The organism is Acidovorax sp. GW835-FHT14G06 (assembly GCF_058793595.1).
The window spans coordinates 283,436-340,782 of the sequence record NZ_JBXAGA010000005.1; the positions used below are offsets into that span (position 1 = coordinate 283,436).

General features: G+C 66.4%; 49 protein-coding genes and 1 pseudogene (2 of these 50 running past the window's edge). 30 read left to right on the plus strand and 20 right to left on the minus strand.

Annotated features, from left to right (window positions below):
- The 4 genes from AC1Q64_RS10740 to AC1Q64_RS10755 all read left to right on the plus strand — a co-directional run.
- Window positions 1-257, plus strand: partial view of a putative bifunctional diguanylate cyclase/phosphodiesterase gene (locus AC1Q64_RS10740; protein WP_492251317.1) — the 3' portion only. It extends 1,807 nt beyond the left edge of the window; the window shows 257 of its 2,064 coding nt (coding positions 1,808-2,064); its start codon lies off the left edge, out of view; the stop codon is at window positions 255-257.
- Between the two features lie 155 nt (window positions 258-412).
- Window positions 413-1,894, plus strand: coding sequence for an AMP nucleosidase (locus AC1Q64_RS10745; RefSeq protein ID WP_291438232.1), 1,482 nt, complete (start codon window positions 413-415; stop codon window positions 1,892-1,894).
- 24 nt (window positions 1,895-1,918) lie between these two features.
- Window positions 1,919-3,055, plus strand: a complete 1,137-nt coding sequence (locus AC1Q64_RS10750) for a GGDEF domain-containing protein (RefSeq protein WP_291438233.1) — start codon at window positions 1,919-1,921, stop codon at window positions 3,053-3,055.
- 116 nt (window positions 3,056-3,171) lie between these two features.
- Window positions 3,172-4,107, plus strand: coding sequence for an ATP-binding cassette domain-containing protein (locus AC1Q64_RS10755; protein ID WP_291438234.1), 936 nt, complete (start codon window positions 3,172-3,174; stop codon window positions 4,105-4,107).
- Here AC1Q64_RS10755 and AC1Q64_RS10760 read toward each other — a convergent pair.
- A complete protein-coding gene (locus AC1Q64_RS10760) occupies window positions 4,082-6,493 on the minus strand; it encodes a putative bifunctional diguanylate cyclase/phosphodiesterase (RefSeq protein ID WP_492251318.1) in 2,412 nt (803 codons plus the stop codon). The two genes, AC1Q64_RS10755 and AC1Q64_RS10760, sit on opposite strands and share 26 nt — an antisense overlap.
- Before the next feature lie 59 nt (window positions 6,494-6,552).
- Window positions 6,553-7,767 carry a formate-dependent phosphoribosylglycinamide formyltransferase gene (gene purT, locus AC1Q64_RS10765; protein ID WP_492251319.1) on the minus strand — a complete coding sequence of 405 codons (1,215 nt, stop codon included), beginning with the start codon at window positions 7,765-7,767 and terminating at the stop codon, window positions 6,553-6,555.
- A gap of 86 nt (window positions 7,768-7,853) precedes the next feature.
- On the opposite strand from purT, the gene AC1Q64_RS10770 reads away from it, so the two are divergent.
- The 8 genes from AC1Q64_RS10770 (at window position 7,854) to AC1Q64_RS10805 (ending at window position 15,972) form a co-directional block, all read left to right on the plus strand.
- Window positions 7,854-9,476 carry a sigma-54 interaction domain-containing protein gene (locus AC1Q64_RS10770; protein WP_492251320.1) on the plus strand — a complete coding sequence of 541 codons (1,623 nt, stop codon included), beginning with the start codon at window positions 7,854-7,856 and terminating at the stop codon, window positions 9,474-9,476.
- Between the two features lie 233 nt (window positions 9,477-9,709).
- Window positions 9,710-10,621 carry a sulfurtransferase gene (locus tag AC1Q64_RS10775; RefSeq protein ID WP_492251321.1) on the plus strand — a complete coding sequence of 304 codons (912 nt, stop codon included), beginning with the start codon at window positions 9,710-9,712 and terminating at the stop codon, window positions 10,619-10,621.
- Window positions 10,622-10,710: 89 nt separating this feature from the next.
- Complete coding sequence (locus tag AC1Q64_RS10780; RefSeq protein WP_008905298.1) at window positions 10,711-11,280, plus strand: OsmC family protein; 570 nt, start codon at window positions 10,711-10,713, stop codon at window positions 11,278-11,280.
- A 43-nt stretch (window positions 11,281-11,323) separates the two neighbouring features.
- Entirely contained in the window at window positions 11,324-12,481 is a 1,158-nt protein-coding gene (locus AC1Q64_RS10785) for an acyl-CoA dehydrogenase family protein (RefSeq protein WP_492251322.1), read from the plus strand.
- Complete coding sequence (locus tag AC1Q64_RS10790) at window positions 12,478-13,800, plus strand: FAD-dependent oxidoreductase (protein WP_492251323.1); 1,323 nt, start codon at window positions 12,478-12,480, stop codon at window positions 13,798-13,800. Before AC1Q64_RS10785 ends, AC1Q64_RS10790 begins: the two co-directional genes overlap by 4 nt.
- A gap of 152 nt (window positions 13,801-13,952) precedes the next feature.
- Window positions 13,953-14,531 (plus strand): DUF3455 domain-containing protein, encoded by a 579-nt coding sequence (locus AC1Q64_RS10795; RefSeq protein ID WP_492251324.1) that lies wholly within the window; start codon window positions 13,953-13,955, stop codon window positions 14,529-14,531.
- A 107-nt stretch (window positions 14,532-14,638) separates the two neighbouring features.
- Complete coding sequence (locus tag AC1Q64_RS10800) at window positions 14,639-15,205, plus strand: sigma-70 family RNA polymerase sigma factor (RefSeq protein ID WP_492251325.1); 567 nt, start codon at window positions 14,639-14,641, stop codon at window positions 15,203-15,205.
- Window positions 15,202-15,972, plus strand: coding sequence for an anti-sigma factor (locus tag AC1Q64_RS10805; RefSeq protein WP_492251326.1), 771 nt, complete (start codon window positions 15,202-15,204; stop codon window positions 15,970-15,972). The genes AC1Q64_RS10800 and AC1Q64_RS10805 overlap by 4 nt, the downstream gene beginning before the upstream one ends.
- A gap of 172 nt (window positions 15,973-16,144) precedes the next feature.
- Here AC1Q64_RS10805 and cynS read toward each other — a convergent pair whose 3' ends face one another.
- The 6 genes from cynS to AC1Q64_RS10835 form a co-directional block, all read right to left on the minus strand.
- A complete protein-coding gene (cynS, locus tag AC1Q64_RS10810; RefSeq protein WP_492251327.1) occupies window positions 16,145-16,588 on the minus strand; it encodes a cyanase in 444 nt (147 codons plus the stop codon).
- A gap of 112 nt (window positions 16,589-16,700) precedes the next feature.
- Window positions 16,701-17,576, minus strand: coding sequence for an ABC transporter ATP-binding protein (locus tag AC1Q64_RS10815; RefSeq protein WP_056745592.1), 876 nt, complete (start codon window positions 17,574-17,576; stop codon window positions 16,701-16,703).
- Window positions 17,566-18,435: a nitrate ABC transporter permease gene (ntrB, locus tag AC1Q64_RS10820; RefSeq protein ID WP_218298949.1), complete on the minus strand. Its 870-nt coding sequence runs from the start codon at window positions 18,433-18,435 to the stop codon at window positions 17,566-17,568. Before ntrB ends, AC1Q64_RS10815 begins: the two co-directional genes overlap by 11 nt.
- A 170-nt stretch (window positions 18,436-18,605) precedes the next feature.
- Window positions 18,606-20,012 carry a CmpA/NrtA family ABC transporter substrate-binding protein gene (locus tag AC1Q64_RS10825; protein ID WP_492251328.1) on the minus strand — a complete coding sequence of 469 codons (1,407 nt, stop codon included), beginning with the start codon at window positions 20,010-20,012 and terminating at the stop codon, window positions 18,606-18,608.
- 146 nt (window positions 20,013-20,158) lie between these two features.
- Window positions 20,159-20,854 (minus strand): response regulator, encoded by a 696-nt coding sequence (locus tag AC1Q64_RS10830; RefSeq protein WP_291435486.1) that lies wholly within the window; start codon window positions 20,852-20,854, stop codon window positions 20,159-20,161.
- A complete protein-coding gene (locus AC1Q64_RS10835; RefSeq protein WP_492251329.1) occupies window positions 20,851-22,059 on the minus strand; it encodes a sensor histidine kinase in 1,209 nt (402 codons plus the stop codon). The genes AC1Q64_RS10830 and AC1Q64_RS10835 overlap by 4 nt, the downstream gene beginning before the upstream one ends.
- Window positions 22,060-22,161: 102 nt before the next feature.
- Between AC1Q64_RS10835 and AC1Q64_RS10840 the strand changes: the two genes are divergently transcribed.
- The 3 genes from AC1Q64_RS10840 to AC1Q64_RS10850 are packed head-to-tail and all read left to right on the plus strand — an operon-like array spanning window position 22,162 to window position 24,873.
- Entirely contained in the window at window positions 22,162-23,013 is an 852-nt protein-coding gene (locus AC1Q64_RS10840) for an ABC transporter permease (RefSeq protein WP_291435484.1), read from the plus strand.
- Window positions 23,010-23,531 carry a hypothetical protein gene (locus tag AC1Q64_RS10845; RefSeq protein ID WP_291435482.1) on the plus strand — a complete coding sequence of 174 codons (522 nt, stop codon included), beginning with the start codon at window positions 23,010-23,012 and terminating at the stop codon, window positions 23,529-23,531. Before AC1Q64_RS10840 ends, AC1Q64_RS10845 begins: the two co-directional genes overlap by 4 nt.
- Window positions 23,524-24,873, plus strand: a complete 1,350-nt coding sequence (locus AC1Q64_RS10850) for a GAF domain-containing protein (RefSeq protein WP_492251330.1) — start codon at window positions 23,524-23,526, stop codon at window positions 24,871-24,873. The genes AC1Q64_RS10845 and AC1Q64_RS10850 overlap by 8 nt, the downstream gene beginning before the upstream one ends.
- Window positions 24,874-25,039: 166 nt before the next feature.
- Here the strand turns inward: AC1Q64_RS10850 and AC1Q64_RS10855 are convergent, their stop codons facing one another.
- Both AC1Q64_RS10855 and AC1Q64_RS10860 read right to left on the minus strand, forming a co-directional pair.
- Window positions 25,040-25,777 (minus strand): hemerythrin domain-containing protein, encoded by a 738-nt coding sequence (locus AC1Q64_RS10855; RefSeq protein ID WP_492251331.1) that lies wholly within the window; start codon window positions 25,775-25,777, stop codon window positions 25,040-25,042.
- 188 nt (window positions 25,778-25,965) lie between these two features.
- On the minus strand, window positions 25,966-27,555 hold the full coding sequence (locus tag AC1Q64_RS10860; protein WP_492251332.1) for a GMC family oxidoreductase: 1,590 nt from the start codon (window positions 27,553-27,555) through the stop codon (window positions 25,966-25,968).
- 252 nt (window positions 27,556-27,807) lie between these two features.
- On the opposite strand from AC1Q64_RS10860, the gene AC1Q64_RS10865 reads away from it, so the two are divergent.
- From AC1Q64_RS10865 to AC1Q64_RS10915, 11 genes and pseudogenes are all read left to right on the plus strand, one after another.
- On the plus strand, window positions 27,808-28,656 hold the full coding sequence (locus AC1Q64_RS10865) for a 3-hydroxybutyryl-CoA dehydrogenase (RefSeq protein ID WP_492251333.1): 849 nt from the start codon (window positions 27,808-27,810) through the stop codon (window positions 28,654-28,656).
- A 204-nt stretch (window positions 28,657-28,860) separates the two neighbouring features.
- Window positions 28,861-29,679, plus strand: a pseudogene (locus tag AC1Q64_RS10870) (crotonase/enoyl-CoA hydratase family protein).
- Between the two features lie 271 nt (window positions 29,680-29,950).
- Entirely contained in the window at window positions 29,951-30,415 is a 465-nt protein-coding gene (locus AC1Q64_RS10875; protein WP_099731384.1) for a MarR family winged helix-turn-helix transcriptional regulator, read from the plus strand.
- 72 nt (window positions 30,416-30,487) lie between these two features.
- The gene (locus AC1Q64_RS10880; protein WP_056060042.1) at window positions 30,488-30,904 is read left to right on the plus strand and encodes an organic hydroperoxide resistance protein; all 417 of its coding nucleotides are present in this window, start codon (window positions 30,488-30,490) and stop codon (window positions 30,902-30,904) included.
- A 3-nt stretch (window positions 30,905-30,907) separates the two neighbouring features.
- The gene (locus AC1Q64_RS10885) at window positions 30,908-31,294 is read left to right on the plus strand and encodes a DUF1304 domain-containing protein (RefSeq protein WP_492251334.1); all 387 of its coding nucleotides are present in this window, start codon (window positions 30,908-30,910) and stop codon (window positions 31,292-31,294) included.
- A 131-nt stretch (window positions 31,295-31,425) separates the two neighbouring features.
- On the plus strand, window positions 31,426-32,184 hold the full coding sequence (locus tag AC1Q64_RS10890; RefSeq protein WP_291435466.1) for a metallophosphoesterase family protein: 759 nt from the start codon (window positions 31,426-31,428) through the stop codon (window positions 32,182-32,184).
- Window positions 32,181-33,617 (plus strand): bifunctional serine/threonine-protein kinase/universal stress protein, encoded by a 1,437-nt coding sequence (locus AC1Q64_RS10895; protein ID WP_291435464.1) that lies wholly within the window; start codon window positions 32,181-32,183, stop codon window positions 33,615-33,617. Before AC1Q64_RS10890 ends, AC1Q64_RS10895 begins: the two co-directional genes overlap by 4 nt.
- A gap of 105 nt (window positions 33,618-33,722) precedes the next feature.
- Window positions 33,723-34,817 (plus strand): DUF2855 family protein, encoded by a 1,095-nt coding sequence (locus tag AC1Q64_RS10900; RefSeq protein ID WP_492251335.1) that lies wholly within the window; start codon window positions 33,723-33,725, stop codon window positions 34,815-34,817.
- 46 nt (window positions 34,818-34,863) lie between these two features.
- Window positions 34,864-35,922 (plus strand): serine/threonine protein kinase, encoded by a 1,059-nt coding sequence (locus tag AC1Q64_RS10905; protein WP_291435460.1) that lies wholly within the window; start codon window positions 34,864-34,866, stop codon window positions 35,920-35,922.
- A gap of 147 nt (window positions 35,923-36,069) precedes the next feature.
- A complete protein-coding gene (locus AC1Q64_RS10910; RefSeq protein WP_291435458.1) occupies window positions 36,070-36,837 on the plus strand; it encodes a response regulator transcription factor in 768 nt (255 codons plus the stop codon).
- Window positions 36,838-36,897: 60 nt separating this feature from the next.
- Complete coding sequence (locus AC1Q64_RS10915; protein ID WP_492251336.1) at window positions 36,898-37,206, plus strand: hypothetical protein; 309 nt, start codon at window positions 36,898-36,900, stop codon at window positions 37,204-37,206.
- A 191-nt stretch (window positions 37,207-37,397) separates the two neighbouring features.
- Here AC1Q64_RS10915 and htpG read toward each other — a convergent pair whose 3' ends face one another.
- Window positions 37,398-39,374: a molecular chaperone HtpG gene (gene htpG / locus AC1Q64_RS10920; protein WP_492251337.1), complete on the minus strand. Its 1,977-nt coding sequence runs from the start codon at window positions 39,372-39,374 to the stop codon at window positions 37,398-37,400.
- A 322-nt stretch (window positions 39,375-39,696) separates the two neighbouring features.
- On the opposite strand from htpG, the gene aqpZ reads away from it, so the two are divergent.
- Window positions 39,697-40,392, plus strand: coding sequence for an aquaporin Z (gene aqpZ, locus AC1Q64_RS10925; protein ID WP_492251338.1), 696 nt, complete (start codon window positions 39,697-39,699; stop codon window positions 40,390-40,392).
- Window positions 40,393-40,446: 54 nt separating this feature from the next.
- Here aqpZ and AC1Q64_RS10930 read toward each other — a convergent pair whose 3' ends face one another.
- The 6 genes from AC1Q64_RS10930 to AC1Q64_RS10955 form a co-directional block, all read right to left on the minus strand.
- Window positions 40,447-41,382: an exopolyphosphatase gene (locus AC1Q64_RS10930; protein WP_291435450.1), complete on the minus strand. Its 936-nt coding sequence runs from the start codon at window positions 41,380-41,382 to the stop codon at window positions 40,447-40,449.
- 372 nt (window positions 41,383-41,754) lie between these two features.
- Window positions 41,755-43,056, minus strand: coding sequence for an esterase/lipase family protein (locus AC1Q64_RS10935; RefSeq protein ID WP_492251339.1), 1,302 nt, complete (start codon window positions 43,054-43,056; stop codon window positions 41,755-41,757).
- Window positions 43,057-43,118: 62 nt separating this feature from the next.
- Window positions 43,119-44,246: a pseudouridine synthase gene (locus AC1Q64_RS10940; RefSeq protein WP_492251340.1), complete on the minus strand. Its 1,128-nt coding sequence runs from the start codon at window positions 44,244-44,246 to the stop codon at window positions 43,119-43,121.
- Between the two features lie 140 nt (window positions 44,247-44,386).
- The gene (locus AC1Q64_RS10945) at window positions 44,387-46,720 is read right to left on the minus strand and encodes a putative bifunctional diguanylate cyclase/phosphodiesterase (protein WP_291435445.1); all 2,334 of its coding nucleotides are present in this window, start codon (window positions 46,718-46,720) and stop codon (window positions 44,387-44,389) included.
- A complete protein-coding gene (locus AC1Q64_RS10950) occupies window positions 46,720-47,391 on the minus strand; it encodes a methylamine utilization protein (protein ID WP_492251341.1) in 672 nt (223 codons plus the stop codon). The genes AC1Q64_RS10945 and AC1Q64_RS10950 overlap by 1 nt, the downstream gene beginning before the upstream one ends.
- Window positions 47,388-48,281: a DUF4394 domain-containing protein gene (locus AC1Q64_RS10955; protein WP_492251342.1), complete on the minus strand. Its 894-nt coding sequence runs from the start codon at window positions 48,279-48,281 to the stop codon at window positions 47,388-47,390. Before AC1Q64_RS10955 ends, AC1Q64_RS10950 begins: the two co-directional genes overlap by 4 nt.
- Window positions 48,282-48,686: 405 nt before the next feature.
- Between AC1Q64_RS10955 and AC1Q64_RS10960 the strand changes: the two genes are divergently transcribed.
- A complete protein-coding gene (locus tag AC1Q64_RS10960; protein WP_291435439.1) occupies window positions 48,687-50,399 on the plus strand; it encodes a methyl-accepting chemotaxis protein in 1,713 nt (570 codons plus the stop codon).
- Between the two features lie 98 nt (window positions 50,400-50,497).
- Here the strand turns inward: AC1Q64_RS10960 and AC1Q64_RS10965 are convergent, their stop codons facing one another.
- Window positions 50,498-51,223: a Crp/Fnr family transcriptional regulator gene (locus AC1Q64_RS10965; RefSeq protein WP_492251343.1), complete on the minus strand. Its 726-nt coding sequence runs from the start codon at window positions 51,221-51,223 to the stop codon at window positions 50,498-50,500.
- A gap of 166 nt (window positions 51,224-51,389) precedes the next feature.
- Here AC1Q64_RS10965 and AC1Q64_RS10970 point away from each other — a divergent pair, with 166 nt between their 5' ends.
- A complete protein-coding gene (locus AC1Q64_RS10970) occupies window positions 51,390-52,601 on the plus strand; it encodes an ABC transporter substrate-binding protein (protein ID WP_492251344.1) in 1,212 nt (403 codons plus the stop codon).
- 134 nt (window positions 52,602-52,735) lie between these two features.
- On the opposite strand, the gene AC1Q64_RS10975 is transcribed toward AC1Q64_RS10970, so the two are convergent.
- Together AC1Q64_RS10975 and AC1Q64_RS10980 are read right to left on the minus strand one after the other, a co-directional pair.
- Complete coding sequence (locus tag AC1Q64_RS10975) at window positions 52,736-53,551, minus strand: general secretion pathway protein GspB (protein ID WP_492251345.1); 816 nt, start codon at window positions 53,549-53,551, stop codon at window positions 52,736-52,738.
- Window positions 53,552-53,556: 5 nt separating this feature from the next.
- Window positions 53,557-55,302 (minus strand): ExeA family protein, encoded by a 1,746-nt coding sequence (locus AC1Q64_RS10980; protein WP_492251423.1) that lies wholly within the window; start codon window positions 55,300-55,302, stop codon window positions 53,557-53,559.
- 181 nt (window positions 55,303-55,483) lie between these two features.
- On the opposite strand from AC1Q64_RS10980, the gene AC1Q64_RS10985 reads away from it, so the two are divergent.
- Window positions 55,484-57,347 carry the 5' portion of an AMP-dependent synthetase/ligase gene (locus AC1Q64_RS10985; protein ID WP_492251346.1) on the plus strand. 83 nt of this gene lie beyond the right edge of the window, so the window shows 1,864 of its 1,947 coding nt (coding positions 1-1,864); the start codon lies at window positions 55,484-55,486; the stop codon falls past the right edge of the window.

The following is a 57,347-nucleotide window of genomic DNA, read 5'->3' on the forward strand; positions in this document are numbered from 1 at the left end:
TGAAGCGCTACCCCATCGACAAGCTCAAGATCGACCGGTCATTTGTCACCGACACCCCCGGCAACGCCGATGACGTCGCCATCGTCACCGCCATCATCCAGATGGCCCGCAGCCTGCAGCTCAAGACCGTGGCAGAGGGAGTGGAAACGCAGGGGCAGATCGCATTGCTCAAGGAGCTGGGGTGCGATGTGATCCAGGGGTTTGTGGTGTCGGTACCCATGGATGCCCAGGCCACCGGCAACTGGCTGCAACGCTAGGGAACCTCTGCACACATCACCGCTCGGTGTGCACCAGCGGACTCGGGCGGTCTGCGGTGCACACTTGGCCCGCTCGGTTCGTACGGAGCATCTCTCGCCGCAGTGGCAGTGGCATGTTGTCATGCCAACCACTCCGGCTTGTGGACAATAGGGGCATGCCCCTTATCCCCGACTTCATCGCCCCCACCCGCCACACCGACCCAGCCGATGCACTGGCCCAGGTGCAGCGCATCTATCAGCAACAAATCGGACACCTGCGCGACGCCATGCAGCGTTTTGTGGCGGGTGAGACGCCAGAGGGCCCGGTGCGCGCTTTCTACCCGTTTGTGCGGGTGCACACCACCACCGTGGCGCGGGCCGACACCAAGCTGGCCTATGGGTTTGTGGAAGGCCCCGGGCGCTATGAGACCACCCTGACGCGGCCCGACCTGTTTGCCAACTACTACGCCGAGCAGTTCCGCCTGCTGCGCGCCAGCCACAACGTGGAGCTGGAAGTGGGCACCAGCACCCACCCGATTCCCATCCATTTCTCGTTTGCAGAGCACGACCACATTGAAGGCACTTTGACCCAGGACCGGCGCATGCTGATGCGCGACGTGTTCGACCTGCCCGACCTGGCCGCCATGGACGACGGTATTGCCAACGGCACCTGGCAGGCAGCACCGGGCGAGGCCCAGCCGCTGTCGCTGTTCACCGCGCCGCGCGTGGACTATTCGCTGCACCGCCTGCGCCACTACACGGGCACAGCGCCCGAATGGTTCCAGAACTTTGTGCTGTTCACCAATTACCAGTTCTACATCGACGAGTTCGTGCGCCTGGGCCATGCCGAGATGGCCAAGCCCGACAGCGAATACATCGCCTTCATCGAACCCGGCAACGTGGTCACACGCCGAGCGGGCCTGAGCGCCGAGGCAGGCGACGACCTGGGCGCCGCTCCACCCCGCCTGCCGCAGATGCCCGCCTACCACCTGGTGCGCAAGGACGCGAGCGGCATCACCATGGTCAACATCGGCGTGGGCCCGGCCAACGCCAAGACCATCACCGACCACATCGCCGTGCTGCGCCCGCACGCCTGGATGATGCTGGGCCACTGCGCCGGCCTGCGCAACAGCCAGCAGCTGGGCGACTACGTGCTGGCCCATGCCTATGTGCGCGAAGACCATGTGCTGGACGAAGACCTGCCGCTGTGGGTGCCGATTCCCGCGCTGTCAGAAATTCAGGTCGCGCTGGAGCAGGCCGTGGCCGATGTCACGCAGATGGGCCGTGACGAACTCAAGCGCATCATGCGCACCGGCACCGTGGCCAGCACCGACAACCGCAACTGGGAGCTGCTGCCCGACAACACGCCACAGCGCCGCTTCAGCCAGAGCCGCGCCGTGGCGCTGGACATGGAAAGCGCCACCATCGCCGCCAACGGCTTCCGCTTTCGCGTGCCCTATGGCACTCTGCTGTGCGTGAGCGACAAGCCCCTGCACGGCGAAATCAAGCTGCCCGGCATGGCCAACCACTTCTACCGCGAGCGGGTGGACCAGCATCTGCGCATCGGCATGCGCGCCATCGAGATCCTGCGCAACGGTGGTGTTGACCGCCTGCACAGCCGCAAGCTGCGCAGCTTTGCCGAGGTCGCTTTTCAGTAAACGACAGGCCCGGGGCCGCTGCGCATGCCGCTGGACTTCCTCACGCTGATGACGGTCATGGCGGCCAACCTGTTCATGATCTCGGCTGCGCTGCCGCTGATCATGGGCCGGGACGTGAGTCGCGCCGCCCGCCACGTCCAAGCCAGCATGCTGCTGCAGGCGGTGGCCTGGGCGGCCATCATTACCTCATCCACCCTGTGGGACCAGGCCCTCTCCACCCTGTCGATTGCCTGCAACGCGGCTGCACAGTGGATGCTGTACAGGGCGCTGGAAGAATGGCTGGGCCCCCGCCCCTTGCGCCGCCTGCTGCTGGTGCTGGTGATAGCCGCCCCGCTGGGCTACACCCTGGGCTTTGGCCACTACGCCTGGCGCGTGGGCTGGGCCAACTTTTTGTTGGCCGCCATCCTGTGCATCGTTGCGCGCGCCACCCTGGCGCCCGTGGTCGAGGCCAACCTGCGCTGGCGCAGCCTGCTGCTCGGCTGCCTGCTGACGTCGGCCGCTTTCACACTGGCGCGGGGCATGCTCGGCGCCTTCACCGACCAGTACCCCAGCTTTCGCACACCCCACCCTGTCAACCTAGCAGCGGCTGTGGCCACCAACGTGAGCCTGGTGCTCGGCACCGTGGCCTTGCTGGTGGCTTGGCGGTCGGAGACCGAGCACAAGCTGCGCACGCTCGCCATGACGGACGGCCTGACCAGTGTGCTCAACCGGCGCGGCTTCACCACCCAAGGCAGCAGCTTGCTGGCACACGCAGCACGCCACCAGTTGCCCATGACGGCACTGATGCTGGACCTGGACCACTTCAAGCAGATCAACGACACCCACGGCCACGAGGCGGGGGACCGAGCGCTGCGACTGTTTGCCCGGCTGCTGGGTGACACCTGCCGCAGCGGCGATCTGGTCGGGCGCCTGGGTGGTGAGGAGTTTGGTGTACTGCTGCTGCACAACAGCGCGCCCGCCGGGCTCGCACTGGACCGGCGGCTGCGCAAACGCCTGCACGCTGCCAGCGTGGCAGAGCTGGGCTTTGCGCTGGACTACAGCGCCGGGATGGCAGTCCTGCAGCCGGGCGAAGCTGGTCTGGCGGAACTGATGGCACGTGCCGACGGCGCCCTCTATGCAGCCAAAACGGGAGGCCGTGGGCGGCTGGTCGCAGAGGAGTGATCTGCGGGGTCCTGTTTTGATAGCAGCCAGTGCAATATCTACTTGCGCCTGCGGCAGATCCTGGCAAAAACGACCGCACAAACATCTACAAGGCTCTCGTCGCACACAATCCCCCCATGACTGCACTCTTTGAAGTTCTGCACTTGCGCAAGCGCTACGGCGAGACCACAGTGGTGGACGATGTGTCCTTTGCCATTGCCCCCGGCGAATGCCTGGGCGTCATTGGCCCCAACGGTGCGGGCAAGACCACCACCATCCGCATGTGCCTGGGCCTGGCGTCGCCAGACGGAGGGGAAGTACTTTTCACTCCCGAGCCTAGCACCGCCCCTCTGCACATGCCAAGCGATGCACTGGCCATCAAGGCGCAGCTGGGTGTGGTCACGCAGTTCGACACGCTGGACCCGGACTTCACCTGCGCCGAAAACCTGCGCGTTTTCGGCCGCTACTTCGGCCTCAAGGGCCCAGTCATGGACGAGCGTGTACCCCAGTTGCTGGAGTTTGCAGCCCTCACCCACAAGGCCCATGCCAAGCCGGGCGAACTGTCGGGCGGCATGAAGCGGCGCCTGTCACTGGCGCGGGCCCTGGTCAACAACCCGCGCCTGCTGCTGCTGGACGAGCCCACCACGGGCCTGGACCCGCAGGCGCGCCACCTGATGTGGGAGCGGCTGCAACTGCTGCTGCAGCAAGGCAAGTCGATCTTGCTGACCACGCACTTCATGGACGAGGCCGAGCGCCTGTGCTCGCGCCTGCTGGTGCTGGACCACGGCCGCAAGATTGCGGAAGGACGCCCGCGCGAACTGATCGCCCAGCACCTGGAGCCCGATGTGGTGGAGGTGTTCGGCGTGGGGGCCGTACAAATGGCCGAAGACGCCGCGCTGCGTGCCCTGGCCGCGCGCGTGGAGATCAGCGGCGAGACCGTGTTTTTCTATACGCAGAACGCGCAGCCGCTGCTGCAGGCCCTGGCCGCACACGGCCACCTGCGCACGCTGCACCGGCCAGCCAATCTGGAGGATTTGTTCCTCAAACTCACGGGGCGGCAGATTCGGGAGTGAGGCCCGCAGGGTGGCCTGCCAGCCGCCCCGCCCACCAGCCTTCGAGGGCTTGCGGTGCACAAGGCTCCGAGAACAGATAGCCCTGCAGTTCGTCGCACCCCAACCGGGTCAGCCACTGGGCCTGGTGCTCGGTTTCTACGCCCTCGGCCACCGTGCGCAAGCCCAACTTTTGCGCCAGGGCCACGATGGCGTCCACCAGCACTTCGCCCCGGTCATTGCTCCCCAGATCGTTGACGAACGACCGATCGATCTTGAGCTTGCGCACCGGAAACCGCTTGAGTTGGCTCAGCGACGAATAACCGGTGCCGAAGTCGTCAATGACCAATTGAACGCCCAGAGCGGTGAGGCGCTGCATGGTCTGCAGGGCCTCCTCCACGGGCTCCATGATCGAGCTTTCAGTGATCTCCAGTTGCAGCAGCTGGGGCGGGCACCCGGTGCTTTGCAAGGCGCGGGCCACCACCTGGTCCAGCTCGGGCTCCTGAAACTGGCGGGCCGAAAGGTTCACCGCCACCGGGATCTCCCCCCACCCGGCATCCAGCCACCGGCGTACCTGGGCACAGGCCTCGTTCAGCACCCATTCGCCCAGGGGCACGATCAGCCCCGTTTCTTCCGCAATGGCGATGAACTGCAGCGGAGACACCAGCCCACGCTCCGGGTCCGCCCACCGCACCAGCGCCTCCACCGAAGACACCCGGCCCGTCCGCGCATCCATGATGGGCTGATAGTGCAGGCGCAGCCCGTCGTGCTCAATGGCATGGCGCAGGCCCGCCTCCACCCGCAGGCGCTCCGTCAACACATGCGTCATGTGCGGGCTGAAGAAAGCCAGCCGGTTCCCACCCAGGTCCTTGGCGTCATACATGGCCACATCCGCATTGCGCAGCAGGAGATCCCCGGAGTCCCCATCCTGCGGGAAGATGGCAATGCCCAGGCTGGTGCCCAGCAACCAGCTGGATGTGCCGGTCTCCACAGGCAGGGTCAGCGCCCGCAGAATGCGCCGCGCCATGGGCTCCACCAAGGCCGGATCCGGCAGGTCGGGCAGCACCACCACAAACTCATCCCCTCCCGGCCGGGCCACCACATCGCCAGGGCGTACACAGCCCTGCAACCGGGCCGCCACATCCTTGAGCAATGCATCGCCCCGGGCGTGGCCCAGGCTGTCGTTCACCCCCTTGAACCGGTCCAGGTCCATGGCCAGCACGGCCACGCAGTGGCCCTGCCCCCGCGCCCGATCCAACGCCGCGTCCAGCCGCTCCGTGAGGCTGTAGCGGTTGGCCAGGTCGGTCAGGGGGTCCCGCCGCGCCTGGCGCTCCAGCGTCTCCGTGTGTTGCGCGATGGAATGCTGCTGGCGCTGCAGCGACTCCGCCATGCGGTCCAGTGCCTGGGCCACCTGCCCCAGCTCTCCCGGGGGATAGGGCGCGCCAATGGGTTCGGCGTAGTTGCCAGCATCCATGCGGCCAATGGCGCGGATGACGCGCACGGCATGGCGGCGCACCGCAAACTCCACCAGCAGAAAAGCAGCTACGAACACAATGGCCGCCAGCGCCAGCAACCCCAGCAGCGCGCGCCGGAACTGCCGCTCCACCGGGCCACGCAAGTCGTCCTCGGGCACGGCCAGGGCCAGGCGCAGGTCGGAGCCCTGTGAGCGCGGCAACTGGGCGCGCACCCAGACGCGACGCACGCCATCGCCCCCCTCCATCACGACATGCCCGTCGGCCGCCTGCAGCATGAAAGTGCGTTCGACGCCCCCCAGGGTCAGCGACGCTACCTCTGGCCGGCGGAAGTCCATGACCACCGACCCATCGGCATTCCATACCTGCAGGTGCATGCGCTCATAGCGCTGTGCCTGCACCATGGCTTGCCCGTAGTCCTGCATGTCGAGCGAGGCCAGCAGGATGAAGCGCAACGCTCCGCCCGCATCGCGCACCGGATACGCCACCTGCAGTACCCCCTTGCCCGTCAGGCGGCCTATGGCCGCCTCCACCACCGGCCCGGAGGCCGTCAGCGCGCGCTGAAAGTAACTGCGGTCGCGAAGGTCCAATGTGCGGCCACTGCGCAGCGAATCGCAGAACAGGGAGCCATCGGGCTGAATGGTGAGGATGCCGGTGTATTGGGGATGCTCCTTGAGGACATCTGCGAGGAAATCAGAGCAGGCTGCCTTGTCGCCCGCTGCCAGCAGGGGTACGCGCCCAAGACCAAACAGGAGTTGCCCGGTGCCAGCGATCTTGTCGTCCAGGTCGCTCGCAATCAAGCCTGCCCGGGCCACCAACCGGTCACGCGCCTGGCTAGTGGTGGCCGACCGGAACTCCAGCAGCAGCCACACAAGGGCTGGCACAGGCAACAGGGAGGCTGCCAGCACCAGCCACAGGATCCGCGCACTCAGGCTCACAGGGGTTCTCCTTCAGAAGCGCCGACGCACCGGCCCGCCGCTGCTGCGGCCACAGGCCATCAGGCCACGCGGGGCCTGACCTTGCTCGCCGCCAGCTTGGCGTTCGCACGCGCCGTGTCCACATTCTCAGCCCGCGCCAGCGCCACGCCCATGCGGCGCTTTACAAAACTCTCGGGCTTGCCGAACAGGCGCAGGTCGGTGCCAGGCACGCGCAGGGCTTCTTCCACGCCGTCGAACACGATGCCCTGGGCTTCCACACCGCCATAAATCACCGCGCTGGCGCCGGGGTTGCGCAGGCTGGTGTCTACCGGCAGGCCCAGGATGGCGCGTGCGTGCAATTCAAACTCACTCTGGTGCTGGGTGCACAGCGTGACCAGGCCGGTGTCATGCGGGCGGGGGCTCACTTCGCTGAACCAGACGTTCTCGCCTTTCACAAACAGTTCTACGCCAAACAGGCCCTGGCCGCCCAGGTTGTCGGTCACGGCCTTGGCGATCTGGCGCGACTTTTCGAGCGCAGCGGGGTGCATGGGGTGGGGCTGCCAGCTTTCCACATAGTCGCCGCTCACCTGCACATGGCCGATGGGGTCACAGAAGCTGGTGGCGATCTGGCCGTCTGCGCCCACGGAGCGCACGGTGAGCTGGGTGATCTCGTAATCGAAGTCGATGAAGCCCTCGACGATGACGCGGCCGTGGCTCACGCGGCCGCCGGCCATGGCGTAGTCCCAGGCTTTTTGCACGTCGGCCGGGCCGTCGATTTTGCTCTGGCCCTTGCCGGAGCTGCTCATCACGGGCTTGACGATGCAGGGGTAGCCCACCCCTTTCCCGTTCTCGCCGTCAATCGCGGCCTGCAACTCTTCGAGCGAGTTGCAGAACTTGTACGGGCTGGTGGGCAGACCCAGGGTTTCGGCCGCCAGCACGCGGATGCCTTCGCGGTCCATGGTCAGGCGCGCGGCGCGGGCGGTGGGGATCACGCGCACGATGCCTGCGGCTTCCAGCTCTTCGAGCATGGGGGTGGCGATGGCTTCGATCTCTGGCACCACCAGGTGGGGCCGTTCGGCTTCGATCAGCGCCTTCAGCTGGGCTGGGTCGCTCATGGTGATGGTGCGCGCGTGGTGGGCCACTTGCTGGCCGGGCGCGTTCTCATAGCGGTCCACAGCGATGGTTTCGACGCCCAGGCGCTGCAGCGCGATCAGCACTTCCTTGCCCAGCTCGCCCGAGCCCAGCAGCATGACTTTGGTGGCATGGGGGGACAGGGGGGTTCCGAGGGTTGTCATGGTGGGGGTGCTTTCGGCAAAGGTCTAAAAGAGGGACTGCGGTGAACTTTAATCCAACCGGGCGCAGAACTTGCAACGCACGAGCCATGCCCCCTCCGCCCCCCGCCCGCGCCCCCACCGACTGGCACGCCCAGGAGCTGCTGCTGATGCGCGAGGTAATGCGCCTCATTGGCCGCAGCCTGGCGCCCGGCCTGGTGCTGCGCGAGATGCTGCACCTGATGAGCGAGCTGCTGGGCCTGAACCGGGGGCGCATCGTGCTGGTGGACGACGCTCCCTCCTCCACAGCCGGCGCGCCCCGCACCGCCTCCATCCAGCATGCGTACGGCCTCACCCAGGCCGAGGTGCAGCGCGGGCAGTACGCCTGGGGCGAGGGCATCACGGGCCGCGTGCTGGCCACGGGGCAGCCTGCCATCGTGCAGGACATTGATGCCGAACCGCTGTTTCTGGCACGCGCGGTGGAGCGCAGCCAGCTGCCGCCCGAGACGGTGGCCTTCATCGCCCTGCCCATCGAGGTCAACAACGCGCCCATCGGCGTGCTGGCCTGCCACCGCATCCGCAGCCGCCAGCGCCATCTGAACGACGACCTGGCCGTGCTGCGTGTGCTGGCTACGCTGGTGGGCCAGCTGTTGCAGCTCGAAGCCCTGGTGGCCGAACAAACGCGCCAGCTGCAGGCGCGCAACACCGTGCTGGCCAACGCCCTCAACACCAAAAGCGCGCGCTACGGGCTCATTGGCAGCTCGCCACCGCTGCTGCAGGCCTTGAGCGAGCTGGAGCGCGTGTCGCAAACCCAGGCCACCGTGCTGCTGCTGGGCCAGTCGGGCACGGGCAAGGAGCTGTTCGCACGCGCCGTGCACCTGGCCAGCGGGCGGCGCGACCGGCCCTTCATCAAGGTCAACTGCTCGGCCATCCCGGACACGCTGTTCGAGTCCGAACTGTTTGGCTACGAAAAAGGCGCGTTCACCGGCGCCAGCACAGCCCGCGCGGGCTGGTTCGAGCAGGCCGACAGCGGCACCATCTTTCTGGACGAGATTGGCGAGCTGCCGCTGGCCCTGCAGTCCAAGCTGCTGCGCACGCTGCAGGAGGGCACGCTGGTACGACTGGGCGGGCAGCGGGAGGTGAAGGTGAACGTGCGCCTGGTGGCGGCCACCCACCGCGACCTGGCGGCCGATGTGGAGGCCGGGCGCTTTCGGCAGGACCTGTACTACCGCCTGCACGTGATTCCGATCCACCTGCCCTCGCTGGCCGAGCGGCGCGAGGACATCCGCGCGCTGGCGCTGCACTTTGTGAGCCGTGCCAACCAGGCGCACCAGCGCAACGTGAACCTCTCGCCCGACGCACTGGCGCGGCTGGAAGAACACCCCTGGCCCGGCAATATCCGCGAGCTGGGCAATGTGATCGAACGCCTGGTGCTGCTGGCCAATGACACGCTGGTGGCGCGGGCGGAGCTGGACCGGTTTCTGCCGGCTGCGTCCGTGCCTGTGCCTTCGCCTCCCACACCACCACCCCCAGCCGCCATCGGGGCAGCAGCGCGCCCTGCCACTGCCCAGCCGCCGCTGGTGCGTGACTACGCGCCCGCTCAGTCTCACAGCGTGTTGGTGCTACAGGCCGCACTGGCCGAGCACCACGGCAACCAGTCGCGCGCAGCGCAGAGCCTGGGGCTGACGCTGCGGCAGTTCAGCTACCGGCTGCGCAAGGCGGGGCTGAAGTGACGCCAGACACTGTGTCGACAATTTGTAGACACAGTGTCTCGCGCGGTCCGCTCCATCCCGGCTACCAACATGTGGCCGCACCCAAGTACTACTAATTTAATAGCTAGTGGCGCACATTCCACTAGCGCCACCGGCCTATTTGATTCAAATTCTTAAATCATCAACCGCTCTGGCACACCTGTTGCGATAAGGAAGGCAGGCATCCCGCCCACCACCGCATCGAAAGGTTTCCCATGAGCACCGTGACCGCTTCCGCCTCCGACGCCGTCCTCATCTCACCCACCCAGTTGTTGGCCCTGCAAGCCGCAGAGCCTGTGGTGCTGATCGACACCCGCGACGCCGACACCTATGCCCTGGGGCACATCCCTGGCGCGGTGAACCTGCGCGAGACCTTCACCTACCTCGCCACCTCCACGCCCCAGGGCCTGCAGGAGCTGAAAGACACCTTTGCCGCGCACCTGGGCGCCATCGGCCTGTCGGGCGGGGAGACGGCCGTGTTCTATGAAGATGCGCTCAACAGCGGCTACGGCCAGTCGTGCCGGGGCTACTACCTGCTGACCTGGCTGGGCTACCCCAAGGTCAAGGTATTGAATGGCGGCTACTCGGCCTGGAAGGCGGCAGAGCTGCCCGTCTCCACAGAAGCCGTGGTGCCCACGCCCGCCATCTTCCCTACCCAGCTGGCCACCACCGATGTGATGCTCACCAAGGAAGACGTGATCGAGGCCCTGGGCACCGACACCGTGCTGCTGGACGTGCGCGATGTGGACGAGTGGATTGGCGACAGCTCCAGCCCCTATGGCAAGGACTTCGCGCCGCGCAAGGGTCGCCTGCCGGGCGCCAAGTGGCTGGAGTGGTACCGCTTCATGAAGCCGTCGGCGCAGGGCCCGGTGTTCAAGTCGCCCGACGAAGTGCGCGCCGAATGCGCCACGGCGGGCATCAGCCCGGCGGACACGGTGTACCTGTATTGCTTCAAGGGCGCACGCGCGTCCAACACCTTCCTGGCGCTCAAGCAGGCGGGCTTTGCCGATGTGCGCATGTACTTCGGCTCGTGGAACGAATGGTCGCGCGACGACAAGTTGCCGATTGAAAGCGGGCTGCCGCTGGTCAAGTTCCCCAAAAAGCCTGCGCTGGCGCTGGCGGCCTGAGCCCCGTGCGTTGTTGCAGCGGGCGTGGCCCGCTGCGAGCCCTGTCCTTCTTTTTTTTTGCATTCCCTTCTCTTTCTCCAAGGAACACCATGTCCACCGATCTGCTGGAACCCTCTGCCCCCGTCACCACCGTGCACACGCACCTGCGCCCCATCGACCGCGACGGGCTGATGGCCTTTGCCGACAAGGGCCGCAACAACCCTGCCAGCCGGGGCACCAACAAGGTCCATACGGTGATGGAGGGGCAGTACCGCTCGCTGAGCTATGTGGGCAACCATGCGCCGGTGGTGGTGGACGAGCCCCTGCACCTGTTCGGTCAGGACACGGCGCCTGCGCCCGGCGAGATCGTGCTGTCGGGCCTGGGCGGCTGCCTGGCCGTGGGCATCACGGCCGTGGCCACCTGGAAGCAGGTCAAGCTCAGCAAGATCGAGGTGTTCATGGAAGGCGACATCGGTAACCCCGCCGCCTGGGGTGCGGGTGGCGCATTGCAGAAGACGCCGCCGGAGATGGGCTTTCAGGCGATCCGCGTGAAGGTGCTGGTGGAAGGCGACGCGCCGCGCGAGGTGCTGGACGAGATCGTGCAGCACGCCAATTTCTACTCGCCCGTGGCTAACAGCATGCGCAACCCGATCCCGTTCGAGATCAGCCTGGCTGATTGATTCAGCGCCACATCCTGCCCGCCCCGCGCACCCAAGGAGCCCCATGAACCCCGCCGACATCCCCCCCCAACTCCACCTGGACGGCGCCCTGCGGGGCGATGCGCTGTTGGCCGCCGTACGCCACATTGCCCAGGGCCCGCTGGCCGCGCAGGTGGAGGCGATTGACCGCACCGGCTACTACCCCTGCGCCGAGCTGCAGCAGCTGGCCGCCGTGGGTGCGATGAGCGCGCACCTGGACAGCACGGCCGGCCCGGCCGACTACGGCCTGGCCATCCGCGCCATGGCCGAGGCCTCGCGCGTGTGCGGCGCCACGGGCTTCATGATGTGGTGCCAGGCGGTGTGTGGGCTGTACCTGCAGCAGTCGGGCAACCCCGCGCTGGTGGGCGATGTGCTGCAGCGCCACGCCAGCGGCGCAGGCATGGGCGGCACGGCGCTGTCCAACCCCATGAAGAGCTACGCGCAGATCGAAAGCCTGCTGCTCAAGGCCACGCCAGTGGAGGGGGGCTACCTCATCAACGGCACCCTGCCCTGGGTGAGCAACCTGGGGCCCGGCCACTACTGCGGCGCGATTGCTGCGGTGGTGGAGGCGGATGGTGCGGCCAGCCAGCGCGAGGTGATGTTCCTGCTGCGCTGCGACGCACCGGGCGTGGAGATGCGCGAATGCCCCAGCTTCTCGGCCATGGAGGGCACGGGCACCTATGCGCTGCGGCTCAAGGACCATTTCATCGGCACGGCCGACACCATCGCTGACCCTACCCGCCCTTTCATCGCCCGCATCCGCGCGGCGTTCGTGATGCTGCAATGCGGCATGGCGGTGGGCATCACGCAGGGTGCCATCGATTCGATGTGGGCGGTGGAGGCCCAACTGGGCCACGTCAACCAGTTCCTGGAAGACCGTCCCGACGCCCTGCAGGCCGAGCTGGATGCACTGACTGCGCGCGTCATGCAACTGGCCCAGACGCCGTTCGACACAAGCACTGATTTCTTCATCGACGTGCTGGACGCCCGTGCCCATGGCGCGGAGCTGTGCCTGCGCGCCGCCCAGTCGGCCCTGATGCACCAGGGCGCGCGCGGCTACCTCATGAGCTCGGACGTGCAGCGGCGCGTGCGCGAGTCGCACTTTGTGGCCATCGTCACACCCGCCATCAAGCACCTGCGCAAGGAGATCGCCCGGCTCAGCACTGAGGAGATGCCAGCATGACGCCCGCCCTCCCCACCGCCACGCCGTCGGCAGCCACCGCGTTCGCGTTGAGCGCGGCATCACAGGCGCTGTGCGATGCGTTCGCCGACGCGGCCAGCCAGGCGCCCTGGCAAAGCTACATCTGCAACGCCTGCGGCTACGTTTACCACGAGGCAGACGGCGACCCCGATGGCGGCCTGCCGCCGGGCACGCGACTGGCGGACATACCCGAAGACTGGGCCTGCCCGCTGTGCGGGGTGACCAAGGCCGATTTTTCGCAGTACGAAGCCCCCACGCTGGAAGCGCTGAGGGCGCAGGCCAGAGCAGCGCCAGCCGCCTCCCTCCGCGTGCGCGGCGAGCAGGGGGTCGTCATCGTCGGCGCAGGCCGCGCAGGCTGGCAACTGGCCGAAACCGTGCGCCAACACAGCGCCGCGCTGCCCATCACCCTGGTGACGGCCTGCGCGGGCGACCGGTACGACAAGCCTTTGCTGTCGGTGGCCATGGCGCGCCAGCTGGACCCGCTGGCCCTGGTGTCCGAAACCGGTCGCGATGCGGCGCACCGCCTGGGCGTCACCCTGCTGGGCCACACCCATGCCGTGCGCATCTGCGCCGACACCCGCCAACTGCGCACCACGCGGGGCGTGCTGCGCTACGGCCACCTGGTGCTGGCCCACGGTGCGCAGGCCGCCTTGCCGCCGGGGCTGCCCGCCAGCCTGTGCTGGCGCATCAACCATCTGGACGCCTACCAGCGCCTGCGCCAGCACCTGGGTGACCGCCCCAAGGACGTGCTCATCATCGGCGCAGGCCTGGTGGGCAGCGAGCTGGCCAATGACCTGGCATTGGGCGGCCACCGCATCACGCTGCTGGACACGGCCGCCGAACCGCTGGCGCGCTGGCACGACCAGCAGGCGGGGCCGCAGTTGCTCGACGCCTGGAAGGACCTGTCCATCCGCTTTGAGGGCGGCCTGCAGGTGGAGCAGGTGGAACGCGTGGGCTCGTGCTACCGCGTGACCGCCACCAGCGGGCGGCGTTTTGCGGCTGACGAAGTGGTGGTGGCCGCGGGCCTGCTGCCCCCCAACCGGCTGGCGCAGAGCGCGGGTTTGGCCTGGGCCAACGGCATTGCGGTGAACAGCGCCACACTGCAGACCAGCGTGCCCCGCATCCATGCGCTGGGCGACTGCATCAGCATTGACGGGCTGTGCAGCCGCTATATCGAGCCGATTGCCCGGCAGGCGCGCGCGCTGGCGGCCGCCATCCTGGGCCAGCCGGTGTCGCCCTACGAACACCGGGCGGCGGTGGTGCGGGTCAAGACCACCACCCGCCCAATGACCCTGCATTGATCGCGCCCTGGCCCGGGCCGAAGGGAAGCCGGCCCGGCAGCGGGCGAAATATTTTTTGCATCCACTGCATCCAAACGGCGTTTTCGTGGGTAGTACCTACAGCAGCGCATCTTGCTGCTGTCCTATCAACCCATAGACAAGAGAGAAACGCCATGACCTTCCACACGTCCAAGATTTCCCGCCTGCTCCCCCTGACCGGCGCCATCGCCGCCGCCGTGCTGCTGAGCGCCTGCGGCTCGATGATGTCGTCGCCCTCCAAAACCATGTACTCGCAGGACAGCCTGCCCGACAGCATCAAGGTGCCAGCCGGCAACAAGGTGGCGATGGAAACCGTGGGCGTGGGCGAGATCACCTACGAATGCCGCGACAAGGCCAACATGCCGGGCCAGACCGAATGGGTGTTCGTGGGCCCCAAGGCCGTGCTGAATGACCGCAGCGGCAAACAAGTGGGCACCTACTACGGCCCACCGGCCACCTGGGAGTCGAGCGATGGGTCCAAGCTGACAGCCACCCAGCTGGCCGTAGCGCCATCGGGCACGGGCAACCTGCCCTACCAGCTCGTCAAGGCCAACCCCGCCATGGGTTCGGGCGCCATGACCGGCGTGACCTTCATCCAGCGCGTGGCCCTCAAGGGCGGCGTGGCACCCGCTGCCGCCTGCACCACCGCCAACAAGGGCGAGCGCCAGATCGTGAAGTACCAGGCCGACTACATCTTCTGGAAGGCCGCGTAAACCACGCGCACGCAATCCCCTGCCCAGCGGGGGCTACCGCCAGGCGGTGGCGGGTTTGCGGCTACGATGCGCCCACCCTTTAGCCAAGGCCCCGCTGCCTGCACACCGTGCCCGACTCCCCCGGCGATTTTGACTACGAAGCTGCTCTGGCCGCCTGCGCAGCCGGCGACCGGCAGGCCATGCACCGCCTGTACCAACAGGAGGGGGCGCGGCTGCTGGGGGTGGCGCTGCGCATCGTGCGTCAACGCGCGCTGGCTGAGGACATCGTGCACGATGCCTGCGTGAACATCTGGACGCGCGCCGCCAGCTACGACGCCAGCCGGGGCAGCGCACGCGGCTGGATCTACAGCGTGGTGCGCAACCTGGCCCTGAACGCGGTACGCGACGCGGGCCGCCACGTCGATGTGGACGACACCACCACCCAAGCCATGGAGGCCGACATGTCTGTGCAGGCCCACCACGAGGTCGAGGAAACATTTGCGCTGAACGCCAGCCTGGGCCGCCTGCAGCATTGCCTGGAGGCCCTGGACCCCGCGCGCCGCAACTGCGTGCTGCACGCCTATGTGGACGGCTGCTCGCACGGCGAAATTGCCGAACGCCTGGGCGCGCCGCTGGGCACCGTGAAGGCGTGGATACGGCGCAGCCTGGTGTCGCTGCGGGAGTGCATGGCATGACTGGCACGCACAACACACCGTCCACCCCCTCGCCGGAAGACCTGCACGTTCTGGCCGGTGAGTACGTGCTGGGAACCCTGCCCGCCGCAGAGCGCCAAGCCGTGGAACACCGCCTGCCCGCCGACCCGGCGTTGCAACACGCGGTCGCGGAATGGGAAGACCGCCTGCTGCCACTGACCCAGCTGGTGGAGCCCATCGCGCCGCCCGCTGCCTTGTGGGCGCGCATCGATCAGTCGCTGCAAGCTGCCAGCCCGCAGCAGGCTGCGACACCCGTTGCCTACCAACCCCGCGCAAAAACCGCGCGCAAGCCATCCATGCGCTGGTGGGACCACCTCGGCCTGTGGCGGGCCCTCGCCGGCTCGGGCTTTGCCATGGCCGCCGTCCTCGCGGCGGTGCTCGTCACCCGCACGGCACCGGTCGCTGCGCCGCCACAGTTCATGGTGGTGCTGGTCGCGCCGCAGGACAAGGCCCCTGGCTGGGTGGTGCAGGCCAGTTCGCCCCGGCAGATCAGCCTGATCCCGCTGGGCGTGGCCGAAGTGCCGGCCGACAAGGCCCTGGAGTTCTGGACCAAGGCCGACGGCTGGAGCGGCCCCGTGTCGCTGGGCCTGGTGCAGCCCGGTCAGCCCCTGCAGATCCCGCTGGACAAGCTGCCGCCGCTGCAGCCCAACCAGCTGTTTGAGCTGACGCTGGAACCGCCCACGGGCTCACCGATTGGCAAGCCTACGGGCCCCATCCAGTTCATCGGCCGGGCGGTCAAGGTGCTTTGACCGTCTTAGCTTCCCCACTCAGCGCAATGCATAGGCCCACGCCGGTATAACGAGCACGGCCTATACCAGCGACCGCCGCGCAAGGGCCGCCCCGCCGCGCTGGTGGTGTCCCCTTCCCGAATTGCGCGGCAATTCGAGAGAAAGGGGGAAGGCGCGAAGCGACTCAGGGGGTTCAATACTGCTTGTACGGCAGGAACTTGCCCGACAGCACCACATTCACGCGGTCGCCATTGGGATTGGCTTCGCGCTGGATGTCCATGCTGAAGTCGATGGCGCTCATGATGCCGTCGCCAAACTCTTCGTGGATCAACTCCTTGATGGTCGTGCCGTACACGCTCACGATTTCGTACCAGCGGTAGATCAGCGGGTCGGTGGGTACGGGCGTGGGCAGCGAGCCCTTGTAGGGCACCACCTGCAGCCACTTCTGCTCCTCAGCGGTGAGGCCGAATATCTTGCCGACGATCTTGGCCTGCTCGGGCGATGCAGTCATCTGGCCCAGGCACAGGGCCGTGGTCCACTCCTTGGACTGGCCGACTTTCTTGGCAATGGCGTCCCATTGCAGGCCCTTGGCGACCTTGGTGCTGATGATTTTTTCGGTGACGTCGTTGCGGTTCATGGGGATGACTCCTTGGTTGGGGTGGGATTTGAAACGGGGAACAGGAACTTCAGGGTGCCACCCTCCCTGCCACCCCAAGGGGCAACACGACAGGGCTTGGTTATTCAGGAAATCAGTGGGCTTTGGCTCGGGTCACCAAAAAGTCCACGATGTGGTTGCGCAGCGCGTAGTAGCCGTCCAGGTGGTGCAGGCTGGTGCGCGTGCGTTCGCGTGGTAGCGGGTTCACCACCACCTCGGCGATGCCGCCGGGGCGGTAGCCCTCGGGCGTCTCGTTGCCGTTGCTCATGAGCAGAATGCGGTCGGCCAGCAGGATGGCTTCGTCCACATCGTGGGTGATCATGAAAACCGTCTGCTGCGTCTGGCGCACGATGGCCATCAGCTCGTCCTGGATGGTGCCGCGCGTGAGCGCATCCAGTGCGCCAAAGGGTTCATCCAGCAGCAACATCTTGGGCTGGATGGAGAACGCGCGCGCAATGCCCACGCGCTGCTTCATACCGCCTGAGAGCTGTGAGGGCTTCTTGTCTATGGCAGGGCTCAGGCCCACCAGCGCCACGAACTTCTCCACATGCGCATCCACCTGGCTCTTCTTCCAGTCGGGCCAGCGCGACTTCACGGCGAACGCGATGTTCTGGCGCACCGTGAGCCAGGGCATGAGCGCGTGGCTCTGGAACACCACGCCCCGGTCCAGACTGGGGCCGGCCACTTCGCGCCCGTCCATGATGACGGTGCCCGAGGTGGCGGTGTCGAGCCCCGCCAGCACGTTCAGGATGGTGGTCTTGCCGCAGCCCGAGTGGCCGATGATGCAGACGAACTCGCCCTTGTCGAGCGTGAACGACACATCGGCAAACACGGGCTTGGCGGGCACAAAAGCTTTGCTCAGCCGGTCGATCTGGAGGAAGCCTTGGGTCACGGCAGAGGCCTTTCGTTGCGGGGCGTCAGTGGCAAGAGGGGCTGGAACAGCCGGGCGCTGGGCGACATCACTCCACATAGGTCACCACCTTCTGCAGCTGGCCAAACGCCAGGTCGAGCAACATGCCCACCACGCCAATCACCAGGATGGCAAAGATCACGTTGGTGAGCGACAGGTTGTTCCACTCGTTCCACACGAAGTAGCCAATCCCCGTGCCGCCCACCAGCATCTCGGCCGCCACGATCACCAGCCAGGCGATGCCCATGCTGATGCGCATGCCCGTGAGGATGGTGGGCGCTGCGGCGGGCAAGATCACCAGGAAGGCCTTGCGCAGCGGGTTGACCTGCAGCGTGGCCGACACGTTGAGCCACTCGCGCTTGACCGATGCCACGCCAAACGCCGTGTTCACCAGCATGGGCCACACCGAGCAGATGAAGATCACGAAAATGCCCGAGATGGATGAGTCCTTGATGGTGTAGAGCGCAAGCGGCATCCACGCCAGCGGGCTGATGGGCTTGAGCACCTGAATGAACGGGTCGAACGCACGGCGCAGCAGCGGCGACATGCCGATGACGAAACCGAGCGGTATCGCCACCAAGCAGGCCAGGCCGAACCCTAGCGCGACCCGGCCCAGCGAATGCGCGAGCTGGATAGCGATGCCCTTGTCGTTGGGGCCGTTGTCATAGAACGGGTTGGACACGTGCCCCCACACGGTACGGCCCATCTCTGCCAGTGAGGGGAAGCCACTGCCCTTGGCGCTGGCGCCTGGGTCCTTGCCCATCATCTTGGCGTACTCGATCTGCTCGGCGGTCATGCCGGCCGTGCTGTTGCCCGCGCCCGAAGAAGCGGTGGCGATGTACCAGATCCCCAGCAGTGCCAGGAAGATGAGCACGGACAACAGGCCCGCGCGCAGGTTGAGGTTTTTGGAACTTGTCATGTCAAATCTCCGTGCGTTCCACAAGTTCACCAGCCCACAAAACGCGCAGGGCCGAAGCCAGTGCCCCCGCGCAAGGGCCGCCCCGCAGCGCTGGGGGCGTCCCCCTCCCGCATTGCGCAGCAAGGCGAGAGAGGGGTGAAGGCGCGAAGCGACTCAGGGGGTGCTTCATTTCATGCCGCCTTGCGGATGGGGAAGCTCTTGGCGTACTCGGCCGCCTTCGCCGCATCGAACTCGCGCCCCATGATCTTGAACTTGGGGTACGCGCCTTCGGGCACCTTCTGGTCCAGCGCCTTCATCTGCTTTTTCGCATCGGTGATGAGGAACACCTTTTCGGCGATCTGCTTGTAGTCCACATCGCCCTTGATGTAGCCCCAGCGCTGCATCTGCGTGAGCATCCACACGGCCATGCTCTGCCACGGCATGGGGTCGAAGTCTGCGCGGTCCGGCACGTTCTGGATCTTGCCCAGGCCGTCGGCGAACTTTCCGGTGAGCACCTGGTTGAGCACTGCCTCGGGCTGGTTCAGGTAGGCCTGGGGCGCAATCACCTTGGCGATGAGCTCCCGGTTGGCTGGGTCGCGCGCCATCGCGGCCGAGGTGAGCACCGCGCGGTACAACGCGGCAAAGGTGTTGGGGTTCTTCTGGATGAACTCGGTGCTGGTGCCGAAGGCGCAGCAGGGGTGGCCGTTCCACAGGTCCTTGGTGAGCAGGTGGATGAAGCCGACTTCCTCGAACACGGCGCGCTGGTTGAAAGGATCGGGACCGAGGAAGCCGTCGATATTGCCCGCTCGCAGATTGGCCACCATCTCGGCGGGTGGCACCACGCGCAGCTGCACGTCGGTGTCAGGGTTCAAGCCGGCCTCGGCCAGGTAGTAGCGCAACAAGAAGTTGTGCATGCTGTACTCGAAGGGGATCGCGAACTTGAAGCCCTTCCAGTTCTTGGGATCGCGGTTGTCCTTGTGCTTGAGGCTGAGCGTGATGGCCTGGCCGTTCACGTTCTGGATGGTGGCCACGTTCATCGGCGTGGCGTTGGAGCCCAGGCCCATGGAGATCGCCAGCGGCATGGGGCTCAGGAAGTGCGTGGCGTCGTACTCCTTGTTGATCATCTTGTCGCGGATCAGTGCCCAGCCGGCCGTCTTGGTGACTTCGACGCTCAGGCCCTGCTTGCTGTAGAAGCCCAGCGGGTGGGCCATGATCAGCGGGGTGGCGCAGGTGATCGGGATGAAGCCGATCTTGAGGTTGGTCTTCTCCAGTGCGCCCTGTTTCTCTTGCGCCATGGCCTGCATGCTGGCCACGGGCAGCACGCTGGCGATGGCCGCCATGGCCGTTCCCTTGCCCACCGCTTTGATGAAGCGGCGGCGTACTGCGTCTTGCGGAAACAGCGCCTTGACCAGCGTGGCTTCGATGAACTCGTTGCTGTAGAGCTCGAACTCACGGGTCTCGCTGCGCTGGCGCAGGGTGGCTGCGGCGGCATCGGCCGACACCTCGGCGTGGTGGTCGGCCACCGTGTGGTCGCGGCCACAGCTGCATTTCAGCATCAACGGGCGGTCGGCATCGTAGGGCGAGAAGAATTCGGACATGGCACACCTCGAAGAAGTTGGTGCCAGGCGTTACGCAAAGCGCGGGCCAGTTTTTGCCGGTGTCGGCCCGCTGTCATGAATTCGTGGGTGTGGTGTCTACAGCGTGTAGGGCCAGCACTACAAATCGGTCGTGCAACGCACCGAATTCACTCTGCCGGTGCGCCACGCGCCAGCAGCGCAAGCTCCACATCGTTGCGTGCGCCGGTCTTTTCGAGGATGCGGGCGCGGTAGGTGCTCACCGTGTTGGGCGCTAGCTTGAGCTGCGCACCAATTTCGCTCACGCTCTGCCCGGCAGTGAGCAGGCGGAACACCTGGTGCTCCCGATAGGAGAGCGCGTCCACCCCGGCGGGCGTGCCCTGCTGGGCGGTGCGCACCACCCCGGTGCGTTCCAGTGCACCTGCCAGGGCTTGCGCGGTCGCCTCCGTCAGGTAACGCTCGCCTGCTGCCACCTTGCGCACGGCGGCCACCATGTCGTCGGGATCGGCGCTTTTGTGCAGGTAGCCCGCCGCGCCCATCTGGATGCAGCGCACCGCGTATTGCCGCTCGGGGTAGGTGCTGAGCATCAGCACCGGCAATGCAGGCCAGGCCTTGCGCAGCGCCTGCAGCACTTCGAGGCCGTCCATGCCCGGCATGGCGATGTCCAGCAGCACCAGGTCCAGCCCCGGTGTTCCCGTGGGCCCTTGCAGGGCGGCGACCAGCTCCAGCACCTCGCGGCCCTGGGTGGCCTCGGCGACCACGGTGATCTCGGGCGCGCCATTGGCCGGGTCGCCCAGCACCTGCTTGAGCCCCTCCCGCACGATGCGGTGGTCATCACCGATCAACACTCGAACCACGGAATTCATGACAGCTCCAGAGGAATCAGCAATTGCAGGCACGAGCCCTGCCCCGGCTCGCTGGTGATGCTCAGCCGGCCCCCAAGCTGCCGCGCCCGCTCGCGCATGCCCATCACGCCATAGGCGGTGGGCGCCTCCAGGGCCTGGCGGGTGGCGCCCACGCCGTTGTCGCGCACGCGCAGTTGCAGCATCTCATCTTGCACGTCGATGGCAATGTCGATGGCGCTGGCCTGCGCGTGGCGGCCCACATTGCTCAGCATCTCCTGGAAGATACGGAACACAGCGATGGCTGCAGGCTCGGGCAAGTGCAGGGTGGCGGGCACATCCATCTGCCATGCCAGCTCCAGTTCGGCCGACTGCACGAACTCCTGCGCCTGCCACTCCAGCGCGGCCCATAGCCCCTGGTGGTCCAGGATGCTGGGGCGCAGGTCGGTGATGATGCGGCCCACGTTGTCCACCGCGTTTTCGATCAGGCGGCTCATGTTCTGGCACTTGCAGCGCATCTGGGTGCGCATGTCTCCCGCCGCCTCGGGCGTGCGCTCGCCCTGCTCGCCCAGGCGCTTGTGCAACCAGTTCACATCCATCTTCAGCGCCACCAGCAGGCTGCCTAGCTCGTCGTGCACTTCGCGGGCGATGCGGGTGCGTTCGTCCTCCCGCACCTGCTCCGAGTAAGCCGACAGCTCGCGCAGCTGCGCTAGCGCCTGCGACAGCTCGTGGGTGCGCGCGGCCACACGGCGCTCCAGCTCGTCATTGGCGCGGGCCAGGTCGTCGTGCGCGCGCTGCAGCTCGTCGGCGGCGCGTTTGCGGCTGGTGATGTCCACAAACGCAATGACGGCACCCTGCACCTGCTCGCCTTCCAAAATGGGGTGGCTGGAATACTCCACGGCAAACGCCGAGCCATCGCGGCGCCAGAACACCTCGGTGTCCACCCGGCAGGGCAGGCCCTGGCGGAAGGCATTGAAGATGGGGCAGTCGCTGTCGGCGTAGGGGCTGCCGTCGGGGTGGCTGTGGTGGGTGAGCGCATGCATGTTGCGTCCCATCACCTCCTCAGCGGCAAAGCCCAGCATCTGTGCGCCCGCCCGGTTGATGAACACGCAGTTGCCGGCCAGGTCGATACCAAACACGCCCTCGCCCGTGGACTCCAGCAGCAACCCCAGGCGGTTTTGCCAGAGGGCACTGGCACCGGCGGGCAGGTTCAGGACATGGGTGGGCATGACAGCACCCAAGCAATGGGCGTGCCCAGCCGGCCAGGCGGGCCATTCCAGCAGGCGCGCCAGGGGCTGTGCGTCCGCCCGCCAACATCGCACAATAAGCGGATGCAAACCGTTACCCCGTCCTCCGTGGCCTCTGTGGCCCCGCCCCCGCCGTCGGTATGGCGCCCGCCCAGCCTGTCCGTGCGCTGGTGGCCCGTGTTCATGCGCAACCTGCTCGTCTGGCGCAAGCTGGCCATCCCCAGCCTGGTGGGCAACATTGCCGAGCCGCTGATGTGGCTGGTGGCCTTTGGCTACGGCATGGGGGCCCTGGTGGGGCAGGTGAACGTGGGCGGCGCGGCGGGCGACACCAAGGTGCCCTACATCCTGTTCCTCGCCAGCGGCTCCATCTGCATGAGCGCCATGAACGCGGCCAGCTTCGAGGCGCTGTACTCGGCCTTCTCGCGCATGCATGTGCAAAAGACCTGGGACGGCATCATGAACGCGCCGGTCAGCCTGGACGACGTGGTGCTGGCCGAAATGCTGTGGGCCGCGTTCAAGGCGCTTTTTACCGTCACCGCCATCCTGGGCGTGATGCTGGCGCTCTCCATCAGCCACAGCCCCAAGTTGCTGGTGGCCTGGCCGGTGCTGTTGTTTGTGGGGGTGATGTTCTCCAGCATCGCGCTCATCTTCAATGCCCTGGCCAAGGGGTATGACTTCTTCACCTACTACTTCACCCTGGTGCTCACGCCCATGATGTTTCTCTCGGGTGTGTTCTTCCCGCGCGAGCAACTGCCCCCCATCGTGCGAGCGATCTCCGACTGGCTGCCGCTGACCAACGCGGTCGAACTGGTGCGCCCGTTGTTCATGGACCAGTGGCCTGCCCACCCATGGCGCCATGGTCTGGTGCTGGTGGTGACCACCGTGGTGGCGTTCTGGGCGGCGTTGGCACTGACCCGCAAGCGCTTCAAGGCATGACGGTCGTGCTGGACCCGGACCGCATCGCCATGGTGGCCAAAGGCGTGTCGGCCATCGTGGCGTCGCGCGATGCAGCCCTGCGCCCGAGCATCATGCGGGCCGTGGGCAGCCACATCAGTGCCGACGGACAGGAAGTCACGGTCTACCTGCGGAGCACCCAGTCCAGGCAGTTGCTGCAGGACATTGCCGAAACCGGTGAGATTGCCGTGGTCTTCAGCGAGCCATCCACCCACCGAACGCTGCAGCTCAAGGCCCGCCAAGCCACCCAGCGCCCGGCTCATGACGATGATCTTCCGGTGCTACAGGCCTACCTGCAGTCCATGGTGCACGAGGTAGGCAGGGTTGGCTACGGGCCTCGCTACGTGGCGGCCATGCTGGCGGCGCCACTGGAGGATGTGGTGGCAGTGACCTTCACCCCCACCAGTGCGTTCGACCAGACCCCCGGCCCGCGCGCGGGCGCTGCGTTACCCACCACGCCCGCGACACGTCCATCACCTGCGCTTGCCAGCCATGAGTGACGCCCCCTCCCTGCACACGATCCGCCCATGCCTGGAGGGCGCCATCCCGGCAGTGATGGCGACCTGTGACCCCGATGGCACGCCCAACGTGGCCTACATCTCGCAGGTGGTCTATGTAGACGCAGCGCATGTGGCGCTGTCGTTCCAGTTCTTCAACAAGACCCGCCAGAACATCCTGCGCAACCCGCGCGCATCAGTGCTGGTGCTGGACCCGGTCACCGCCCATTTCTACCGCCTGCACCTGCTGTACGAACGCACCGAAGACAGCGGCCCCGTGTTTGAGAGCATGCGCGCGCAGCTGGCGGGCATTGCGTCGCATGAGGGTATGGCCGAAGTGTTTGAACTCAAAGGGGCCGACATCTACGCCGTGGAGCGCATCGAATCGGTGGCGGGTGAAGGCCTGCCTGCACCGGCGCCGCGCTCCGGGCTGCTGCACACGCTGCGCCTGTGCAGCGAAAGCATCGCGCGCTGTACGGGGCTGGACGAATTGCTGCAAGGCGCACTGCAAGGCCTGCAGGACAAGCTGGGCATCGGACACGCGATGGTGCTGATGCTGGACGCCAGCGCCCAGCAGCTCTACACCGTGGCCAGCTGCGGCTACGCCACCTCGGGCGTGGGTTCAGAAATCCGGCTGGGCCAGGGGGTGATCGGCATGGCAGCCCGCGAGCGCACGCCGGTGCGCATCAGCCACATGACGCACGCCGCCCTGTACAGCCATGCCATCCGCGAGAGCATGGACGCGCACGCCACACCCGATGCGCCCGCGTTGCGCGGCCTGGACATCCCCTACCCCGGCCTGCCGGAGCCGCACAGCCAGGTGGCTGTGCCGCTGCTGTCAGCCGGGCGGCTGCTGGGCGTGCTGTTTGCCGAGAGCCCGCAGGACATGCGGTTTGGTTTTGAGGATGAAGACCTGCTGGTGGCCATGGCGGGCCAACTGGCGGCTGCCATTGACCTGCTGCAGGCGTCGCCCGATGCCACCGATCCACTGCCCGCCATCTCTGCGGCCCCCCCCGTGACTGGCAGCGCATTGCGGGTGCGCCACTTTGCAGCCAACGACAGCGTGTTCATCAACGACGACTACCTGATCAAGGGCGTTGCGGGCGCCATTGTCTGGAAGCTGCTGCGCGACCACCAGCAAACGGGCCGCGTGGACTTCACCAACCGCGAACTGCGGCTGGACCCCGCCCTGCGCCTGCCCGATGTGGCCGACAACCTCGAAGCGCGGTTGCTGTTGCTGCAGCGCCGCCTGCAGGAGAACTGCCCGCACATCCACATCGAAAAAACGGGGCGTGGGCGCTTTCGGCTGTGTGTGCTGCGCCCCGTGGTGCTGGAAGACGCCTGACGCCTCAGAAGGTATGAATGAATCCGGCGAGCCCGAGCAGGCCGTCAAAACGCGGCCGATCGAGACGCAAAGCGCAGCCATAGCTTGGGCTATGGCGAGCATTTGTAACGACGAACGGGTGTGTTTTGGCGGGATGAGCGGGCATGGCGGGTTTGTTCACACCTTCTCAGTGCACCAGACCCGGCACCACCGGCAGCCCCAGGCTGCGCATGAGCTTGGTCCACTCGGGCTGCGTGAGATGCGGCTGCACCTGCGCCAGCACAGCCGCCAGCACGGGGGCTGGGGCGTGTTGCTGCATGTCCGACAACATGGCGGTGCGCTCTGCCGGTGACATGTACGGCACCATCCAGCGGGCCACCACCATCATTTCCTGCGGCGGGATCGAGGCCACCAGCGCATCGTGCACGCCCGCCAGTTCCGCGTCGGTGTAGCACTGCCACAGAACTCGGTTGTGTGCGGTCTCTTCCTCGTGCATGTGCTCGAAGTTGTGCGCCACAAACAGCGCCAGCTGGCGGTACAGGGCCTGGGTGGCGGCGGGGCGTGCGGGCTTGGCACAGGCCATCAGGTGGTTCACACCACCTGCCAATGCGGCGATGGCCTGCTCATGCTCCACATGTTCACCAGCGATGGACTGGCTGGAGCCAGGCAGGCGCGCCTCCATGGCGGCGTGCACAAACTGGTTCTCGTGATGCAGGTGGGCGCGGCACAGGTCCAGCAGTTGCATCACGCGGTCGCAGGTATGAGCGAACTCCAGGTCATCATCCACATCCATGCGGCCCAGGCCCAGCAGCGTGTCGGCCATGAAGGCACGCAGCGCCTTGTGGATGCTGGCATACATGTCCATGCGGGGGGCGGCAGGTTGGGCTTGTGTCAGTGCGGCAATTTCGCGGGCATCAATCTTCATCACGTTCTTTCATGGCCCCGGTGGGCTCTTTCAGCGCCTGTTTTCTGGCGCCGGGCCGGGTGCACCATGCACCCGTTTCCATGCAAAGAAGTCTAGAAATTCGCCGCGCTTTTGCCTGTTAAAAACTCCTTAAACAGACCCTCTACAAACCTTAAAAATCGCGTTCTGCGCGCTAAACGTGAAATCGTTCACACAGCGGCGCGCAGCAGGTCCACTGCTTTTTCCGCAATCATCACCGTCGGCGCGTTGGTGTTGCCGCTCACGATGCGCGGCATGATGGACGCGTCCACCACGCGCAGGCCCGCCAGGCCGTGCACACGCAGCTGTGCATCCACCACATCCAGAGGCCCAGGGCCCATGCGACAGCTGCCCACAGGGTGATAGATGGTGTCGGCGTACTGACGGATGAACTGCTCGATCTCGGCAGGGGTACGCGCGTTGGCCGAGGCTGCCAGCTCCTTGGCACCGAACTTCGCCAGCGCGGGCTGCGCCAGAATCTCGCGCGTGCGCTGAAAGCCGCGCACCATGCGCACCATGTCATCCGGGTCCGCGAGGAAGTTCGGGTCCACCAACGGCAGGGCCATGGGGTCACGGCTTGCCAGAGTGACCGAACCCCGGCTCTTGGGCTGCAGCAGGCACACGTGGGCCGAGTAGCCATGGCCAAACACCGTCTTGCGCCCGTGGTCCACCAGCTTGCCAATCACAAAGTGCAGCTGCAGGTCGGGCGCAGGCTCGGACGGGTCGCTCTTGATGAAGCCTCCGGCCTCGGCAAAGTTCGTGGTCAACATGCCCGTGCGGTGCTTGCGCCATTCGGCAATGCCGCGCAGCGTCTGCGCCATGCCCGACAGCGACAGACCGAACAGGTCCTTGAGCTCGGGTGCGTCCATCACCTGCACCACGTCAGGGTGGTCGTGCAAGTGCTGGCCCACGCCCGGCAGGTCGTGCAGCACCTGGATGCCGTGTTGCTGCAGTTGGGCACCAGGCCCTACGCCCGACAACATCAGCAGCTGCGGCGACAGCAGCGCCCCCGCGCTCAGCAGCACCTCGCGGCTCGCTTTCACCTGGTGCAGCGTGCCGCCCTGGCGGTACTCCACGCCCACGGCACGTTTGCCATCAAACAGGATTCGCGTGGCATGCGCACCGGTGACGACCTGCAAGTTGGGCCGCGCAAGGTGCGGCGTGAGATAGCCCTTGGCTGCGCTGTGCCGCTCGCCGTTTTTGTGCGTGACCTGGTACAGGCCTACGCCCTCTTGGGTGGCACCATTGAAGTCGGTGTTGTGTGGGTGTCCGGCCTGCACACCCGCATCGGTGAAATACTGGCTGAACCGGTTGGGCGCGCGCAGGTCCGCAACGTTGAAGGGGCCGCCCTGGCCGTGCCATTCGTTAGCGCCGCGCTCGTTGTTCTCGGCACGCACAAAGTAAGGCTTCACATCCTCCCAGCCCCAGCCCGGATTGCCCTGCGCAGCCCAGTGGTCGTAGTCGGCATGCTGGCCCCGGACGTACACCATGGCGTTGATGGAGCTGGACCCGCCGAGCACCTTGCCGCGTGGCTGGTAGCCGCGCCGGTTGTTGAGCGCGGTCTGCGGCGTGGTGTTGAAGCCCCAGCCATTGAGCTCAAACTTGGCCATCGCGGCCAGCCCAGCCGGGCAGTGGATGAGCACGCTCTTGTCGGCAGGCCCCGCCTCCAGCAGGCAGACGCGCACGGCGGGGTCTTCGGTCAGGCGGCCAGCCAGTACGGAGCCTGCAGAGCCGCCGCCAATGACGATGTAGTCGAACATGTTGTCTTGTCTCCTCCGCCATGCTGTGTGGCGGGTTGGTATGTAGGGGGAAGCTCGGTTCACAAAACTCAGCCAAGTGGTTCTGGCCCGGCGCTGCGCCATACGCAGTACAGGCCGTACGGGTAGTACGACAAGTCGCGGAAATGACGCCCGAAGAGTTTTGTGAGCCGCGCTGGATCACGATAACCGAACGGTCGTGCGATTCGCCTTACCATTCTGCCCATCCGTTTCACTTTGAAGAGGGCTCTCTATATGACGATTCAGACCGTAGGCATCATCGGCGCAGGCACCATGGGCAACGGCATTGCACAGGCTTGCGCAGTGTCGGGCATCAACGTGGTGATGGTCGATATCTCGGATGCTGCAGTGCAAAAAGGCTTGGCCACTGTGGCCGGCAGCCTGGACCGCCTGATCAAGAAGGAAAAGATCACGGAAGCCGACAAGGCTGCGGCCCTGGCGCGCATCAAGACCTCTACCAGCTACGACGACCTGAAGGCTGCGCAGCTCGTGATCGAGGCTGCCACCGAAAACTACGAACTCAAGCTCAAGATCCTGAAGCAGGTGGATGCCATCGTGGCGCCCGAGGTGCTGATTGCATCGAACACCTCGTCCATCTCCATCACCAAGCTGGCCGCCGCCACCAGCCGTGCCGACCGCTTCATCGGAATGCACTTCTTCAACCCCGTGCCCATGATGGCGCTGGTGGAGATCATCCGTGGCCTGCAGACCAGCGACGCCACACACGACGCCGTGAAGGCGCTGGCCGAGGCTCTGGGCAAGAGCCCCATCACCGTGAAGAACGCGCCCGGCTTTGTGGTCAACCGCATCCTGGTGCCCATGATCAACGAGGCCTTCTTCGTGCTGGCGGAAGGCCTGGCCACACCCGAGGACATCGACGCGGGCATGAAGCTGGGCTGCAACCAGCCCATCGGCCCACTGGCGCTGGCGGACATGATCGGCCTGGATGTGTGCCTGGCGGTGATGGATGTGTATCTGACCGAGTTTGGCGACAGCAAATACCGCCCCTGTCCGCTGCTCAAGGAAATGGTGGCGGCGGGCCGCCTGGGCCGCAAGACGGGCCAGGGCGTGTATAGCTATTGATCCCCCTGAGGCGCTTCGCGCCTTCCCCCCGAGGGGGACGCCCCCAGCGCGACGGGGCGGCTCTTGCGCGGGGGCACTGGCAGGGCGCTGCGCCGGTGGTTGAGGCCGCCGACGCATGGAAGACCTGCACGCATGTGCTGTCCCGCTTGAGACGGCGTGCACGACTGGATACGTTTTCAATCATGGGCAAGGAGACACAACACCATGCCCACCTTCACGTCCAACACGCCCCCGCCCGAGGGCTGCATTGACACCCTGGTGCTCGGCCATGTCTTGCTGATCGGCATCAACCGCCCGGCCAAGCGCAACGGCTGGACGCCTCCCATGTTCCGCCAGCTGGCCGAGGCTTACACCCGGCTTGATGACGACCCCGACCTGCGTGTTGGTGTGCTGCACGCCATGGGCGACCATTTCACGGCAGGGCTGGACCTGCCCGCCGTGAGCGCCTACATGCAGCGCGGCGAAAAAGCCATCCCCGAAGGCCTGGTGGAGCCCCACGACTACGGCCTGCCCGGCTACCGCCGACGCACCAAGCCGATGGTGGTGGCGGTCAAGGGCATCTGCTTCACCGTGGGCATCGAGCTGATGTTGGGTGCCGACATCGTGGTGGCGGCCGATAACTGCCGCTTTTCGCAGATGGAGGTGCAGCGCGGCATCATGGCCACGGGCGGCGCCACGCTGCGCATGGCCTAGCGCGCGGGCACCGGCAATGCCCTGCTGCACCTGCTGACCGCCGATGAGTTCGGCAGCGCCGAGGCGTACCGCCTGAACTTTGTGCAAAAGGTGGTGCCTGCAGGCCAGGAACTGGACGAAGCCCTGGCCATCGCCCAGCGCATCGCCATCCAGGCGCCGCTGGCGGTAGTGGCCACGCGGCTCAATGTGCTCAAGGCGATTGAGCAGGGCCAGGCCGCTGCGGTGGCAGATTTCATCCCGGTGCAAAAGGAGCTGGCCAACAGCGAGGACGCAGCCGAGGGCGTGCGCGCGTTTGTCGAGCGGCGGCCCGCGCAGTTCAGCGGGCGCTGAGGGCCTGGTGGCTCGTCGTCGCCCGAACCACGACATGCCAAATTTCAAGCCAAATCGGCCGCTAGCGCATATGAATAATGCGCTAGCAGCTCTGCTATTGATAGCAATTTCCCGAGGGTGAAGGGGGCACAGCGCCCCCGCCTGCGCAAGCGGGACGCGCGGATAGCACCGATGGCGCGGCGCCGCTCCCCCACCCACACAATCCCATCCATTAACAAAGTTTTTCACAATTCAATTGCGCACAATTTAATTTACCACCACAATTCACTCCATGCCCAGCCACAGCACACCCCACACCCCCAGCCCCGCCATCCTGCGGCTGGACAACCAGGTCTGCTTTGCGCTGTATTCCGCCTCGCTGGCGATGACGAAGCTCTACAAGCCCCTGCTCGACCAGATCGGCCTGACCTACCCCCAGTACCTCGTGATGCTGGTGCTGTGGGAACAGGATGGCGTGACCGTCTCCGAGCTGGGCGAGCGCCTGTTCCTCGACTCCGGCACGCTCACGCCGTTGCTCAAGCGCCTGGAGGCGCAGGGCCACATTGCCCGGTTGCGCGATGTGCAGGACGAGCGCCGCGTGCGCATCACCCTCACGTCACAAGGCCGCGCGCTGCGCAACCAGGCCGAAGCCATTCCACCGTGCGTGCTGCAAAGCAGCCAGTGCTCGATTGCCGAGCTGACCACCTTGACCACCGAACTCAAGCAGCTGCGAGACCGGCTCAGCGAGCAACGCTGACGGCCTGCAGACAACGCAAACACCGATTCCCTCCACCGCCCGCCAGTGGGCAACAACCGCAAGGAAGACACCATGACCACACTCGAAAAAGTCCTGTACACCGCCAAGTCGCACGTGACCGGTGGCCGCGATGGCGCCGCCAAGACCGATGACGGCCGCCTGGACGTCAAGCTGTCCTCGCCTGGTACGTCCGGCACCGGCACCAACCCCGAGCAGCTGTTTGCCTCCGGCTACGCAGCCTGCTTCATCGGCGCGATGAAGGCTGTGGGTGGCAAGATCGGCATCCCCGTGCCCCAGGATGTGTCCATCGACGCCGAAGTGGACCTGGGCCCCATCCCGAACGCCTACGGCATCGCTGCCCGCCTGGCCATCAGCCTGCCCGGCCTGGACAAGGCCACGGCCCAGAAGCTGGTAGACGCAGCCCACCAGGTCTGCCCCTACTCCAACGCTACGCGCGGCAACATCGACGTGACCATCACGATCGTCTAAGCGATGGGCCGCCAGCTGCTTCCCCGCATCGCGGTGGCCCTGGTGGCCATCGAGCATGTGTACATCCTCGTGCTCGAAATGTTCTTCTGGAACAAGCCCCTGGGCATGAAGACCTTCAACCTGACCCAGGAGCTGGCCGACGCCACCACCACGCTGGCGGCCAACCAGGGGCTGTACAACGGGTTTCTGGCGGCGGGCCTGTTCTGGGGGCTGTTCACCGGCAACCGGGTGTTCAAGATTTTCTTCCTGGCCTGTGTGATCGTGGCCGGGGTGTTTGGCGCCGCCACCGCAGCGCCCAAGATCTTCTTCAGCCAGGCGCTGCCCGCGATCATCGCGCTGGGCCTGGTGCTGGCGCTGGACAAAAAACCCGCCGCACAGCACAGCCTCTGAGCTATCAAATTCATAGCTGCCACCGCCCTATAGACGGGCGGTAGCAGCTATTTTTTTGAACCCGGGCAAACGCTACTGACTGCAAGCTGGCATTCAGCCATGCGCGCGATGATGGGGCTGGAGACAACCCCATGAAAATCGCCCTGCTGTCCGACATCCACGCCAACCGCCAGGCCCTGGACGCCTGCCTGCAACACGCCCGCGCCCAGGGCGCCGAACAATTTGCACTGCTGGGTGATCTGGTGGGCTACGGCGGCGAGCCCGTGGCGGTGGTGGAGCAGGTGCGTGACCTGGCTCAGCAAGGCGCCCTGTGCGTGCTGGGCAACCACGACGCCATGGCTCTGGCCCCCCCCGCCAACCCACGCAACCGCAGCGAGCTGGGAGCGCAGTGGACGCACGACCAGCTCGGCAACAGCCACATCGCCTTTTTGCAGTCGCTGCCGCTCACGGCACGGCTGGGCAGCAGCGCCTTGCTAGTGCACGCCAGTGCCGACATGCCCGCGCAGTGGCGGTATGTGGAGGACTCCAACGCCGCCGAGCGCAGCATGACCGCCGCGCAAGGCATCGACCCCGCCATCCGCTACGTGTTCTGCGGCCATGTGCACGAGCAGGTGCTGTACTTCCTCACACCCACGGCCAAGCTGATGCGTTTTGCGCCCGAGCCCGGCGTGCCGGTTCCCGTGCCGACACACCGCCAGTGGCTGGGCATCGTGGGCTCGGTGGGCCAGCCGCGCGACGGCGATGCACGCGCCATGTACGCACTGTTCGACGACACCGCCAGGCAGATCACCTTCCACCGCGTGCCGTATGACCACCTGGCCGCCGCAGCCGCCATCCGCGCGGCAGGCCTGCCCGCGTTCTATGCCGACAGGCTGGAGCATGGTCAATGAAACTGCTCGAACCCGGCACCGAGATCGACGGCTTCCGCGTGATGGACTGCATCCACGCGGGCGGCATGGCCCACATCTACGCCGTGGAATACGCGCAGGCCGACCGCAGCCCCGGCTTTGCCATGGCGATGAAGATCCCGCGCATGACGGCGGGTGACGGGGCCGAGAACATCGTGAGCTTCGAAGTGGAGCTGCAGATCCTGCCCGTGCTCAGCGGCCCGCATGTGCCGCGTTTTGTGGCGGCAGGCGACCTGGTGCGGCTGCCCTATCTGGTCATGGAATACATCCCCGGCCAGACGCTGCAGCACTGGCTGGATGTGCCCGGGCGCTGCGACATCGCCACAATAGCCCGCCTGGGCGCGGCCACGGCGCACGCCGCGCACAGCCTGCACCAGCAGAACGTGTGCCACCTGGACCTCAAGCCCGCCAACGTGCTCATCAAGGCCGATGGCACGGCCGTGCTGCTGGACTTTGGCCTGTCGTGCCACGCGCACTACCCCGACCTGCTGGCCGAGGAAATGCGCCAGGCCGTGGGCTCGCCCGCCTGGATTGCGCCGGAGCAGGTGGTGGGGGTGCGCGGCGACCCACGCAGTGACATCTTCGCCATCGGCGTGATGCTGTACGAGTTGGCCACGGGCGAGCTGCCCTTTGGCGCACCCGCCACCAGCGGCGGCATGCGCCAGCGCCTGTGGATGACGCCCGCGCCGCCGCGCAAGCACCGAGCCGACATCCCGCCCTGGCTGCAGGAGGTCATCCTGCGCTGCCTAGAGCCCGAGGCCGCGAGCCGCTACCCATCGGCAGCACACCTGGCCTTCGACCTGTCCAACCCCGAACAGGTGCTGGTTACCGAACGCGGCGAACGCACGGAGCGCACACCACTGCGCACGCATGTGCGCCGCTGGCTGCGTGCTGCGGGCATGCACTACACGCCCAGCCCCCTGCCCTCGCAGCAGATCGAGGACACGCCCATCCTCATGGTGGCCGTGCCACATGCCGACGTGACGGACGCCACGCTGTATTCGCTGCGCCAGGCGGTGGCACGCTCCCTGGGCATACGCCCCGGCGCGCGGCTTGCCTGCGTGACGGTGGTGTCGCCCGGCGCCAGCAGCACCAGCGACAGCGAGCGCAGCGAAACCACGCTGCACCGCCAGCACATGGCGCGCCTGCGCCAGTGGGCCCAGGGGCTGGACCTGACCGGACATGCCGTGAGCTACCACGTGCTCGAAGCGGGCGACGTGGCCCAGGCGCTGGTGCGCTACGCGGCCAGCAACCACGTGAGCATGATGATCCTAGGCGCCGCCACCCACGGGCTGCAAACCCAGCGCTTTTTTGCCACGGTGCCCATGCGCGTGGCGCGCGATGCGCCCTGCACCGTCATCCTGGTCAAGCAGGCGCTGCCTTTCGAGCAACTGGCCCAGCCCACGGAGGACTGAGCCCGTCAGCATTCCGGCACTCCGGCGCACCGCCACGCCCCGCACCTGTCGCCCAGGCGGCGCGCGCCGCTTGAGCGCGGACCCGCTTTGGTTTAGCGTCGCGGCATGAGCACCACCACCCTTCTCGTGCGCCAGGACCAGCTGGCCACCACCCGCCTGTTGACCACCGACGACACCCCGCTGGCCGAGGGCCAGGTCCGCGTGCGGGTCGAGTCCTTTGCCCTCACGGCCAACAACATCACCTATGCCGCGCTGGGCGACATGCTGAACTACTGGCAGTTCTTCCCCACCGGCGAGGCCGGCTGGGGCATCGTGCCCGTGTGGGGCTTCGGCACCGTGGTGCAGTCGCTGCACCCGGCCGTGGCCGTGGGCGAGCGGCTGTATGGCTACTGGCCCATGGCCAGTCAGGCCGTGCTGTCGCCCCAGCGGGTCAACCCCACGGGCTTCAGCGACGGCGCCCCGCACCGCGCGGGCCTGCATGCGGTCTACAACCACTACCTGCGCACCAGCACCGATGGGCTGTACCGCGCTGACAACGAAGACGTGCAGGCCCTGCTGCGGCCGCTGTTCATCACCTCGTGGCTCATCGACGACTTTCTGGCCGACCAGCAGTTCTTTGGCGCCCGGCGCATGCTGCTGTCCAGCGCGTCGAGCAAAACGGCCTACGGCACCGCCTTCCAGCTTGCACAGCGGGAGGGCATCGAGGTCATTGGCCTCACCTCGCCCGGCAATGTGGCGTTTTGCGAAAGCCTGGGCTGCTACAGCCGCGTGGTCACCTACGACACACTGGACCAGATCGATGGCGCCACACCCAGCGTCTACATCGACTTTGCGGGCAGCGTGGGCCTGCGCCAGCGCATCCATGCCCACTTCACGGGCCTGGCCTACAGCTGCTCGGTGGGCGCCAGCCATGTGCAGGACCTGGGCGGCGCAGGCCAGTTGCCCGGCCCGCGCCCGGTGATGTTCTTCGCCCCCGCCCAGGTCAAGAAGCGCCACGCCGACTGGGGTGCGCAGGGCCTGAACGACCGCCTGGTGACGGCCTGGGACCAGTTCAGCGCCGCCGTCTCGTCGGGGCCGCAGCCCTGGCTGGTGGTGCAGCACCACACGGGCCCCGAGGCCACGCAAACCCTGTTCGCCAGCGTGCTGGCGGGCAGCGGTGACCCACGCGCGGGGCATATCGCCACGATGTTGCCGCGCTGACGGCCCCCCGCGCAAGCGACGGTAGGGCAGGCGGCGACAATGGGGCATGACCCCATTGCTCCCCGATACCGCCGCCAACGCTCCCAACGACCAGCACCCCTACGCCCGCCTCACCCCCGACCATGTGCTGGACGCGCTGGCCGGCGTGGGCCTGTATGGCGATGGCCGCCTCATGGCCCTGTCGTCGTACGAAAACCGGGTGTACCAGGTCACGCTGGAAGACGGTGAGCGCGTGGTGGCCAAGTTCTACCGCCCGGGCCGCTGGAGCGAGACGCAGATCCTTGAAGAGCACGCCTTTGCCGCGGAGCTGATGGCCGCCGAAGTGCCCGCCGTGGGCCCGATGGTGCTGAACGGCGCCACCCTGCACCAGCACGACGGTTTTGCGTTTTCCGTCAGCCCCTGGCGCGGCGGACGCCAGCCCGAGCTGGACGACTTTGAGGTGCTCGAATGGATAGGCCGCTTTCTGGCACGGATTCATACCGTGGGCGCGGCCCAGCCCTTTGTGCACCGGCCACTGCTGGACCTGGAGACCTTTGGCACCGCATCGCGCGACTGGCTGCTCTCGAACGAAATCATTCCGCTCGACATGCAGGCCACCTGGAAGGCCCAGTGCGACAAAGCTCTCGATTTGATAGCTGCTCACGCAGATAGTAGTAGCGCCACAGGTCGATTTGGCTTGAAAGACGCCACCCCCATCCGTCTGCATGGAGACTGCCACCCCGGCAACATCCTGTGGACGCCGCTCGACGAATGGGGCCGCGGCGGCCCGCACTTTGTGGACCTGGACGACGCGCGCATGGGCCCGGCCGTGCAGGACCTGTGGATGCTGCTGTCGGGCGACCGGCGCCAGCGCACCCACCAGCTCGGCGCGCTGATTGACGGCTACGAGCAGTTCCGCAGTTTTGACCGCCGCGAGCTGGCGCTCATCGAGCCGCTGCGCACGCTGCGCCTCATCCACTACAGCGCCTGGCTCGCGCGCCGCTGGCAGGACCCGATCTTCCCGGTGAACTTTCCGTGGTTTGGCACCAGCGACTACTGGCGCGGGCAGGTGGACATGCTGATCGAGCAGATCGAGGCGATGGAGGAAGAACCGCTGGTGGCCTGAAAAGGCGCGACCGGGCGGGGCCCGGCCATTGCAAACGATTGTCAACCTGCGCGCACAGCAGGCAGATGTGGGGCAACATCAAAGCGCTCCCCATCGGGGGGTGTTTTGTTGATTCCAACGGGGTGCCAACCCCCAGAGCCCACCATCATGCGCATCGCAGTCCTTGACGACGACCTTCTCCTGCTGGAGCAGATCAAGGGCACCCTGGAATGCCACCAGCATGTGTGCCACACCTTTGCCGACGGCACCAGCCTGCTGGAGGCGCTGCGCAACGACACCTTCGACCTGCTGATCGTGGACTGGCACCTGCCCGACATGGAGGGCACCGACGTGGTACAGACCGTGCGCAGCACCCACAGCATGCAACCGCCCATCCTGTTCATCACCCGCTGCAGCGATGAACGGGATGTGGTCGAGGCCCTGTCTCGCGGTGCGGACGACGTCATGAGCAAACCCCTGCGCATGGGCGAACTGGTGGCCCGCGCCACCGCCCTGCTGCGCCGCGCCTTTCCCCAGTCCATGGGTGCCCGGCTGGAATTTGGCGCATACCGCTTTGACGCGGAACAACGCACCCTGCGCATCCACGACCAAGCCATCGGGCTCAAGCACCGTGAATACGAACTCGCGCTGTTCCTGTTCCGCAACGCGGGCCGCCTGCTTTCCCGCTCACACCTGCGCGAAGCGGTATGGGGCGACGCCACCGACACCCCCTCGCGCTCCCTGGACACCCACATGTCGCGGCTGCGCAGCAAGCTGGAGTTGACGGAGGCCAACGGCTACACGATCACTGCGGTGTATGGGGTGGGGTACAGGCTGGATGCGGTGTCGCTACCGCAGAAGAATGGAAGCGCAGCACCCGCTACCGAACCACTACCTGAGCGCAGCGATCTCCAGCCGCAACTGGCAACAAGCTGATGGCATTGCGGGCGACGCTGGGCTATGCTGCAAGGCATCCCACCGTATGCAGTGCACCCCATGAAAGACTGGATCCGCAACGCCCTATCAATCCGCCAACCGCGTCGGCCAGCGCCTGTAGGAGCGCGGCCTGCAGTGGGAGTGTTCATCGTGCGGGGGCCGGTGAAGATGCTGGTCACGCACCCTGTGCCCGCTGAATTGTGGGACTGGCTGGTGCTGTCGGGCTGGCGCAACATGCCGGTCAAGGCCGATCGGCGCAAAGGCATGCTGTTGCCCGACGGCGCGCTCAAGGGGCTGATCGATGCAGACCCGGCGGAGCGCAACCAGACGCATGCACGCATCCTGGAGCTGGCAGAGCCCCAGGATTGACGGGCCACGGGGTGCCCGGCCTCCCATCACCCTCGCCACCAGGGCCTGAAAGCCCAGCAGCAGCACACGCCACACTCCGTTCGTAACAAAAAACCCCGGTAGTGCCTGGCACCACCGGGGTTTAAATTTGGTAGCAGCCAGCGCTTATGACACTAGCGCCTGCTGCCGTTTTACCTGCAAAACATCCAGGGTCAAACAAGCAAGGCGTTCACGCGCTTCACATAAGCTGCGGGGTCTTCGGGCAAGCCGCCTTCGGCCAGCAAGGCTTGATCGAACAGGATGTGCGCCAGGTCGTGGAAGTGCACGCTGCCGTCCAGCTTCTTGACCAGCGCGTGGTCGGCATTCACTTCCAGCACGGGCTTGGTCGCGGGCGCCTGCTGTCCGGCCTGCTTGAGCATGCGGGCCAGCTGCGTGCTCATGCCGTCGTCCTGCACCACCAGGCAAGCGGGGGAATCGACGAGGCGCGTGGTCACGCGCACATCTTCGGCCTTGTCCTTGAGCGCTTCCTTGAGCTTGGCCAGCACGGGCTTGAAGGCTTCGGCGGCCTCTTCGGCGGCCTTCTTCTCCGCCTCGTCCTGCAGCGTGCCCAGGTCCACAGCGCCCTTGGCCACGCTTTGCAGTGGGGTGCCGTCAAACTCGTGCAGGTAGTTCAGTGCCCACTCGTCCACGCGGTCGGTCATCAAGAGCACTTCGATACCCTTCTTCTTGAAGACTTCGAGCTGCGGGCTGTTCTTGGCGGCGGCCAGGGTGTCGGCGGTGATGTAGTAAATCGCCTCCTGGCCGTCCTTCATGCGGGCCTTGTAGTCGGCAAAACCGACCGTCACGGCGTCGCTGGTGGTGGATGCAAAACGCAGTAGCTTGGCCAGGCGTTCGCGATTGCCGAAGTCTTCGCCCAGGCCTTCTTTCAGTACGGCGCCAAACTCGCTGTAGAAGGCGGTGTACTTGCCTTGCTTGGCCTTGTCGTCGGCATCCACCACATCGGTCACGCCGTCGGCATTGGCGCCGGTGTCATGCTTGTCGTGTTTGGCCAGGTCCTCCAGCATGGAGAGCACGCGCTTGGTAGAGCCCTCGCGGATGGCGCGCACGTCGCGGCTTTCTTGCAGCAGCTCGCGGCTCACGTTCAGCGGCAAGTCGGCCGAGTCGATCACCCCCTTCACAAACCGCAGGTAGGTGGGCATCAGCGCCTCGGCGTCGTCCATGATGAACACGCGCTTGACGTACAGCTTCACGCCGGCCTTCTTGTCGCGGTTCCACAGGTCAAACGGGGCCTTGGCGGGGATGTACAAGAGCTGCGTGTACTCGGTGTTGCCTTCCACGCGGTTGTGCGCCCAGGTCAGCGGGGCTTCGTGGTCGTGGCTGATGGCCTTGTAGAACTCGGCGTACTGTTCTTCGGTGATGTCCTTCTTGGGGCGGGTCCACAGGGCGCTGGCCTTGTTGATGGTTTCCCACTCGCCGGTCTTGACCATGCCGCCGGGCTGGCGACCGCCGTTTTCGTCCGGTGGATTGATCAGCTCGCCGTCTTTCCACTCTTCCTTTTCCATCAGGATGGGTAGGCTGATGTGGTCAGAGTACTTGGCGATGACCTGCTTGAGCTTCCAGGCGTTGAGGTATTCCTCGGCGTCGTCGCGCAGGTGCAGGATGATGCTGGTGCCGCGTGCGGCGCGGCTGATGGTCTCCACCTCAAAGTCGCCCGTGCCACCGCTGATCCAGCGCACGCCTTCTTCAGCGTTGACGCCCGCACGGCGCGACTCGACCGTGATCTTGTCGGCCACGATGAAGCCCGAGTAGAAGCCCACGCCGAATTGGCCGATGAGCTGGGCATCCGCCTTCTGGTCGCCGCTGAGCTTGCCCATGAAGTCCTTGGTGCCGCTCTTGGCGATGGTGCCCAGGTGGTCGATGGCCTCCTGCTGGCTCATGCCGATGCCGTTGTCGGTGATGGTCAGCGTCTTGGCATCTTTGTCGAAGGTCACGCGCACTTCAAGGTTGGGCGCGTCCTCGTAGAGGGCGGGCTTGTCCAGCGCCTCAAAGCGCAGCTTGTCACAGGCGTCCGACGCGTTGGAGATCAGCTCGCGCAGGAAGATTTCCTGGTTGGAATACAGCGAATGGGTGACCAGGTGCAGCAGTTGCGCTACTTCGGCCTGGAAAGACAGGGTTTGTTTTGTACTCATGGTGTCTTGAAGGTTGCTGTGTAAGGTGCAGAGAGAACGCGTTTCACGCCCAGGAGGCCAGGAAATGCATTCGCGCGAGTTCACCTCGGGGCGGACTCGGTGATTTCAAGGGTTGCACTGTGCGGCGCACGCCTCTCACCACTCGCGGCCCGCACCAAAGCCATCCCCATAGCCATTTCGGCGCTGAAGTTTGTTGACAATTTGCAGGCATTTGACAGCAATTTCTGTCCTTTAGGCCCCATAAGATGCACACCACCAAAGGCGCTCGGTGCGAGGCCGCCTTCCCATCCTCTGCCCACTTTTCCTCCGGAGCCCTCTCGCCATGCCCACATCCCTGAAAAAATGGTCCGCCGAGTTCCTCGGCACGTTCTGGCTGACATTTGGTGGTTGCGGCAGTGCCGTGCTGGCCGCCGCTTTCCCGCAGCTGGGTATCGGTTTTGTTGGCGTGTCCCTGGCCTTTGGCCTCACGGTGCTGACCGGGGCCTATGCGCTGGGGCCGATCTCGGGCGGGCATTTCAACCCTGCCGTGTCGATAGGGCTGGCGCTGGGGGGCCGGTTCAAGGCGTCGGAGCTGCCCGGCTACGTAGTGGCCCAGCTGCTGGGCGCCATTGCTGCAGCGGCCGTGCTGTACCTCATTGCCACAGGCAGGCCGGGCGCAGACATCGGGGGCTTTGCCACCAACGGCTATGGCGAACACTCCCCCGGCGGCTATGGGCTGATGGCCGCCGTGGTGACGGAGGTCGTGCTGACAGCCATCTTCCTCATCGTGATCCTGGGCGCCACGGCCAAACGCGCGGCCAGCGGCTTTGGCGGGCTGGCCATCGGCATGTGCCTCACGCTCATCCACCTGATCTCCATCCCGGTGACCAACACCTCGGTCAACCCGGCCCGCAGCACCGGTCCGGCGCTATTTGGCCCAGCCTATGCGCTGTCGGAATTGTGGGTCTTCTGGGCCGCGCCCATTGCAGGCGCACTGCTGGGTGCCGCCATCTACCGCGCGCTGCTGAGCGACGACTGACTGCGAAGGGGCGGCATGCACGGCCTTGCCGCCCGCCCCCTGTCGCTTTGCTGGTCAACCTTCGATCGTGATGCGCTGCACCAGCGTCTGCAGGATCTGGTCGGCCTTGTCGTTGGCCACCTGGCAGGTGCCCGCTGCCGCATGCCCACCGCCCCCAAACTCCAGCATGAGGTTGCCGATGTGCACCTGGCTGCTGCGGTCCAGGATGGACTTGCCGGTGGCCAGCACCGTGTTCTGTTTTTGCAACCCCCACATCACGTGGATGGAGATGTTGCAGTCAGGGAACAGCGCGTAGATCATGAAACGGTTGGTGGCCCAGATGGTGTCCTCCTCGCGCAGATCGAGCACGACCAGCTTGCCGATGCGGATGGCGCAGCGCTGCAGTTGCTCCTGGGCCTTGGGGGCGTGTTCGCGGTAAAGCTGCACTCGCTCCTGCACATCGGGCAGCGCCAGGATCTCGTCGATGGTGTGGTCGCGACAGTACTGGATCAGGTCCATCATCAGCGCGTAGTTACTGATGCGGAACTCCCGAAAGCGCCCCAGGCCCGTGCGCGAGTCCATGAGGTAGTTCAGCAGCACCCAGCCCTGGGGGTTGAGGATGTCGTCGCGCGAATACTGCGCCGAGTCGGCCTGATCCACGGCAGCCATCATCTCATCGGTGATGCGTGGAAACGCGGCCTTGCCGCCGTAGTAGTTGTACACCACGCGCGCGGCCGACGGGGCATGGGCTTCGATGATGTGGTTCTCGTCGCGGCGGCCCGAATTGCGGATGGTTTCAGACTCGTGGTGGTCAAACACCAGATGGGCTCCCGGCACATAGGGCAGGTTGGTGGTGATGTCCCGGTCCGTGATCGGCACCTTGCCGTCCTGCATGTCCTTGGGGTGGACGAAGGTGATCTCGTCAATCAGGTTCAGCTCATTGAGCAGCACCGCGCAGACCAGGCCGTCAAAGTCACTGCGGGTCACCAGGCGGTATTTCGCATCACTCACTAAATTCTCCTTGTTACGTAGCGCACCGCGACATGGTAGCCGCGCCCCAGCACCTGACAAGCACCGCCTGCGTCAAAAAGCAGGCCGCTCGGGTACTCTTAGAGCCTGTTCAAAGTCTTTTTGAGGTCGCACAAGTACCTTGCCGGGATGGGATGCGAGGCGCGGTGTGCAGTGGATAGCCCGGCTATCCACAAACGCCACAACGCCGCAGACGGCCCGGCAAGGCACTTGCCCGAAGGGTTGGGGTGAAATCGGCGATTGGAAGCCTCGGCTGCTTGAATGGGCTTGAGCCCATGCGGCGCATTCGAAGCATCCACCCCTCCCGATTGCACTCCAATGCAATCTCCAAAAAGACTTTGAACAGGCTCTAGATCAACGGCCCTGCATCCAGCCCTGCAGCTGCCGGGCCACGCCTGCATCCGCCAGCAGATCCAGGTGCCCCAGGCGGTAGAACACTGCCTGCTGGGCCTTGGCAAAGCCCAGCGTCCGTTCAGCATCATCATGTATGCCCAGCGCACTGTGCAAGGGCACCAACCCGTCCCCCACCAGCCGTTCGCCCACCGGGCTGCGCCGCGCCGCCAGCGTCGCCGCCACCGCGTGGCAAGCCACTCCGGCGGGCAACGGCACCGGGGTGCGCTGGTCGGGACTTTTGCGAAAGCGGTCGCGCCCTTGCCAATCGGTATCCAGCACATGGCCGTAGCGCAGGTCGGTGATGCCCGCGCTGCGCAGCTGGGCCAGGCGTGCAAAGGGGCGCGAGTAAGCGGTGCTGCCCAGCAGCACATCCACCCAATGCCCCGCGCGCTCCAGCGGTGCGCCGTGGTGCGGGGTACCCAGAAAGACCAGGTGGCGCAGCCGGGGCAGCCAGCCGCTGGCGCCTGCCGGCGCTTGGGCAGCATGGTGGCAGGCGCTGCGCGCCACCAGCCCGCCCATGCTGTGGGCCAGGATGGACAGCTCCGTCACCGGTACGGGCCAGGAGGCCACCAGGGCTTCGAGCAGGGCCGAAAGCTCTGCCCCATTGGTGGAGGTGTGCAGGCCCGTGTTGTAGCGCAGGTACACAGGGGTATAGCCCAGGGCCTGGGCCAGATGGGCACCATGGCCATGGCCGTGGCGGAGCCACTGCAGGTCGTTCATGCACAGGCCATGCACCAGCACCAAGAGTTTGCCCGTGGCGGCGCCCGGTGCGGCCAGCGCGCTCAGGTCCAGTGGCAGTCCCTGCTGGTACCAGCCCATCTGCGTGCACAGCGGGTTGTCGTCGCGCTGCAGGCGGTCGCCCATCACACCGTTGAGTGCGGCAACGACCGCCTCGCGCTCCCAATGCACCTCGCCGGCCGGCGTGGACGGAGCAAAAAACGGCTCCAGCCGCGCCAGCCCGGCCTGCAGGCCCGCATCCACCAGCTGCGTTACCCCTCGGATGCTTTGGTACACCAGCCCGGTCAGCCCCCGCGTGCGGCCCGGCTGTGCGCCGCCCGGCAGCCCCAGCGTGCCCAGCACTGACTGGTGTACCCCCTCAGCCACCCGGCTGATGCCAGTGGTGGCCTGCGTGGCTAGGCGGGCCACACCACGCAGGTCTGACGCACGCAACTGGCGCAGCGGGCTGGCCGGAGCAGGCGCTGCGCCAACGCGGCGCTTTCCACCAGGAGCAGGAGGCCCAGAGGGCGGTGTCGAATGGGACATGGGGGCTCCGTTCAGTCAATGCGATGAATGCGCCGCGTGCGTTGCGCCGGTAGCCCGCGGGCTCAGAACCGCTCGTGGGGCGACAGGTAGCGCCACTGGCCCACCGGCAGGTTGCCCAGGGTCACGCGGCCGATGCGGATGCGCTTGAGGCCTACCACCTTGAGCCCCACCAGCTCGCACATGCGGCGGATCTGGCGCTTTTTGCCCTCGGTGAGCACAAAACGCAGCTGCTCGGGGTTTTGCCAATCGACCTTGGCGGGCTTGAGCGGCTCGCCGTCCAGGCTCAGGCCATGGCGCAGCCGTTCCAGCAACTCTTTGGGAAACACCGCCTGCACATTGGTGCTGACAGGATCACGCTCGTCAATTTCCTGCAGCGGCGCTGAGCGCTCGCTGGGGTGGCGGGGCACAGCCTGGCCCGGCGCCTGATAAACCACGCGCACCAGGTACTCCTTTTCCATCTCGGAGTCCTCGCCAATGATCTGCCGGGCCACGCGGCCGTCCTGGGTCATCACCAGCAGGCCCACCGAGTCGATATCCAGCCGTCCGCAAGGCGCCAGGCCGCGCAGTTGCGGCGGCGAGAACCGGTTGCGGCTGGGGTCGTCGCGCCAGTGGGTGCGGGGGTTGATGAGCGCCACGGCGGGCGTGTGACCATCCTCGGCCTGGCCGCTCACATAGCCTATGGGCTTGTTCAGCAGGATGGTGACGCGCTGCTCCTGAAAGCCCTGCGCCACCTTGTCCACCTCAATGCGATCCAGAGGCGTGACTTGCAGTCCCATGGGCGCCACTTCGCCATTGACCTTGACCCAGCCCTGGGCGATCCAGTCGTCGGCCTCGCGCCGCGAGCACATTCCTAGTTCGGCCATCCGTTTGTTCAGGCGGGAAGTGCCGGAGATACCCGCTGTGCCCGCCGCTTTGGTGGCAGGCACTGGCTTGGGCGGCGCCTGGCGCACCGGGGCGACATAGGGCGCGCCTGACGATGTGCGGTAGCCCGTGGGCGGCGGGGTTCGAGAAGGCCGCTCGGACGGCGGACCACGCCGGGCAGCGGACGGTGCCGGCGGCGCCGGCTTGGCCGCAACGGCGGGGCGACGCAGCACCGGACGGGGTGCGGGGGCTGGAGACGCAGCACCACCAGGCGGAGGAGTGGGGGCTGCGGCGGGGCCGGCAGGCGGGCGGGAACTGGAAGAAGACATTGCGGGTATTTTCGCCTGCGGGGCGACAAACCCCTGCATCAGGAGGCGTGAGGGCCAGAAAAGAATAGAAAAAAAGCCCAAGGCAACGCGGAACAAGCCCCTTGCGCACGGCGCGTCGCGGAGACTGGTTCAGGGTCGCCTTAACCCTGGCGCGCCTGCCAGGCCAGAAAGTCGTCCACCGGCAGGGGACGCGCAATGTGATAACCCTGCGCCTCATCGCAGGCCAGGATGCGCAGGCGCTCCAGGATGGCGGCGGTCTCCACGCCTTCCGCCACCACCGTGAGCCCGAGGTTATGCGCCAGGTCGATGGTCGAGCGCACGATCATCGCGTCGTCCTCGCCCGTCTCCATGCCCATCACAAACGACTTGTCGATCTTGAGCTCATCGACCGGCAGGCGCTTGAGGTAGGCCAGCGACGAATAGCCGGTGCCAAAATCGTCGATGGACAGCTTGAAGCCCTGCTCGGACAGGCGGTTGAGCATGGCCTCGGCACGCTGGGGGTCGTCCATGATGGCGCTTTCGGTGATCTCCAGGCAAAAGGCACTGGCCTCGACCCCGTGGCGCGCCAGGATGTCGGCCAGCCGGTTGCTCAGCTCGGGGTCGAGCAGGTCGCGGGTGGAGAGGTTGACCGATACCCTGAGTGGCAGGCCCTGCGTGCGCGGGTCCGCCAGGAGGCGCGCCACTTCTTCAAAAATCCACAGCGTGAGGTGGCGCACAAAGCCGGTCTGTTCGGCAAACGGGATGAACTGCATGGGCGGCACCAGTCCGCGCTGCGGGTGCTGCCATCGCACCAGTGCCTCGGCCGCCAGGCCCGACTGCCCATGCAAGGGCACCTTGGGTTGCAGGTACAGGCGCAGCTCGTGGTGCTCCACGGCGTGGCGCAGTTCGGTGAGCAGCGACAGGGTCTGCGCACTGGACGAATCAAACGCCGCGTCGTACTGCAACGCCCCGCTGAGCTTGCGCTTGGCGGCATACATGGCGATTTCAGAGCGGCTGAGCAGCGTGTCGGCGTCACCTGCATCGCCCGGCCAGCAGGCAAAACCAATGCCCGCGCTCAGGTCCACCGTCTGGTCCTCAAAGGCCAGCGGCTCCACAAACGACTGGTTGATGCGCTGGGCAATCTCGTGCGCGGCTGCGGCGTCGGCGCGCTGCAGCAGGATGGCGAATTCGTTACCCCCGAGACGCGCCACCATGTCGTCGGGCGAACGCACCTGCAGACGCAGGCGCTCGGCCACAGCCTGCAGCAGGCGGTCGCCAAATGCGTAGCCCAGCACATCATTGACATGCTTGAATCGGTCCAGGTCCAGCGTAAGAACTGCGAGCGGCTGCGCGGGGACGGCACTGCCGGCAATGGCCTGCACCACGGCGTCACGAAACCGCTCCCGGTTGGGCAGGCCTGTCAGGCGGTCCCAGTAGGCCAAGCGGCGGATCTCGGTTTGCTGCGCGCCAATGTCCACGCGCATGTGGTCGAAAGAGCGGGCCAGGTTGCCGATCTCGTCGGTGCGGTCAGTGTGTTCCAGCGGTACATCGTATTCACCGCGCGACAGCCGCTGAGTGGCCGCCAGCAGCGAGCGCAGGGGCGTGGTGAGCCGTTGCGCCACCAGGCCTGCGCCCACCGCAAACAGCAGCACACCCGCCACGGTGATGATGGCCAGCAGCACCTCCAGCTGCCGGTAAGGTGCCACCACTTCATCCACCGACCGCAGCAACAGCGAATACACCTCGCCACCCACGCTGTCGAGCGGGCTGGAGCGCGCAAGCAAGGTACCCTCGGCCGTCTGCAGCTCGCCCGCCGCGCCGCCGCTGCCCAGCAGCAAGGCCTGCGCATCCGCGGGCAAGGTACTGACCGGCAGGGTCATCGCCCCTCCCGGGGCCTTGACCATCAGGGCCACATGCACCGACAAGAGCTGCCGCATTTCGTCGGCACGCGACTGGTCGATGCGAAAACCCATCAGCACCCAGCCAATGACCACCGGCGCCCGCATAGGCACCATCACAAACTGGTAGGGCACACCGTCCATCACGACGATCTGGCTACCCTGGGGCTGCTGTGCCAAGCGCGGCACCACCTGCCGGAGCGTGTCTGGGAACTGCTCCATGCTGTCGGACAGGCTGAACGCACGCAGCTCCAGGTCGGTACCCAACAGCGCCGTCACGGCCGCGCCGATGCGGCTGCCATGGTTCTCCAACACAGACTGGATGGTTTCCTCATCCCCAGAGTTGACCGCCGAGCGAAACCCGTAGTCAGCCGCCAGGAGGGCAGATCCCTGGCGCAGCTGTTCGGCGTTTTGGTCCAGCAGGCGGCGCCAGATGTTTTCGTCCAGGTCCAGGGCCCGCGCGATCTGGGCGCGCGCATTGCGGTCGATGCTGGCGCGCACCACGGCAAACCCTGCCGCCTGCACGATGAGCAATAGCAGCAACGACAACCCCACCAACCGCAGGATCAGGCTGCGCCGGGCCAGGCGCAGCCGCATCAAGGCTGCAACCCCGTCATGCGCACCGAAGCCGTAGCTGCGCCCGTGTTGGGCACGGACAGCGCCTGCTCCAGGGCCGGGGCGCCCACCGGCAGACGGGTGTGCCAGGTGCGCAGCGTGTAGGTGCCGGGCGGCACGTTGTCGAGCTGCGCCTTTCCCGTGGCGGCGGGAGTACGGGCGTAGTACGGCGTGTCCACCACCAGCACCCAACCCACCATCTGGTCGTGGATGTTGCAACCCAGAGCTACCACGCCAGTTTTATCAAACAAAACCGGGTTGGACGGCGTGCCGCTATAGAGCTTGAGCTCGAACTTCTTGGCGGGCGAGAAGGAATACACATGGTGCCGCACCGAGTCGCGGTTGGGGAACAGCACCTCGGTGCCCACCGGCACCACCAGCAAGCCGGGCACAAACTGCCGCTTCTCCTGCGCCATCTCCACACCAGTCAGCGGTTTGACCTGCTTGCGCGCTTCGGCGGAGTCCAGAAACACCACCGCATCGGCCAGCGGCTTGCCAGCAGCGTCTGTCACATCAACCTGCACCGTGCCAGCTTGGGCGGCGGGGGTCAGCCATGCCAGTGAGGCCACCGTCGCCGCTATGCCCAGCAAGCTGGCGCCCAAGGCACCGCGCCCCGCGCGTGCCCGCAGCCTCGGCGCGCCGCCCAGCCTCATGGTTCGATCGCCAGGCCCACCAGCGGCGCGCCGTCGCCCACCACGCCCAGGGGGCGGGTGGCACCCGTTGCCAGGTCCACCTTGTGCAGCCGGGTCTGGGTATCGGCGCCGGTGCGCACCGCGATGAGTGCGGTGTTGCCCACATCGGCAATGTCAAAACTCACATCCGTGAGCGGCCCCAGCCCCAGCGGGCCCACGGTGCGCAGCTGCCCGGCATTGGGCGACACCACGGGCAGAGTGCCCTCGCGAGAGCCCTGCATCACCAGCACGCCCAGAGCACGGTCGATGGCGTAGTTGGTGGTGATCTTGCTGTCGTTGGGGTTGTAGGTGTAGGCCGCACCGGCAATGTCAGGCTTGCGGCGGGCGTTCACGTCGCCCCAGGCGTAGCGCAGGCTCGGGTCCGGCTGCACCCCCTCCACGGCAGCGTCGCCATCAACCGCAGCCCCGGTGTCGGGGTGCAGGCGCAGGTTCTGGCCGGTGTTGGACACCACCCGGATACGGTCAGCCGCCGGGTTGAAGTCAAAGCCAAACACCGCGCCCTGCAGCGCCAGCGCGGCGGGCGCGGGCCCCACCGGGCGCAGCGCGCCCGTAGGGATGTCCAGCGTGTACAGGCGCCCCGCCTGGGACAGCGCATACAGCACGCCCTTGGCCACGCGAAAGTCAATACCCACCAGCCGCTCGCCGGGCGCCAGGCCGGTTACCGGGCGCCTCTCCAGGATGCGATCGGGCTGCGCGGCCTGGAAGGTGATGAGTTCATGCGAGGCCGTGACGGCCACCAGGGTTTCGCGCAAACCAGTGTCGGGCCGGGGGGCAGCACAGCCGGCCAGCACGGCCAGGGCCGCAGCAGCGACGGCAGCGCGCAGCGTGGAGGAGGGAAAAAACGGATACATGAAGGGCCTCGCAGGTGTTACAGGTTTATACCTGATCGGTTGCTCCCGTGGCAGATGCAAGGGCAAACCCCAAGCCCTGTATTCACTTTGTTTTTGATAGCAACGTGAGCACGCATTACCTGCATCAATAGCGTTTTTATCGATAGTTTGCGAACCACCTTCTGTTGCACTTTGGCGCCAGCGCACCAGGGTTGTGCATGGCTGCATTTGTAACAAATACAGCTATGCAGATCGGGCATGGGACCATCCTCAACGCTCATGACACATTTTGTTGTTATTGCCTACACTGCACCGACCCCAGCGCCTGCTCAGCGGGCGCGATGAGGCCGGTGGGCACCGTTATTGCTTTGCGCAGAGGCCCCCGTTTGATCACGCTTTGATCCTTTTCGATACCCAAGGACCCCCATGTCGGCTGCTTCCACCCTCAAATCCCTGTCGATCTCCAGCCGGCTCAGCCTGGGGTTTGGCTGCATGCTGGTGCTCCTGGTCGCGGTGGCGGCAGTGGGCCAGCTGTCCGTGGGCAAAGTGCACGATCAGATGATTCAGATCACCGGCGTGGGCGCGAACAAAGCCAAGCTGGTCAACGGCATGCTGGAGAGCGTGAGCGCCATCGGCATCCAGAGCCGCTCGGCCGCCATGCTCAACGACATCGACCCCAAGCAGGCGCGCGAGCAGATCGTGGCCGTGGGCAAGACGCTCAAGGAATACGCCACGCAAGAAGCCGCTTTGACCCAGCTGCTCACCCCCGCCACCGCCACCGCCGCAGAACTCAAGCTGCTGGGCGAGGTGCAGGCCCTGGGCGGCAAGACCCGCCCCGAGCTCGACAGTGCCATCAAGGCCGCTGACGACGGCGACACCGTGAGCGCCACCCTGGCACTGATGACGCGCGTGGCCCCCGCAGAAACCGCTTGGCGCGCCAAGCTGCGCGAGCTGATCGAGCTGCAGAACACCCTGAACGCCGAAGCCACGGCCTCTGCAGAGCAAACCCAGAGCAGCGCCCGGATGGTGGGCGGGCTGCTGGTACTGCTGGCGATTGGCCTGGGCGCGCTGATTGCCTGGCGCATCACGGCCAGCATCACCGCACCCATTGGCCGCGCGGTGGTGGTGGCCGAGCGCATTGCGCGCGGCGACCTCACCTCGCAAGTTGAAGTGCGCATCCACGACGAGACGGGTCGTCTGCTCGAAGCCATCGCCGCCATGCAAGAGCGCCTGCGCACCCTGGTGGGCGAGATCGGCCAGACTGCCGACTCCATCCTGGTGGCCAGCTCCGAGGTGGCCTCTGGCAACCTGGACCTGAGCCAGCGCACCGAACAGACCTCGCACAACCTGCAGGGCGCCGCGTCGGCGCTGGTGGACCTGACCGGCACGGTGTCGCAAAGCGCGGACTCGGCCCGCCAGGCCAACCAGCTCGCGTCCACCGCGTCCGATGCCGCAACACGTGGCGGCGAGGTGGTGTCGCAGGTGGTCCGCACCATGGACACCATCAGCGCCAGCTCGCGCAAGATCGCCGACATCATCAGTGTGATCGACGGCATCGCCTTCCAGACCAACATCCTGGCGCTGAATGCGGCTGTGGAGGCCGCCCGCGCGGGCGAGCAGGGCCGGGGCTTTGCCGTGGTGGCGGGCGAGGTGCGCAATCTGGCGGGCCGCTCGGCCAATGCAGCGCGCGAGATCAAGGCACTGATCGGTACCAGCGTGGACCAGGTGCAAGAGGGCAGCACGCTCGTCAACCACGCCGGCAAGACCATTGAAGAACTGGTGCAGTCGGTGCGCCGCGTGTCCGACATCATGGGCGAGATCACGGCGGCCACGCAGGAGCAAAGCCAGCGCATCGGGCATGTGAGCCAGTCGGTGGGTGCGCTGGAAGAGATGACCCAGCAAAACGCCGCATTGGTGGAAGAAGGCGCAGCCGCTGCCGACAGCCTCAAGGACCAGGCCGGGCGCCTGACGCAGATGGTGGGCACCTTCCGCCTGACGCGCGACGGGGGCGACGATAACAGCTGGGGCACGGCCTCCCCCTCTGCATCGCCCATGGCGGTGCCAGCGCCAACGCGCGCGGCGGCTCCGCGCCACCTGGCCTCAGCCACATCCCGCGCTCCCGCACTGCCGCGTAGCTAACTGGACTTTCAATCGGGCGCGTTCCACGCCCGGGATGCCAAGCAACAGCCGCCCCGCTGCGAGGGCGTCGTCCCCTCAGGGCGAAGGCGCACAGCGCCTCAGGGGGCAGTCACACTGGACCGCAGCGCCGCCAGGTCCAGCACCCGCAGGCCGCCGTACTCCACCCGGATCGCCCCCTGCGCCTCCAGCGCCGCCAGCGCCTCGTTCACCCGCTGGCGCGACAACCCCACCAGATAAGCCAGCTCCTGCTGCGTGATGCGCAGCACCTCGCCCACGCCCGGGTACAGCACGGGGTTGAACAGCGACGCCAGGCTGCGCGCCACGCGCACATCGGGGTTGTTCAGGCGGTCGATCTCGCGGGCTGCAATGAACTGGCCCAGGCGCTCGTTGAGCTGGTTCATCACAAAGCGGTTGAAGCCGATGGAGTGGTCCAGCAGCCAATGGAAACTGTCAATCGGCAGCCCGGCCACCACGCTTTTGCGCAACGCCTGGATGTTGTAGCGGTAGGGCTCGCGCTTGATGGTGGTGCCCTCGCCAAACCAGCCGCCGGGTGGCAGGCCTGCATAGGTCATGGTCTGGCCCTGGGCGTTGTCCGTGCTCATCTTGAGCAGGCCCTCCACCACACCAAACCAGTAGGTGACCGGGCGCCCCACGCGGCACACATAGTCGCCCGCCTTGGCATCACCCACCAGCAACGAGGCCACGGCGCGCTCTCGCTCGGCGGGCAGCAGCAAGTTGAGCCACGGAATGCCATCCAGCTCCTGCGGCGTGGGCGAACGGCGCCGCTGGTGCAGCGACAGGTCCTGGTGGGTGCGTGGGTCCATGGCGCAAAGGTTCTCACGAAAAAGGGCCGCCCGCAGCCGTCAAGGGATGCGGGAATACCACGACCCCAATTGTCGCCAGACCGACAAAAAAATGCCAATCGTGACAGGATGATGTCGCCTCGCGCCCCGGCTGCACAAGGCCGCAGCCCCCGAGGAGACAAGCACCATGACCCAACACCCTTCCACCACCGCCCGCATCATCGAACCTGCGCAAACCGCCCCACGCCCCTTGGCCCGTCGCCAGGTGCTGGCCGCCGCAGCCGCCACTGCAGCGGCCGTCGGCCTGCCCGGGCTGGGCTGGAGTGGCGCCGCCCGCGCGCAGGAGGGCGCTGTCAAGATCGCGCAGTCCACCGCCCTCACCGGCCCGCTGGGCGACCTGGGGTCGGCCATGCACCAGGGCGCCAAGGCCGCCTTTGCAGGCATCAATGCGCGCGGCGGCGTGCATGGCAAGGCCATTGAACTCGTCACCCAGGATGACACCTACGACGTGCCCAAGGCGCTGGCCAACGTGGAGCAGTTTCTGGCCGACCCAGGGTACTTTGCGCTGTTCAACTGCATGGGCACGCCCATGATCGACGCCATGCTGCCCAAGGTGATCGACAGCGGCATTCCGTTTTTTGCGCCCTTCACCGGCGCGCAGCTCAGCCGCACCAAGAACGCCCGCAACGTGTTCAACATCCGCGCCAGCTATGCCGACGAGGCAGAAAAGCTGGTGCAGCACCTGTCCACCATCGGCATCCAGCGCATCGGCATCGTCTATCAGAACAACTCGTTCGGCAAAGAGGTGTTCAACGCGGCCAAGCAGTCCATGGACCGGCTCAAACTGCCCGAGGCCGTCACAGTGACGGTCGAGAACAACGCCTCGGACGCGGGCAGCGCTGCCACCAAACTGGCCAGCGGCAACCTGGAGGCCATCGTGATTGGCCTGGCGGGCAAGCCCACGCTGGAGTTTGTGAAGGCGTTCCGCGCGCTCAAGCGCGGCGTGACGCTGTACGCGCTGTCGGTCATGGGCACCCCGGCCACCGTCAAGGCCCTGGGTGCGGATGCCACCGGCATGGCAATTTCGCAGGTGGTGCCCCTGCCCTCCAACGTAGTGATGCCCGTGGTGCGCGAGTTCCAGGCGGCCTGGAAGGCATCGGGCGCCACGGCCGAGCCCTCGCACCTGGCGCTGGAGGGCTACATCAATGCCCGGGTCTTTGCCGAGGCCCTGCAGCGTGCAGGCCGCAACCCCACGCGTGCGGCCTTCATCGACGCCACCTGGAACCTGAAAAAGTGGGATCTGGGCGGTTTCGAGATCAGCGCCAGCACACCCGACCGCAACGCCTCGCGCTTTGTGGAGCTCACGCTGGTGGGGCGCGACGGGCGGTTCTTGCGATAGCCTCGGGTCACGCCAGTTCTGCGCAGATGTGAGCGGCGCAGATGGCTCAGCGGATGCCCGCACAATTGCTACCAAATAAATAGCTATCGACGCATATTGCACTAGCGCTACCGGCCGATTTCGCCCAAATTCTGCTATTGCGAAGCCAGCCCGTACCGGTAGCCCTTGAACGACCAGATGGTGCGGCCCGGCTCGATCTTTTCCAGCAGCAGGCCCGGCCCGGCCGGATCGCCCTCGTGCAGCACTTGCCCGTTGACGATGGCCATGCGGTACACCGGGTTGCTGGAATAGGTGACGCCAGAAATTTTGAGCGACGGCAACTGCGCCCGCACGGCCTCGGGCAGGTCGGCCTGGGCAAACACGGTGCCCGTAGCTACCGGTGCCGCTGTGGGAGCGGGACTGGCAGCAGCCATGTCGGGTACACGCGGCGCTGGGGCCGCTGGCGCGCGCTCGCGGGGGGCAGGCTCTGCAGGGCGTGACCGTTCGGGGACTGTGGCGGGGGGGCGCGGCGCCACGGAGGAACTGGGCACGGGCGCAGGCCGCTCCCGCTGCGGTGCCGCGGCGCGGGGCGCTGGCGCCGGAGGCGGCGTTACCGCCGCCACCACGGCAGGGGCCGGTTCCGGGGAGGCCACGACAGCCGCTGGCGCTGCGGGCGGCGCTATGGACGCCACCGCAGGCACGGACGGAGCTACAGCAGCGGGGGTAGCGGGCGCTGCGGCGACCACGACTGCGCCCGCAGGCACCGGCCGCTGCATAAACCACCAAGTACCACCGGCCGCCACAGCAGCCACAACCACCACCGCCACGGCCACCAGCACCGGGCTGATGGCCGATCGCCCTGCCACCGGCACGGCACCGGGGACAGGCACCGCCGGGGTATGGATGCCGGGCACAGCGCCACGGCCGCGCTCAGCTTCTGCGCGCCGCAGCGCATCAAGGATGTAAGACACTGGGTTCAGCCTCCGGTGCGCAAGCGCGGTTCGCTCACGCCGTTGACACGGTTGAGCAGCATGAGGGTCAAGGGGCCCGCCCGGCCGTCCGGGGTCACCCCCTGGGCCAGCTGGAAGCGCTGGATGCGGGACTGGCGCTGGGCCGGCGTGGTCGCGCGGCCGGCTGCAGGTAAGGCAGCCCGCGTGCCCCCGGCTGCAGCCGTGGCCAGTTGCTGGTCCAGCCAGGCGGCGCCAGCGGGGGTCTCCGCCAGGTCGCCCTTGTCGGGCATGTCGGGCGGCGTGCGCCACAGCGTGGCGATGTCGCCGCGCCACACCTGGGCCAGCTCGGCCACAGGCACACGCACCGTGCGGCCCCCGCCTTCCAGCGTGGCCGTGTCGCCGTCCAGGCGGCGCAGCACGGCCGAAACCGCCACGTCGCCCTCTTCGGACGGGAACAGCGTGAGCAGCACCGGACGGTCGATCTGCCGCACCAGGTTCAGGCCCGCGCGGCGGTTGCGGTAGCAGCGCAGGCCGTCGCGGGGCAATGCCGCGCAGGCGTCGGCGCCGTCGGCCACACTGGCACCCCAGGCCAAGGCCAGCGCCTGCCAGGCGGCAGCGTCGCTGGACGGCAGCGTGGACACAAACTGCTGCAAATCCGTGAGGGCCAACGGAGCTACCCCACGCGGAGCCGAGGCCCCTGCCGCAGGGGCCGGGGGCGTTGTTACCACCGCTGTGCTCGCAGCACTGCTGGGTGGCGCGCTGGCTGGCGTTTTGCTGGCCATAGCGCCTGCAGACACCGTCGATGACACGGCGCCTTGCCGAGACCATTGCGGCCAGCTACCCAGTGCCCAGCCGCCCGCCACCAGGGCTGCCCCCGCCACCACGCCCAGGCCCGCCACCGCCCAGCGCGGCCACAGGCCCCGGGCGTTGCGCGCGGCAGCAGCCGACGCGGGCGCATCAAACACCTCACTCGCCGCGCGCTGGACGATGCGGGCGCTGACCTCGCGCACACCGGCGGCATAGGCGCCCAGCAGCGCCCGGTCGCACAGCAGGTTGATGCGCCGGGGAATGCCGCGCGACAGCGCATGCACCCGCCGGATGGCACTCCGGCTGAACGGCAGCGGCCCTTGCAGGCCCGCCACGGCCAGGCGGTGGGCAATGTACTGCTGGGTTTCCTGCGCGCTCAGCGCATCGAGGTGAAAGCGCGCAATCACCCGCTGGGCCAGTTGCTCCAGGGCAGGGCTGGCAACCATGGTGCGCAGCTCGGGCTGGCCGATGAGGATGATCTGCAGCAGCTTGCGCTCGCTGGTTTCCAGGTTGGTCAAAAGGCGCAGCTGCTCCAGCACGTCGGCCGACAGGTTCTGCGCCTCATCGATGATCAGCACCGTATTGCGCCCGGCGCCATGCGCCGCCAGCAGCGAGGCGTTGAGCGGGTCGATGTAATCCTTGACCGTCTCCACCCCTGCCACCGAGGGCTGGTGGGGCACACCAAACTCATCGCAAATGGAGCGCAACAGCTCACCCACCGTGAGCTTGGGGTTGAAGATATAGGCCACATTGCAGTGCGGCGGGATCTGTTCCAGAAAACAGCGGCACACCGTGGTCTTGCCAGCGCCCACCTCGCCGGTGAGCAGCACAAAACCGCCGCCTGCGTCCAGGCCATACAGCAGATGCGCCAGCGCCTCGCGGTGACGCTCGCTCATGAACAGGTAGCGGGGGTCGGGGGCAATGGAGAACGGCGGATGCTGGAGGCCGAAGAACGGGGCGTACATGCGAACAAGCATACCGCCGGGCCGAGGCAGGGTTTAACCCGACAGGTAGTTTCCCTTAAATTGTCGTCAGAAAGACAAGATAACGTCAAAGTGCGTCCTAGCATCGGACCCAACACGCAAACACAAGCTTGCGCGCCCGGCAGTCACCGGGCTGACACCTTCTCACTTTCAGGAACCTGCAATGTTGACCACGTTCCCGCAACTGCTGCTCAAGCACGCCGCCGAGCGCCCCAATGCCCCGGCCCTGCGCGAAAAAGAATATGGCATCTGGCAAACCCACAGCTGGGCCGACCTGGTGCGCCTGGTGGAACAGGTGGCGGCCGGCCTGCACCTGGCGGGCCTGAAACGCCAGGAACACATGGTGGTGGTGGGCGCGAATCGCCCACGCCTGTACGCCACCATGCTGGCCGCCCAGTCGCTGGGCGCCATCCCCGTGCCGCTGTACCAGGACGCGGTGGCCGCCGAATGCATCTTCCCGCTCAACAACGCCGAGGTGCGCTTTTGCCTGGTGGAAGACCAGGAACAGGTGGACAAGCTGCTCGAAATCCGCGAGCAATGCCCGCAGATCTCCAACATCTACTTTGACGACCCGCGTGGCCTGCGCAATTACGCAGAGCCGGGCCTCGCCGCGCTGGACGCGCTGATCGAGGCTGGCAAGGCGTTTGCGGCGAAGAACCCCGGTTGGTTCAAGGCCGAGGTGGCCAAGGTGCAGCCGGGCGACGTGGCAGCGATGTTCTTCACCTCGGGCACCACCGGCAACCCCAAGGGCGTGGTGCACACGCACAGCACCCTGCTCGACCGCGCTTCTGCCGGTGCCGAATTCGACAAGCTCACCAGCAGCGAGGAAGTGCTGGCCTACCTGCCGCCGGCCTGGATCGGCCAGAACATCTTCAGCTACGCGCAGTGGCTGGCCTGCGGCTACGTGGTCAACTGTCCCGAGTCGGCCAGCACCGTGACCATCGACCTGAAAGAAGTGGGGCCCACCTACTACTTCGCACCGCCCCGCATTTTTGAAGGCCTGCTGACCAGCGTGATGATCCGCATGGAAGACGCGGGTACCCTGAAGCGCAAGATGTTCGAGGCCTGCATGTCGGTGGCCAAGCGCGTGGGCCCGGCGCTGATGGACGGCGAGACCGTGAGCGCCATCGACAAGATCAAGTACGCGCTGGGCAACCTGCTGGTGTACGGACCTCTGCGCAACAACCTGGGTTTCAGCCGCGTGCGGGTGGCCTACACGGCGGGTGAGGCCATCGGGCCGGACCTGTTCACGTTCTACCGCTCCATCGGCATCAACTTGAAACAGCTGTACGGCTCCACCGAGACCGCCGTGTTCGTCTGCCTGCAGCCCGACAACCAGGCGCGCGCCGATACCGTGGGCGTGCCGATCCGCGGTGTCGAGATCAAGGTGGCAGACAACGGCGAGATCCTGGTCAAGTCCGCCGGCCTGCTCAAGGAGTACTACAAGAACCCCGCCGCCACCGCCGAGGTGCTGACGGCCGACGGCTGGTACCACACCAGCGATGCAGGCTTTCTGGACGCGCACGGCCACCTCAAGATCATCGACCGCGTCAAGGACGTGGGCCGCATCATGGGCGGCGCCAACGACGGCGCCATGTTTGCGCCCAAGTATGTGGAGAACAAGCTCAAGTTCTTCCCGCATATCAAGGAAGTGGTGGCACTGGGCGACAAGCGCGAGAAGGTCTGCGTGATGGTCAATATCGACTTCGACGCCGTGGGCAACTGGGCCGAGCGCCGCAACCTGCCCTATGCGGGCTACACCGACCTGGCGCAAAAACCCGAGGTGTATGAACTGATCCGCGAGTGCATCGAGAAGGTCAACGCCGACCTGGCGACCGACGCCATGCTGGCCGGCAGCCAAGTGAGCCGCTTCCTGGTGCTGCACAAGGAACTGGACGCCGACGACGGCGAGCTCACGCGCACCAACAAGGTCCGCCGGGGCTTCATTGCCGACAAGTATGGCGTTCTGGTCGATGCGCTGTACGCAGGCCGCACAGAGCAGTACATCGAGACCCAGGTGAAGTTTG

Coding starts and splice junctions, on each gene's coding strand:
- AC1Q64_RS10745 (WP_291438232.1), top strand. CDS start 413: ATGCCCCTTATCCCCGACTTCATCGCCCCCACCCGCCACACCGACCCA.
- AC1Q64_RS10750 (WP_291438233.1), top strand. CDS start 1,919: ATGCCGCTGGACTTCCTCACGCTGATGACGGTCATGGCGGCCAACCTG.
- AC1Q64_RS10755 (WP_291438234.1), top strand. CDS start 3,172: ATGACTGCACTCTTTGAAGTTCTGCACTTGCGCAAGCGCTACGGCGAG.
- purT (WP_492251319.1), bottom strand. CDS start 7,767: ATGACAACCCTCGGAACCCCCCTGTCCCCCCATGCCACCAAAGTCATG.
- AC1Q64_RS10770 (WP_492251320.1), top strand. CDS start 7,854: ATGCCCCCTCCGCCCCCCGCCCGCGCCCCCACCGACTGGCACGCCCAG.
- AC1Q64_RS10775 (WP_492251321.1), top strand. CDS start 9,710: ATGAGCACCGTGACCGCTTCCGCCTCCGACGCCGTCCTCATCTCACCC.
- AC1Q64_RS10780 (WP_008905298.1), top strand. CDS start 10,711: ATGTCCACCGATCTGCTGGAACCCTCTGCCCCCGTCACCACCGTGCAC.
- AC1Q64_RS10785 (WP_492251322.1), top strand. CDS start 11,324: ATGAACCCCGCCGACATCCCCCCCCAACTCCACCTGGACGGCGCCCTG.
- AC1Q64_RS10790 (WP_492251323.1), top strand. CDS start 12,478: ATGACGCCCGCCCTCCCCACCGCCACGCCGTCGGCAGCCACCGCGTTC.
- AC1Q64_RS10795 (WP_492251324.1), top strand. CDS start 13,953: ATGACCTTCCACACGTCCAAGATTTCCCGCCTGCTCCCCCTGACCGGC.
- AC1Q64_RS10805 (WP_492251326.1), top strand. CDS start 15,202: ATGACTGGCACGCACAACACACCGTCCACCCCCTCGCCGGAAGACCTG.
- cynS (WP_492251327.1), bottom strand. CDS start 16,588: ATGAACCGCAACGACGTCACCGAAAAAATCATCAGCACCAAGGTCGCC.
- AC1Q64_RS10815 (WP_056745592.1), bottom strand. CDS start 17,576: ATGTGGAGTGATGTCGCCCAGCGCCCGGCTGTTCCAGCCCCTCTTGCC.
- ntrB (WP_218298949.1), bottom strand. CDS start 18,435: ATGACAAGTTCCAAAAACCTCAACCTGCGCGCGGGCCTGTTGTCCGTG.
- AC1Q64_RS10825 (WP_492251328.1), bottom strand. CDS start 20,012: ATGTCCGAATTCTTCTCGCCCTACGATGCCGACCGCCCGTTGATGCTG.
- AC1Q64_RS10830 (WP_291435486.1), bottom strand. CDS start 20,854: ATGAATTCCGTGGTTCGAGTGTTGATCGGTGATGACCACCGCATCGTG.
- AC1Q64_RS10835 (WP_492251329.1), bottom strand. CDS start 22,059: ATGCCCACCCATGTCCTGAACCTGCCCGCCGGTGCCAGTGCCCTCTGG.
- AC1Q64_RS10840 (WP_291435484.1), top strand. CDS start 22,162: ATGCAAACCGTTACCCCGTCCTCCGTGGCCTCTGTGGCCCCGCCCCCG.
- AC1Q64_RS10845 (WP_291435482.1), top strand. CDS start 23,010: ATGACGGTCGTGCTGGACCCGGACCGCATCGCCATGGTGGCCAAAGGC.
- AC1Q64_RS10850 (WP_492251330.1), top strand. CDS start 23,524: ATGAGTGACGCCCCCTCCCTGCACACGATCCGCCCATGCCTGGAGGGC.
- AC1Q64_RS10855 (WP_492251331.1), bottom strand. CDS start 25,777: ATGAAGATTGATGCCCGCGAAATTGCCGCACTGACACAAGCCCAACCT.
- AC1Q64_RS10860 (WP_492251332.1), bottom strand. CDS start 27,555: ATGTTCGACTACATCGTCATTGGCGGCGGCTCTGCAGGCTCCGTACTG.
- AC1Q64_RS10865 (WP_492251333.1), top strand. CDS start 27,808: ATGACGATTCAGACCGTAGGCATCATCGGCGCAGGCACCATGGGCAAC.
- AC1Q64_RS10875 (WP_099731384.1), top strand. CDS start 29,951: ATGCCCAGCCACAGCACACCCCACACCCCCAGCCCCGCCATCCTGCGG.
- AC1Q64_RS10880 (WP_056060042.1), top strand. CDS start 30,488: ATGACCACACTCGAAAAAGTCCTGTACACCGCCAAGTCGCACGTGACC.
- AC1Q64_RS10885 (WP_492251334.1), top strand. CDS start 30,908: ATGGGCCGCCAGCTGCTTCCCCGCATCGCGGTGGCCCTGGTGGCCATC.
- AC1Q64_RS10890 (WP_291435466.1), top strand. CDS start 31,426: ATGAAAATCGCCCTGCTGTCCGACATCCACGCCAACCGCCAGGCCCTG.
- AC1Q64_RS10895 (WP_291435464.1), top strand. CDS start 32,181: ATGAAACTGCTCGAACCCGGCACCGAGATCGACGGCTTCCGCGTGATG.
- AC1Q64_RS10900 (WP_492251335.1), top strand. CDS start 33,723: ATGAGCACCACCACCCTTCTCGTGCGCCAGGACCAGCTGGCCACCACC.
- AC1Q64_RS10905 (WP_291435460.1), top strand. CDS start 34,864: ATGACCCCATTGCTCCCCGATACCGCCGCCAACGCTCCCAACGACCAG.
- AC1Q64_RS10910 (WP_291435458.1), top strand. CDS start 36,070: ATGCGCATCGCAGTCCTTGACGACGACCTTCTCCTGCTGGAGCAGATC.
- AC1Q64_RS10915 (WP_492251336.1), top strand. CDS start 36,898: ATGAAAGACTGGATCCGCAACGCCCTATCAATCCGCCAACCGCGTCGG.
- htpG (WP_492251337.1), bottom strand. CDS start 39,374: ATGAGTACAAAACAAACCCTGTCTTTCCAGGCCGAAGTAGCGCAACTG.
- aqpZ (WP_492251338.1), top strand. CDS start 39,697: ATGCCCACATCCCTGAAAAAATGGTCCGCCGAGTTCCTCGGCACGTTC.
- AC1Q64_RS10935 (WP_492251339.1), bottom strand. CDS start 43,056: ATGTCCCATTCGACACCGCCCTCTGGGCCTCCTGCTCCTGGTGGAAAG.
- AC1Q64_RS10940 (WP_492251340.1), bottom strand. CDS start 44,246: ATGTCTTCTTCCAGTTCCCGCCCGCCTGCCGGCCCCGCCGCAGCCCCC.
- AC1Q64_RS10945 (WP_291435445.1), bottom strand. CDS start 46,720: ATGCGGCTGCGCCTGGCCCGGCGCAGCCTGATCCTGCGGTTGGTGGGG.
- AC1Q64_RS10950 (WP_492251341.1), bottom strand. CDS start 47,391: ATGAGGCTGGGCGGCGCGCCGAGGCTGCGGGCACGCGCGGGGCGCGGT.
- AC1Q64_RS10955 (WP_492251342.1), bottom strand. CDS start 48,281: ATGTATCCGTTTTTTCCCTCCTCCACGCTGCGCGCTGCCGTCGCTGCT.
- AC1Q64_RS10960 (WP_291435439.1), top strand. CDS start 48,687: ATGTCGGCTGCTTCCACCCTCAAATCCCTGTCGATCTCCAGCCGGCTC.
- AC1Q64_RS10965 (WP_492251343.1), bottom strand. CDS start 51,223: ATGGACCCACGCACCCACCAGGACCTGTCGCTGCACCAGCGGCGCCGT.
- AC1Q64_RS10970 (WP_492251344.1), top strand. CDS start 51,390: ATGACCCAACACCCTTCCACCACCGCCCGCATCATCGAACCTGCGCAA.
- AC1Q64_RS10980 (WP_492251423.1), bottom strand. CDS start 55,302: ATGTACGCCCCGTTCTTCGGCCTCCAGCATCCGCCGTTCTCCATTGCC.